The sequence below is a fragment of the Stenotrophomonas hibiscicola ATCC 19867 genome (assembly GCF_000382065.1).
In the GTDB taxonomy this organism is placed as follows: Bacteria; Pseudomonadota; Gammaproteobacteria; order Xanthomonadales; family Xanthomonadaceae; genus Stenotrophomonas; species Stenotrophomonas hibiscicola.
This window is the reverse complement of sequence record NZ_KB907505.1, coordinates 55,044-112,714: the sequence shown is the minus strand read 5'-3', so window position 1 is coordinate 112,714 and position 57,671 is coordinate 55,044. Positions and strand designations below refer to the sequence as shown.

Annotated in this window: 45 protein-coding genes and 1 riboswitch (2 of these 46 cut by a window edge); of the genes, 25 read left to right on the top strand and 20 right to left on the bottom strand. The window is 67.0% G+C overall.

Annotated elements, in window-relative coordinates; all coding sequences use genetic code 11:
* Positions 1-2,075, top strand: the 3' portion of a protein-coding gene (locus G370_RS0119335) for an NADP-dependent malic enzyme (protein ID WP_019662061.1). 217 nt of this gene lie to the left of the window's left edge; 2,075 of the gene's 2,292 nt are visible here — the last part of the coding sequence; the start codon falls outside the window, past its left edge; it ends in the stop codon at positions 2,073-2,075.
* Positions 2,076-2,493: 418 nt separating this feature from the next.
* Here the strand turns inward: G370_RS0119335 and G370_RS0119330 are convergent, their stop codons facing one another.
* Positions 2,494-3,237 carry a basic secretory protein-like protein gene (locus G370_RS0119330; protein ID WP_019662060.1) on the bottom strand — a complete coding sequence of 248 codons (744 nt, stop codon included), beginning with the start codon at positions 3,235-3,237 and terminating at the stop codon, positions 2,494-2,496.
* Entirely contained in the window at positions 3,234-6,578 is a 3,345-nt protein-coding gene (locus G370_RS0119325) for a GH92 family glycosyl hydrolase (RefSeq protein ID WP_019662059.1), read from the bottom strand. Before G370_RS0119325 ends, G370_RS0119330 begins: the two co-directional genes overlap by 4 nt.
* A gap of 422 nt (positions 6,579-7,000) precedes the next feature.
* Here G370_RS0119325 and G370_RS0119320 point away from each other — a divergent pair, with 422 nt between their 5' ends.
* The 4 genes from G370_RS0119320 to G370_RS0119305 all read left to right on the top strand — a co-directional run bounded on the left by G370_RS0119320 (position 7,001) and on the right by G370_RS0119305 (position 10,293).
* Positions 7,001-7,198, top strand: coding sequence for a zinc-finger domain-containing protein (locus G370_RS0119320; RefSeq protein ID WP_005410967.1), 198 nt, complete (start codon positions 7,001-7,003; stop codon positions 7,196-7,198).
* A 15-nt stretch (positions 7,199-7,213) separates the two neighbouring features.
* Complete coding sequence (locus G370_RS0119315) at positions 7,214-8,329, top strand: glycosyltransferase (protein WP_019662058.1); 1,116 nt, start codon at positions 7,214-7,216, stop codon at positions 8,327-8,329.
* Complete coding sequence (locus G370_RS0119310; protein ID WP_019662057.1) at positions 8,310-9,641, top strand: O-antigen ligase family protein; 1,332 nt, start codon at positions 8,310-8,312, stop codon at positions 9,639-9,641. Before G370_RS0119315 ends, G370_RS0119310 begins: the two co-directional genes overlap by 20 nt.
* Before the next feature lie 202 nt (positions 9,642-9,843).
* On the top strand, positions 9,844-10,293 hold the full coding sequence (locus G370_RS0119305) for an REP-associated tyrosine transposase (protein ID WP_019662056.1): 450 nt from the start codon (positions 9,844-9,846) through the stop codon (positions 10,291-10,293).
* 42 nt (positions 10,294-10,335) lie between these two features.
* Here G370_RS0119305 and G370_RS0119300 read toward each other — a convergent pair whose 3' ends face one another.
* Positions 10,336-11,253 carry an LpxL/LpxP family Kdo(2)-lipid IV(A) lauroyl/palmitoleoyl acyltransferase gene (locus tag G370_RS0119300; RefSeq protein WP_019662055.1) on the bottom strand — a complete coding sequence of 306 codons (918 nt, stop codon included), beginning with the start codon at positions 11,251-11,253 and terminating at the stop codon, positions 10,336-10,338.
* 60 nt (positions 11,254-11,313) lie between these two features.
* Here G370_RS0119300 and waaA point away from each other — a divergent pair, with 60 nt between their 5' ends.
* Complete coding sequence (gene waaA, locus G370_RS0119295; protein WP_019662054.1) at positions 11,314-12,612, top strand: lipid IV(A) 3-deoxy-D-manno-octulosonic acid transferase; 1,299 nt, start codon at positions 11,314-11,316, stop codon at positions 12,610-12,612.
* A gap of 229 nt (positions 12,613-12,841) precedes the next feature.
* Positions 12,842-14,062: an APC family permease gene (locus G370_RS0119290; protein WP_019662053.1), complete on the top strand. Its 1,221-nt coding sequence runs from the start codon at positions 12,842-12,844 to the stop codon at positions 14,060-14,062.
* A 95-nt stretch (positions 14,063-14,157) separates the two neighbouring features.
* Here the strand turns inward: G370_RS0119290 and G370_RS0119285 are convergent, their stop codons facing one another.
* From G370_RS0119285 to G370_RS0119275, 3 genes are all read right to left on the bottom strand, one after another.
* Complete coding sequence (locus G370_RS0119285; protein WP_005419128.1) at positions 14,158-15,516, bottom strand: TolC family outer membrane protein; 1,359 nt, start codon at positions 15,514-15,516, stop codon at positions 14,158-14,160.
* A gap of 16 nt (positions 15,517-15,532) precedes the next feature.
* On the bottom strand, positions 15,533-16,180 hold the full coding sequence (locus tag G370_RS0119280; RefSeq protein WP_019662052.1) for a protein-L-isoaspartate O-methyltransferase family protein: 648 nt from the start codon (positions 16,178-16,180) through the stop codon (positions 15,533-15,535).
* 135 nt (positions 16,181-16,315) lie between these two features.
* Positions 16,316-16,996 carry a TetR/AcrR family transcriptional regulator gene (locus G370_RS0119275; RefSeq protein WP_019662051.1) on the bottom strand — a complete coding sequence of 227 codons (681 nt, stop codon included), beginning with the start codon at positions 16,994-16,996 and terminating at the stop codon, positions 16,316-16,318.
* Positions 16,997-17,113: 117 nt separating this feature from the next.
* Here G370_RS0119275 and G370_RS0119270 point away from each other — a divergent pair, with 117 nt between their 5' ends.
* Together G370_RS0119270 and G370_RS0119265 are read left to right on the top strand one after the other, a co-directional pair.
* Positions 17,114-18,244 (top strand): efflux RND transporter periplasmic adaptor subunit, encoded by a 1,131-nt coding sequence (locus tag G370_RS0119270; RefSeq protein ID WP_019662050.1) that lies wholly within the window; start codon positions 17,114-17,116, stop codon positions 18,242-18,244.
* Between the two features lie 4 nt (positions 18,245-18,248).
* Complete coding sequence (locus G370_RS0119265; protein ID WP_019662049.1) at positions 18,249-21,410, top strand: efflux RND transporter permease subunit; 3,162 nt, start codon at positions 18,249-18,251, stop codon at positions 21,408-21,410.
* Between the two features lie 128 nt (positions 21,411-21,538).
* Here G370_RS0119265 and G370_RS0119260 read toward each other — a convergent pair whose 3' ends face one another.
* Positions 21,539-22,444, bottom strand: coding sequence for a LysR family transcriptional regulator (locus G370_RS0119260; protein WP_019662048.1), 906 nt, complete (start codon positions 22,442-22,444; stop codon positions 21,539-21,541).
* Between the two features lie 117 nt (positions 22,445-22,561).
* On the opposite strand from G370_RS0119260, the gene G370_RS0119255 reads away from it, so the two are divergent.
* Positions 22,562-23,335 (top strand): SDR family oxidoreductase, encoded by a 774-nt coding sequence (locus G370_RS0119255; RefSeq protein ID WP_019662047.1) that lies wholly within the window; start codon positions 22,562-22,564, stop codon positions 23,333-23,335.
* A 107-nt stretch (positions 23,336-23,442) separates the two neighbouring features.
* Here G370_RS0119255 and leuB read toward each other — a convergent pair whose 3' ends face one another.
* The 9 genes from leuB to ilvC all read right to left on the bottom strand — a co-directional run bounded on the left by leuB (position 23,443) and on the right by ilvC (position 33,097).
* Entirely contained in the window at positions 23,443-24,504 is a 1,062-nt protein-coding gene (gene leuB, locus G370_RS0119250) for a 3-isopropylmalate dehydrogenase (protein ID WP_019662046.1), read from the bottom strand.
* Positions 24,494-25,072 (bottom strand): 3-isopropylmalate dehydratase small subunit, encoded by a 579-nt coding sequence (gene leuD, locus G370_RS0119245; protein WP_005410953.1) that lies wholly within the window; start codon positions 25,070-25,072, stop codon positions 24,494-24,496. Before leuD ends, leuB begins: the two co-directional genes overlap by 11 nt.
* Complete coding sequence (leuC, locus tag G370_RS0119240) at positions 25,072-26,490, bottom strand: 3-isopropylmalate dehydratase large subunit (protein ID WP_019662045.1); 1,419 nt, start codon at positions 26,488-26,490, stop codon at positions 25,072-25,074. Before leuC ends, leuD begins: the two co-directional genes overlap by 1 nt.
* Positions 26,491-26,550: 60 nt before the next feature.
* Positions 26,551-27,330 carry a class I SAM-dependent methyltransferase gene (locus G370_RS0119235; RefSeq protein WP_019662044.1) on the bottom strand — a complete coding sequence of 260 codons (780 nt, stop codon included), beginning with the start codon at positions 27,328-27,330 and terminating at the stop codon, positions 26,551-26,553.
* A 10-nt stretch (positions 27,331-27,340) separates the two neighbouring features.
* Complete coding sequence (locus G370_RS0119230; RefSeq protein WP_019662043.1) at positions 27,341-28,927, bottom strand: 2-isopropylmalate synthase; 1,587 nt, start codon at positions 28,925-28,927, stop codon at positions 27,341-27,343.
* Entirely contained in the window at positions 28,924-30,015 is a 1,092-nt protein-coding gene (locus tag G370_RS0119225) for a threonine dehydratase (RefSeq protein ID WP_019662042.1), read from the bottom strand. Before G370_RS0119225 ends, G370_RS0119230 begins: the two co-directional genes overlap by 4 nt.
* A gap of 96 nt (positions 30,016-30,111) precedes the next feature.
* Positions 30,112-30,363 (bottom strand): ACT domain-containing protein, encoded by a 252-nt coding sequence (locus G370_RS0119220; protein ID WP_005410947.1) that lies wholly within the window; start codon positions 30,361-30,363, stop codon positions 30,112-30,114.
* Positions 30,347-32,083: an acetolactate synthase 2 catalytic subunit gene (ilvG, locus tag G370_RS0119215; protein ID WP_019662041.1), complete on the bottom strand. Its 1,737-nt coding sequence runs from the start codon at positions 32,081-32,083 to the stop codon at positions 30,347-30,349. The genes G370_RS0119220 and ilvG overlap by 17 nt, the downstream gene beginning before the upstream one ends.
* A gap of 39 nt (positions 32,084-32,122) precedes the next feature.
* On the bottom strand, positions 32,123-33,097 hold the full coding sequence (gene ilvC, locus G370_RS0119210) for a ketol-acid reductoisomerase (protein ID WP_019662040.1): 975 nt from the start codon (positions 33,095-33,097) through the stop codon (positions 32,123-32,125).
* A gap of 659 nt (positions 33,098-33,756) precedes the next feature.
* On the opposite strand from ilvC, the gene ggt reads away from it, so the two are divergent.
* On the top strand, positions 33,757-35,475 hold the full coding sequence (gene ggt, locus G370_RS0119205; protein ID WP_026347271.1) for a gamma-glutamyltransferase: 1,719 nt from the start codon (positions 33,757-33,759) through the stop codon (positions 35,473-35,475).
* Between the two features lie 558 nt (positions 35,476-36,033).
* Here ggt and G370_RS0119200 read toward each other — a convergent pair.
* Positions 36,034-37,611 carry a BCCT family transporter gene (locus G370_RS0119200; protein ID WP_019662038.1) on the bottom strand — a complete coding sequence of 526 codons (1,578 nt, stop codon included), beginning with the start codon at positions 37,609-37,611 and terminating at the stop codon, positions 36,034-36,036.
* A 245-nt stretch (positions 37,612-37,856) separates the two neighbouring features.
* Positions 37,857-37,957, top strand: a riboswitch (TPP riboswitch).
* A gap of 82 nt (positions 37,958-38,039) precedes the next feature.
* Here G370_RS0119200 and thiC point away from each other — a divergent pair.
* From thiC to G370_RS0119175, 5 genes are all read left to right on the top strand, one after another.
* The gene (thiC, locus tag G370_RS0119195) at positions 38,040-39,884 is read left to right on the top strand and encodes a phosphomethylpyrimidine synthase ThiC (protein ID WP_019662037.1); all 1,845 of its coding nucleotides are present in this window, start codon (positions 38,040-38,042) and stop codon (positions 39,882-39,884) included.
* A 93-nt stretch (positions 39,885-39,977) separates the two neighbouring features.
* Positions 39,978-40,649, top strand: a complete 672-nt coding sequence (locus G370_RS0119190; protein ID WP_019662036.1) for an ion channel — start codon at positions 39,978-39,980, stop codon at positions 40,647-40,649.
* Between the two features lie 259 nt (positions 40,650-40,908).
* Positions 40,909-43,233 (top strand): winged helix-turn-helix domain-containing protein, encoded by a 2,325-nt coding sequence (locus G370_RS0119185; protein WP_019662035.1) that lies wholly within the window; start codon positions 40,909-40,911, stop codon positions 43,231-43,233.
* 115 nt (positions 43,234-43,348) lie between these two features.
* A complete protein-coding gene (locus tag G370_RS0119180; protein WP_019662034.1) occupies positions 43,349-44,248 on the top strand; it encodes a helix-turn-helix transcriptional regulator in 900 nt (299 codons plus the stop codon).
* A 49-nt stretch (positions 44,249-44,297) separates the two neighbouring features.
* Positions 44,298-47,162, top strand: coding sequence for a TonB-dependent receptor (locus G370_RS0119175; RefSeq protein ID WP_026347270.1), 2,865 nt, complete (start codon positions 44,298-44,300; stop codon positions 47,160-47,162).
* A gap of 178 nt (positions 47,163-47,340) precedes the next feature.
* Here the strand turns inward: G370_RS0119175 and G370_RS0119170 are convergent, their stop codons facing one another.
* Positions 47,341-48,462, bottom strand: coding sequence for an HDOD domain-containing protein (locus tag G370_RS0119170; protein ID WP_019662032.1), 1,122 nt, complete (start codon positions 48,460-48,462; stop codon positions 47,341-47,343).
* A 152-nt stretch (positions 48,463-48,614) separates the two neighbouring features.
* Positions 48,615-49,151, bottom strand: coding sequence for an inorganic diphosphatase (gene ppa, locus G370_RS0119165; RefSeq protein ID WP_005410935.1), 537 nt, complete (start codon positions 49,149-49,151; stop codon positions 48,615-48,617).
* 185 nt (positions 49,152-49,336) lie between these two features.
* On the opposite strand from ppa, the gene G370_RS0119160 reads away from it, so the two are divergent.
* The 4 genes from G370_RS0119160 to G370_RS0119145 all read left to right on the top strand — a co-directional run bounded on the left by G370_RS0119160 (position 49,337) and on the right by G370_RS0119145 (position 54,562).
* Positions 49,337-49,810 (top strand): hypothetical protein, encoded by a 474-nt coding sequence (locus G370_RS0119160; RefSeq protein ID WP_026347269.1) that lies wholly within the window; start codon positions 49,337-49,339, stop codon positions 49,808-49,810.
* A gap of 71 nt (positions 49,811-49,881) precedes the next feature.
* On the top strand, positions 49,882-50,382 hold the full coding sequence (locus G370_RS0119155) for an RNA polymerase sigma factor (RefSeq protein ID WP_019662030.1): 501 nt from the start codon (positions 49,882-49,884) through the stop codon (positions 50,380-50,382).
* Positions 50,383-50,486: 104 nt separating this feature from the next.
* Entirely contained in the window at positions 50,487-51,422 is a 936-nt protein-coding gene (locus tag G370_RS0119150) for a FecR family protein (protein WP_019662029.1), read from the top strand.
* Positions 51,423-51,643: 221 nt separating this feature from the next.
* Positions 51,644-54,562 (top strand): TonB-dependent receptor, encoded by a 2,919-nt coding sequence (locus tag G370_RS0119145; protein WP_019662028.1) that lies wholly within the window; start codon positions 51,644-51,646, stop codon positions 54,560-54,562.
* A 108-nt stretch (positions 54,563-54,670) separates the two neighbouring features.
* On the opposite strand, the gene G370_RS0119140 is transcribed toward G370_RS0119145, so the two are convergent.
* Positions 54,671-54,928, bottom strand: a complete 258-nt coding sequence (locus tag G370_RS0119140) for a DUF2789 domain-containing protein (protein WP_006390068.1) — start codon at positions 54,926-54,928, stop codon at positions 54,671-54,673.
* A 106-nt stretch (positions 54,929-55,034) separates the two neighbouring features.
* Between G370_RS0119140 and G370_RS0119135 the strand changes: the two genes are divergently transcribed.
* The 5 genes in view from G370_RS0119135 to G370_RS0119115 are tightly spaced (at most 31 nt apart) and all read left to right on the top strand, a layout consistent with a single transcriptional unit that may run on beyond the window.
* Positions 55,035-55,622: a biliverdin-producing heme oxygenase gene (locus tag G370_RS0119135; protein WP_019662027.1), complete on the top strand. Its 588-nt coding sequence runs from the start codon at positions 55,035-55,037 to the stop codon at positions 55,620-55,622.
* Between the two features lie 31 nt (positions 55,623-55,653).
* Positions 55,654-56,121: a YbaN family protein gene (locus G370_RS0119130; protein WP_019662026.1), complete on the top strand. Its 468-nt coding sequence runs from the start codon at positions 55,654-55,656 to the stop codon at positions 56,119-56,121.
* On the top strand, positions 56,108-56,836 hold the full coding sequence (exbB, locus tag G370_RS0119125) for a tonB-system energizer ExbB (protein ID WP_026347268.1): 729 nt from the start codon (positions 56,108-56,110) through the stop codon (positions 56,834-56,836). Before G370_RS0119130 ends, exbB begins: the two co-directional genes overlap by 14 nt.
* A 9-nt stretch (positions 56,837-56,845) precedes the next feature.
* On the top strand, positions 56,846-57,271 hold the full coding sequence (gene exbD, locus G370_RS0119120) for a TonB system transport protein ExbD (protein WP_019662024.1): 426 nt from the start codon (positions 56,846-56,848) through the stop codon (positions 57,269-57,271).
* A protein-coding gene (locus G370_RS0119115) for an energy transducer TonB (RefSeq protein ID WP_019662023.1) crosses the window boundary here: on the top strand, positions 57,268-57,671 show its 5' portion. It continues 316 nt past the right edge of the window; 404 of the gene's 720 nt are visible here — the first part of the coding sequence; the start codon lies at positions 57,268-57,270; its stop codon lies beyond the right edge, outside the window. Before exbD ends, G370_RS0119115 begins: the two co-directional genes overlap by 4 nt.

Sequence of the window (57,671 nt, the reverse complement as noted above, 5' to 3'; positions counted from 1 at the left end):
ACGGCACCGCGGTGCTGGGCCTGGGCAACATCGGCGCGCTGGCCGGCAAGCCGGTGATGGAAGGCAAGGGCGTGCTGTTCCAGAAGTTCGCCGGCATCGATGTGTTCGACATCGAAGTGGATGAAACCGACCCGGACAAGCTGGTCGACATCATCGCCTCGCTGGAGCCGACCTTCGGCGGCATCAACCTGGAAGACATCAAGGCGCCGGAGTGCTTCGTGGTCGAGCGCAAGCTCCGCGAGCGCATGAAGATTCCGGTCTTCCATGACGACCAGCACGGCACGGCGATCATCGTCGGCGCGGCCGTGCTCAACGCCATGGCGATCACCGGCAAGAAGATCGAGGAAGTGAAGCTGGCGACCACGGGCATGGGCGCAGCCGGCATTTCCTGCGTGAACATGCTGGTGCAGCTGGGCCTGAAGCCGGAGAACATCCTGGCCTTCGACCGCGAGGGCGTGATCCATACCGGCCGTACCGACCTGGACCCGGAAAAGCAGCGCTATGCGCGCGACACCGACAAGCGCACCCTGGCCGAGATCGTCGACGGCGCGGACATCTTCCTGGGCCTGTCGGCACCGGGCATCCTGACCGCCGAGATGGTCAAGACCATGGCGCCGGATCCGGTGATCTTCGCGCTGGCCAACCCGACCCCGGAAATCATGCCGGAGGTGGCGCGCGCTGCGCGTCCGGACGCGATCATCGGCACCGGCCGTTCGGACTATCCGAACCAGGTCAACAACGTGCTGTGCTTCCCGTACCTGTTCCGCGGTGCGCTGGACGTGGGCGCGACCGCGATCAACGAAGAAATGAAGATCGCCTGCGTGCGCGCCATCGCCGCGCTGGCGCGCCGTGCGGCCACCGACATGGGCTCGGCCTACGGCGGTGAGACCCCGAGCTTCGGCCGTGAATACCTGATCCCGCGCCCGTTCGACCGCCGCCTGCTGGTGGAGCTGTCGGCCGCCGTGGCCCAGGCCGCGATGGACTCGGGCGTGGCTTCGCGCCCGATCGACGACATGGGCGCCTACCGCGACAAGCTGGCCCAGTTCGTCTACCGCACCAGCCTGATGATGAAGCCGGTCTACGACCGCGCGCGCAGCGACAAGCAGCGCGTGGTGTACGCCGAGGGCGAAGAGGAAGTGGTGCTGCAGGCGGTGCAGAACGTGGTCGATGACGGCCTGGCGCATCCGATCCTGATCGGCCGCCCGGAAGTGATCGAGTCGCGCATCGAGCGCCTCGGCCTGCGCCTGAAGATCGGCGAGAACGTTGAAGTCACCAACATCAACGACGACCCGCGCTTCAACGAATACTGGCAGTACTACCACGGCCTGACCGGCCGCCGTGGCGTGACCGTGGCCGCGGCGAAGAACCTGATGCGTTCGCGCCCGACCCTGATCGCAGCGGTGATGGTGGCCCGTGGCGAAGCCGATGCGATGCTGACCGGCATCGTCGGCCGCTTCCACAAGAAGCTGGGCTACGTGCGCAGCGTGCTGCCGCTGGAGCCGAAGGTCACCTCGACCTCGGCGATGACCGGCGTGATCAACCAGCAGGGCGTGTTCTTCTTCGTCGATACCCACGTGCAGGAAGACCCAACCGCCGAGCAGCTGTGCGAAGCAACCCTGCAGGCGGCGTACCGCATGAAACTGTTCGGCATCGAGCCGAAGGTGGCGCTGCTGTCGCACTCCAACTTCGGCAGCCACGATTCGAAGGATGCACTGAAGATGCGCCAGGTGCGCGAGCTGCTGCTCAAGCGCAACCCGCGCCTGAACGTGGATGGCGAAATGCAGGGCGACACCGCATGGGATGAAGCGCTGCGCCAGAAGCTGCTGCCGGGCTCGACCCTGCAGGGCCGCGCCAATCTGTTCGTGCTGCCGAACCTGGAAGCGGCCAACATCGCCTACAACCTGGTGCGTGTGTTCACCGACGGCGTGGCGATCGGCCCGATCCTGATGGGCGTGAACAAGCCGGTGCACATCCTGACCACCAGCGCGACCTCGCGCCGGATCCTGAACATGACCGCCATTGCGGCGGTCGATGCGCAGATCCGCAAACAGATCGAAGCGGAAAAGAAGGCGTAAGCCTTCGTTCCGCTGCGATCTGCAGAAACGCGCCCTTCGGGGCGCGTTTCGTTTCCGCCCAGCGGAAACCGGATCGGGTAGCGCCGGGCCATGCCCGGCGGAATGCGAGAAGCGCCGCGCTGCGCGCTCGCCGGGCATGGCCCGGCGCTACCCGATGAATTGCAGTCCGGCGGTCATTTCCCTGCAACGCCGCTGCGGCCCAATACGCCCACGCGGCCCGGCCGTGGGAAGGGACCGGACCGGCCTTCCCACCCTGGGCCCGACCAACTTTCCACGGGCGAGGGTGTCATGCGCAATCGAGTGACGCGGCGGTACTTCCAGCAACTGTTCGCGCTGTACGCCGGCTTCGTGCAGTCGCGCTGAGGCCGCGATGCGGTAGCGCCGGGCAATGCCCGGCGAACGTAAAGTGCGTTGGGGCTCAGCGCCGCTTGCCCCGGCGCGCTGGTGCCGACGGCGGTGCATCCGAACGCGGCTTGGCATACTGCGTCCACAGCGCAGGCAGTGCCTTGCCGGTGTGCTTCTGCCACAGCGCCGGTGCATAGCGGCCGTCGCGCAGGGCCTTGTCCAGTACCAGCACCAGGCCCGGATGTTCGGCGTCGGCCCATTTCAGAAACGCACCGGTGACCCGGTAGCCGCTGTCGAAGTTCTGCCCCTTCTCGACCTTGCCCGGCAGTGCCCAGCCCGCAGCGGCATTGTCCATGCCGTAGCGGTCGCGTGCGTAGTCGGCGATGCCCTCCACCAGCCAACCCGGCACCCGTGCGTCGCCATAGCCCGGATAGCCCTGCACGATGTGCATGGCCTCATGGGTGACCAGGTCGATGTCGTTGGGGTGCTGCGCAAGCCAACCCGGGTTGATGGTGATCGTTGCGGCCTGGTCCTTGTCACCGACGAAGGCGATGCCGGTGTAGGCCGGGTCGATCACGATGCGCACCATCGCCGGCGCGGCCGGGTGGAAGTCCGCACGTTCGCGCAGGTAGGCGAAGAAGAACGTATCGATCACCCGCTTGCGCTGCGGCGCGGCCAGGGCGCCACGGGCGTCCTGGTAGTTCAGCGTCACGCCGTCGCGGGTCAGCTGCGTATCGAACGCCTGGGTCTGGCCGAAACTGGAGAAGGACAGGGCAACAAGGGCCAAGGGCAGAAAACGGAAGCGCATGCCGCTCATTGTACGGTGCCGGCCGCCAGCAGTTCGATCTCCGCCAGCGGCAGTCGTCCCGGTGCCGCCAGGCGCAGGCGGTATTCGCTGTAGCGACCGGGTTTTGCAATGCGGAATGGACGGGTCTGGCGGGCGGATTCGAAGTCTTCGCCGCTGCGCTGGTCGAGCACGGCCCAGCTGCCGCTGCCGTTGCGCGCCTCCAGTGTCCACTCACCGCCCTGGATACGGCTGTCACCGCTGGTCAGCGTGTACATCGTCGGGGTGCCCTCAGCCAGGCCGGTCAGCGCGATGGTTGCACCGCCGCCCAGGCCCACCGTCGTGCCGGCATCGTCATCGACCAGCGCGGGCAGGGCGCGGCCATCGGCCAACGTCGCCTTCGCGCCGCTGCCGAGCAGGTCGTGCAGCAGCTGCGGGCGCTGGCCGCGTGAGGTCAACGAGCGCGGCACATCATCCACGCCACTGCCCCAGCGCGAGGGACGGGGGCCCATCACGAAGTCGAGGGTCGCGCCCTTGGCGATCAGCTCGTGCGGCACCCAGGTCTTCGTCCACGGTTTACCGTTGATCGTCAGCGACTGCACGTAGACGTTCTCACGCGAGTTGTTGGCCGCGTTCACGGTCAGCACGGCACCACCCTGCAGTTCCACGCGCGCATGTTCGAAGGCCGGCGAGCCGATCACGTACTCCGGTGCGCCCATGCGCAGCGGGTACAGGCCCAGCGATGCCAGCACGTACCACGCCGAGGTCTCGCCGTTGTCCTCGTCACCGGGATAGCCCTGGCCGATCTCACTGCCCACATACAGCCGCGACAGGATCTCGCGCACATGCTGCTGGGTCTTCCACGGCTGCCCGGCGTACAGGTACATCCACGGGATGTGGTGCGCCGGCTGGTTGCTGTGCGCGTACATGCCCATGCGCACGTCGCGCGCTTCGGTCATCTCGTGGATGGTGCCGCCATAGGAGCCGGCCAGTGCCGGGTCGGCGGTTTCCGGCGTGGCGAAGAAGGCATCCAGCTTCGCCGCCAGCTTGTCGCGGCCACCGTACAGCGCGGCCAGGCCTTCGCCATCGTGGGCGGCGGTGAAGGCGAAGGTCCAGCCATTGGATTCGGTGTAGTCGTGGCCCCATACGCGCGGGTCGTAATCCTTGGCGTCCACGCGCCAGCGGCCATCGGCCTTGCGGCCCTGGAAGAAGCCGGCGGCCGGGTCGAACATGGTCGCGTAGCTGGCGGCGCGATAGCGGAAGTACTCGGCCTCGGTGCTGTAGCGCTCGCGTGCAGCCGGCGTGGTGGCGCGCTTGGCCAGTGCATCGGCCATGTTGGCGATGCCGAAGTCATTGAGCGCGCCTTCCATCGTCCATGACATGCCTTCGTGCACGTCCGCGCTGGCGTAGCCACGGAAGGTCGAACGGTCCATGCCCTTGCGGCCGACATGACGGTCGGGCGGGACCACGGTCGCGTTCTTCAGCGCGGCGGCGTAGGCCTCGGCCGGATCGAAGCCGCCGATGCCCTTCAGCCAGGCATCGGCGAAGGCCACGTCCGAGCTGGTGCCGACCATCAGGTCGGCGTAGCCCGGCGACGACCAGCGCGCGATCCAGCCACCGGCGCGGTACTGCTCGATGAAGCCTTGCACCAGCTGGCCGGCATCGTCGGGCGTAAACAGCGCATAGGCCGGCCAGGTGGTGCGGAAGGTATCCCAGAAGCCGTTGTTGACGAAGACCTTGCCGTCGCGCACGGCCGCATAGCTGCGGGTCGCGCTGCCATCGGTGTTGTCATCGCTGGCGCTGGCCTGGTTGGCGTAGCGCCAGTCGGGTAGGGCCGCGCTGCCCACGTTTTCATGGCCGGAGTTGGGGTACAGGTACAGCCGGTACAGGCTGGAGTACAGCGTGGTCTTCTGGTCGTCGCTGGCGTTGCCGATGTCGAAACGGGCCAGGCGCGCGTCCCATGCATCCTGCGCACGGCTGGCCACGCTCTCCAGCGTATCGGCAGCGCTGATTTCCAGTGCCAGGTTGTGCCGCGCCTGCTCGACCGAGATCAGCGAGGTGGCGATGCGCATCGTCACCCGCCGGTCGCTGCCGGCGTCGAACTTGATGTAGCCGGTCGGGCGGCCGGTGTCGAGGCGGCCGCTGCTGCGCCACGGCTTGTCGAAGCTGGCCACCACGTACATGCGGCTGGCACCGTTGGACAGGCCGCTGCGCGTATCGGTGTAGCCGGACAGCGTCTGCGTGGCGGCGTCCAGGGTCAGGCCACCGCGCGCATCGACATTGTCGAACAGCAGGTTGGCGTCGCCGCCCTCGGGGAAGTCGAATCGGAACAGTGCGGCATGATCGGTCGGCGCGATGGCGGCAGCGATGCCATTGTCAAAGCGCACGTCGTAACGGTACGGGCGGGCGCTTTCGTGGCGGCGGTCGAACGACAGCGCGCGTTTGCGGCGGTCGGCGTCCGGCGCGCCACGGCTGGCCGAAGGCATCACCTGGAAGGTCTGGCGGTCGCCCATCCACGGGCTGGGCTGGTGGCTCAGTGCCAGCGCCTGCAGCTGCGGTCGGTTCTGCGCATCGTTCTGTTCGTTCCAGCGGTACAGCCAGTTCAGCGCGCCGGCATCGGTCACCGGGGTCCAGAAGTTGAACCCGTGCGGCACCGCCGTGGCCGGGAGGTTGTTGCCGCGCGAGAACGTTCCGTTGGCCTGGGTGCCGCGTGTGGTCAGCACCCAGTCCGAGACGCGCTGCGGCTGCTGGCGCGGCTGCGCATCCAGGCATACGTCGTCGATCCAGCCGGAGACCGGCGCACCTTCGGCACTGGCCACCTCCAGCTCGATCGCCACCACGCGGCGGCCTTTCAGCGCGGGCACGTCGCCCAGTCGCACCGCCTTGCGCGCCCACTGCTGCGGGTACAGCGTCTTCGACTCGCCCTGCGCATGGGCGCCAAGGGCCACGCCATGCTGGTCGCGTGCCGTGCCAGCCGAAACGCGGCTGCCATCGTCCAGCAGCAGGTCCAGCGATACATAGGTCGAGGCGACGGTGTCCTTGCCGACGATTTCCGGCAGCACCAGCCACGACAGCGTGGTATCGGCCTCGATGGGCAGGTCGGCCTTGAACAGTTTGCGCCGCGCGCTGCCGCCTTGGCTGCTGTAGCGCAGCGCATGCAGGCCGCTGTAGCCGGCGTTGCGCTTGGCGGCGTAGGGCGCGGCCGGTCCATTGCCGATCGTGACCTGAAGCGCACCGGTGGCCTGCGCCGGGACAGGTTCGCCCGGTTCGAACGAGGTCTGCAGCCCCTGCGCCAGCGCCGGCATCGCAGTGGTCACGCAGGCCAGGGCCAGAGCGAGCGGAAGCAGGGCGCGGCGTGGATCAGACAGGGTCATGCAAGGGTCTCCCGAGAGGCAGGCGGCAGGCAGAACCCGCATCGGCGGACACCACGGACAGCATCGCTCCGCCCGCCGGGAGGGCAGTGGAAGAGGCGATGCCGGTCCGGTGGGGGCGGGCCATGCGATCGGGTCGGATTGGGGTGGGCCGATTCACGGCCTGGCCCGATCCTGCAACAGCGGCAGCAGCCTGACAAGTGCCATTTAGTTCGATCCAAATGCGGCAAATTTCGCAGTCGGCGGGTTTCCGGCGTGAACCCGCTGGATCGATTGAAGGATTTCCGCCAGTGCGAGGCCTTGGATCTGCCGCGCAACCGCGCGAGGAGACGCCCTGCGGCGGGCAAAGACCTGTTGTTGCGCAATGTCGGGGCGGCCCGGATGCTAGAATCACAGGCCTCGCAACCCGTTCATCGACATCCGCCATGAGCCATACCGCCACTGCGCCCGCCAACGCCGAGAAGCGCTACACCGTGCACCGCAGCGATCTGCCGCTGAGCTGCCCGACCCCGGAAATGGCGCTGTGGAACTCGCATCCGCGCGTATACCTGCCGATCGAGGACGAGCCCAATGGCGAAGCGCAGTGCCCGTACTGCGGTTCCGTGTTCGTGCTGGCCGACTAAACGGCGGCCTTTTCGATGCGCCGATTGACCGTGGTGCAGTTGCTGCCGGCGCTGCACTCCGGCGGTGTCGAGCGCTCGACCCTGGAAATCGCTGCGGCCCTGGTCGCTGCCGGCCATCGTGCGCTGGTGGTCTCCGCCGGTGGCCGCCTGGTGCAGCCCCTGCTCGATAGCGGTGCCGAGCACCTCACCCTCGACATCGGCCGCAAATCGCTGCTGACGCTGCGCCACCTGCCGACCCTGCGCCGCCTGTTCGCTGAAGTCGGCGCGGACATCGTGCACGCCCGTTCGCGGCTGCCGGCATGGCTGGGCCTGTACGCGATCCGTGCCATGCCCGCCGCCCAGCGCCCGCACTGGGTAACCACCGTGCACGGGTTGAATTCGCCCAGTCGCTACAGCGCGGTGATGACCAGCGGTGAACGCGTGATCTGCGTGTCCAACACCGTGCGCGACTACGTGCAGCGGCACTATCCGACGGTACCCGAAGCGAAGCTGCAGGTGATTCCGCGCGGCGTCGACGTCACACAGTTTCCGCGCGTGGCCCGCGCCGACCGCCGGCCACGACTGGCGCTGGCAGCCGACTACCCGTGGCTGGCGCAGGTCGGGGGCCCGCTGCTGCTGCTGCCGGGGCGGGGCACCCGGCTGAAGGGACATGCCCATGCGCTGCAATTGCTCGCCGATGTACGTGCAGCTGGTGTGCCGGCACAGCTGTGGATGCTGGGCACCGATGAACCGGGCCGCGAAGCCTACGTGGCCGACCTGCGCCGGCAGGCCACTGCCTTGGGCGTGACCGACGCCGTGCAGATCAGCACGCCGACCGCGCGCATCGCCCAGGCCTATGCGGCCAGCGATCTGGTGCTGCAGCTGTCGGACAAACCGGAAGCGTTTGGCCGCACCGTGGTCGAGGCGCTGTCGGTCGGCCGTCCGGTGCTGGGCTGGGATCATGGTGGCGTCGGCGAACTGCTTCGGCAGCTGCAGCCCGCTGGCGCGGTGCCGCTGGGCGATGCACGCGCGTTGGGTGAACGTGCGCTGGCCCTGCTGGCGCAGCCGCCGTTCTTGCCGACCCGCATCCCGTTTACGCTGCAGGCCATGCAGCGCGATACCCTCCGCCTCTATGCCGACCTCGCTGGCTGACTCCGCCGTCACCGTGCGCGACGACCGCGCCGGGCGCTGGGCGCCGTGGTGGGTGCTGACGTACGTAGCACTGTGGCCATTGCCGGGCATCGCGGAGACCGTGCTGGGCCTTGGCGCGGTCTACGCCGCCGCGCGCATGGTCATGCGCCGCCTGCAGCGCCGCCCGCATCTGTTGAGCACGGCAGCGTGGGCGCTGACCTCCATCCTGTTCCTCGGCTATTGGCTGCCGCAGGCGTTCTCGGCATTTGATGCAATCGATCCGGCAGCGTCGTGGACGAAGGCGGCTGCCGGCCTGCGCTACCTGCCCTTCATGTGGCTGGTGGCGATCGCGGTGGCCACGCCGGAACGCAGGCGGCTGACCTTCGGCGGCCTGGCGCTGATCACCGGCGCATGGACGCTGGATGCGCTGGTGCAGGCGCTGGCCGGAACCAGCCCGTGGTTCTGGTCGCTTGAGCAGCTGAAGCTTGCGGTGAGTGGTCACGCGTTGTGCCCGGCCACTGAGGCAGCCGTGGTCGATCGCCTCAGTGGGGCACTCGGGCCGTGCAACCTGAAGTTCGGCCAGGTCCTGGCCAGTCTCTCACCGTTCCTGTTGTTGCCGCTGGCGCGTCGCTTTGGCAATCCGGGTTGGGTACTGGCCGCGGCGGCGCTGGGCTGCGTGCTGCTGCTGGCCGGCTCGCGCGCGTCGTGGATCACCTTCGCGTTGGTGCTGGCCTACAGCGGCGTGCGCCAGTTCGGTATGAAGCGGATGCTGCTGCTGGCGCTGCTCGGCGTGCTGGGCGCCGGCGTGCTCACCGCAGGCGTGCCGCAGCTGCGCGAACGCCTTGCGCGTACCGCGATGGCGTGGGATGGAAGCGAACGCGGTGTCGACGAGGCACTGTCGGGGCGCGCGCGTATCTGGGAAGCCGCCGTCTGCATGATCGAAGAACACCCGTTCAACGGCGTCGGCGCACGCGGTTTCCGCGATGCCTATCCCGCCTGCGTGGCCGAAGAGGGGCTGGCGGTATGGGGGGATGCTCCCGCCCTGCACGCGCATCAGATCGTGCTGGAAATCCTGGCAGAAACCGGGGTGATCGGCCTGCTGCTGTGGCTGGCAGCCGTGGCCCAGGCCTGGCGGGCCTGGCGCTATGCACCGACGGCCGCGCGTGACCGGGCCCGCCCTGCGATGCTGGCGCTGGCGGTCACCGTGTTCCCGCTCAACACGCATCTGGCGTTCTATTCCGCGTTCTGGGGCGGCCTGACCGTGCTGCTCGCTGCCTTGTTCGCCGGCAGCCTGCTGGCGCGGGAATCGGACGACGCGCCACCGCTGCTGTGATCGTCCATCCACGCATGGCGTGGCTCTACTGCACGTACCGAACGAACGTCGCCGCGGTGGATCCACGCCATGGCGTGCATGGGACGATCATTGGGCGCATGTCGCCATAGTAGATCCACGCCATGCGTGGATGGGGCTTTCCCGACGCAAATGCACGCCAACCTCCACTACCTGTGCCTTCGTGTGTATCGCACGCTGGGCCATGGCCAGCCCCAGACTCCGCTACGGTCGGTATTCCCGAACCGGCAACGTGTACTCATTGTCCACGGCAACCCTTGGCCGTGAACCGTTATTCGCCGATGCGGCGAACATGGCGATCCTGATCGACACCCTGCGCTTCGTCGAGCGTAGGGGCTTCAGCCACAGTCTCGCCTGGGTGGTGATGCCTGACCATCTGCACTGGTTGATGGAACTGCGCAGTGGAACCCTGGCCGAGTGCATGCCCCTTCTGAAGTCACGCAGCAGCAGGTTGCTGAACCGACGGCTGGAGCGGCAGGGCGCGCTGTGGCAGCACGGCTATCACGACCATGCCGTGCGGACCGACGAATCGCTTCACGAGAAGGCAATGTACATCCTGGCCAATCCAGTCCGTGCGGGCCTGGCGTGCGTGGTGGGGGAATACCCGTACGCCTGGTGCCGCTGGCCGTTGTGAATCACGGAACGGAATCGAAGAGCATCCACGCATGGCGTGGATCTACTTGTAAAAATCGCTCCGCCCGCCCGGCTGGCGCTTGAAACGGCGGTGGATCCACAGGTACTGGTCGGGTGCCTCGCGCACCATCGCTTCGATGGCCTGGTTGACCCGCGTGGTATCGGCTTCCACATCCTCGCTGGGAAAGTTCTCCAGCGGCGCGCCGATCTTCAGGAAGTACTTTCCGCCCTCGCGGCGGTGGAAGTACGGAATCACCGCGCAGCCGGTCATGCGCGCCAGCTGGTGGGTGGCCGTAATAGTGGACGCGGTATGGCCGAAGAACGGGACGAACACGGTGTCCTTGCCACGCATGTCCTGGTCCGGCGCATACCAGAGAAAGCCGCCCTTCTTCAGGTGGCGCACGGTCGCGCGGATGTCCTCGTTGGCGAACATCGCCCTGGCATAGCGCAGGCGGCCGAACTTCACCGCCCACTCGTACACCGGGTTCTTGTGCTTGCGGTACATGCCTGAAAGATCGACGTAGTCGCACAGCAGGCGGCCGCACATCTCCAGGGTCATGAAGTGGCCGGACACCAGCAGTACGCCGCGGCCTTCGGCCTGCATCCGCCGCAGATGTTCCAGGCCTTCGATCTGCACCTGTGGGCGGATGCGGTCGATGCTGCCCCACCACGCGCGGATGCACTCGAACACGCCCACACCCAGTGCGTCGAAGCTGTCGCGCACCAGGCGCTGGCGCCAGGCTTCGTCCTTTTCCGGGAAGCACAACTTCAGGTTGACCTCGGCGGCGCGACGGCGGCTGCCGAGCAGGCGCCAGCTGATCCAGCCGACGCCACGGCCGAGCGCACGCTGCAGCATCCACGGCAGGCGGGCGATGGCGAAGGCGCCGAGCATGGCGGTGAACATCGGCCAGTTGCGGGGATCGCGCAGCGACGGGCGGATGGCGGTGGTGGCATCGGACATGGCGCCATTCTACCAACCCGGCTGCGTGTCTTTCCCGGGGGGCTCCCGTATCCTTGCCGCATGCGTAAAGACCCTGTCGAATGGATCCTGCGCGGCCTGTATTCGGCCGTGCTCTACATCCTGCTGCCGATCACCGTGTACCACCTGGTCTGGCGCGGTTTCCGGGTCCGTGAATACTTCCGGCGCTGGGATGAGCGCTATGCCTCGTATCCGCAGCCGACCGGCCAGCCGCGGGTCTGGCTGCACGCGGTCTCGGTGGGCGAGGTCAATGCCGCCGCGCCGCTGGTCAATGCCCTGCGCCAGCAGCGTCCGGACATCCGCTGGGTCATCACCACCATCACCCCGACCGGTTCGGAGCGCGTGCGCGCGCTGTGGGGCGATGCGCTGGACCACGTCTACCTGCCGTACGACGTACCGGGCAGCGTCAACCGCTTCCTCGGCCACTTCCAGCCCAGCCTGGCGCTGATCCTGGAAACCGAGCTGTGGCCGAACATGCTGTTCGGCTGCCGCGACCGCCGCATTCCGGTCTACATCCTCAACGCCCGCCTGTCAGCGCGTTCGCTGCGCGGTTACCGGGTGCTGGCGGCGCTGATCCGCCGTGCGCTGCGTACGGTTACCTGCGTGGCCGCGCAGTCGCAGGACGACGCCGAGCGCTTCGTGCAGCTGGGGGCTGCGCGGGAACAGGTGCAGGCGCTGGGCAACCTCAAGTTCGATATCGCCACGCCGGATGTGCAGGGCTTCGTCGAGCAGTTCCATGCCTGCGTGCCCGCCGGGCGCCCGGTGTGGATCGCGGCCAGTACCCACGATGGTGAGGAGCAGGCGGTGATCGACCTGCATCGGCGCCTGCGCCAGCAGCACCCCGACCTGTTGTTGCTGTGGGCACCGCGGCACCCCGAGCGCTTCCCGAAGGTGGAGGCGCTGGCGCGCGAGCAGGGCTGGAGCGTGGCGACCCGCCGTGCGAAGCAATGGCCCGAGGCCGGCACGGATGTATTCGTCATCGACACCCTGGGCGAGCTGATGCCGTTCTATGCCTGCGCGCAGGTTGCCTTCGTCGGCGGCAGCCTGCAGCCGATCGGTGGCCACAACCTGCTGGAACCGGCGGCAATGGGTACTGCGGCTGTGACCGGCCCCCACCTGCACAACTTCGCCGAGATATCCCGCCGCATGCGTGAGGCCGGTGCCTTGCTGATCGGCGAGGACGTGCAGGCGGTAGGTGACCTGCTGCAGCACCTGCTGGGCGACGCCCAGGCGCGCGAGGACATGGCCCGTGCCGGTTGCACGCTGGTCAGCAACGGCCGCGGTGCCCTGCAGCGCACGCTGGCGCTGGTCGCGCCACACCTGCCGCCGCCGCGCAGCTGAGCCGGGCAGCAACACCGCCAGGGCGGATGCTACGCGGACCGACTGACGTGATCGACTGCATCAATTCTGCTTAGCAGCCGGATTCCTGTCGCAGCAGGACCGGATGCGTGGCTGCGAACGTGTTTGTGGTCACATCGCGGTGCGCACAGTACGGATTCTGATACCGCCACTTGGCGCACGCTGCCAGCCTCCTGTCGACCGCGCTTGTGCGGATTCAAGAGGGCTTGCGATGGACAGCGATAACCGCCGTGGCCGGCACGCGCTGCTGGGAATGGATCACTTCGCGATGGTGGCGTTGACCCTGCTGCTGGGTGGCAGCGTGATCGCCCTGGTTGGCCAGTACACCGCCGCCCAGGCGGGTCCGGCCATCGTACTGAGTCTGCTGCTGGCCGCACTGGGCACGGCGCCGATGCTGTATTGCCTGCACGTGCTGAACCAGCAGCAGCCCGCAGCCGATGGCCTGCACGGCCTGCTGCGGGCCGCTTGGGGCACGGCAGCCGCGCGGCTGCTGGGTACTGCACTGCTGCTGGAACTGGTGATGACCAGCGCCGGCGTGGCGCAGTCCACGGCCAGCCACGCGCGTGCCGTGTTTGCCAGTCGCGGTATTGAAACCGGCAGCGCGCTGCCGGATCCGGTGATGGCCGTCACCAGTCTGCTGGTGCTGGGTGCGTTCGTGCTGCTGCCCCCGCGTCGCATCGCGTTGACGGTCTGCGTGTTGTTGACGGTGAAGATCGGTGTTGGGCTGTTGCTGTTGGCGCTGGCGGTTCGCCACGTGCACTACGCCAACTGGATTCCGTGGCTGCCGGACGCCACCGCGCCCTATCGATTCGGCCCCGGCGGGGTGCTGGCGGCAAGCGTGCCCTTGCTGGGGGTGTTTGCCAGTGTGGGGCTGGCACTGGGATTTCCCGGACGTGGCCGGCAGGCGCGCACGCGATCACCCTGGCTGCTGGCGGCCGCGCTGCTGCTGGCGATGCTGCTGCTGATCATGCTGGCCGCGTTGCAGGCCGGCCTGGTCGAGTTCCCGGTATTGGACAGTACGCGGCCGTTGTCGGTGGCATTGCAGGGCCATCCGCAGTTGCAGTGGCTGCTGCCGTTGCTGCCGCTGGCGGGCATGGCCGGGCTGGCAGCACTGCTGCTGGTGCTGTTGTCGCTGGCCGCACACCTGGCAGCGCAGCTCCGGCCTGTGGCCGGTGATGAAGCGCCCGGGTTGCGGACGCGGCTGATACCGGTCACCGTGGTGCTGACGGCGGCGCTGCTGGCCTTGGGAGCGCCGGCCGGCGCATTGCCGGTGCTGCCGGGTCCAGCAACCCTGCTGGTGATGGCAGCCTTGTGTCCGGCGGCACTGCGTGTCCGTGCGCCGATGCCGGGTGCTGCAATGGTGCTTGCGCCCCTGGCCACGGCGCTGTGCGTGCTGACCGCAGTGGAACGGGCAGGCGCGTGGCCGGGCTGACGGCCGGCCACGCGCCATGCGTGGGTCGGGCCGTACGCGCCGCCCACAAAAAAGCCACCCTCGCGGGTGGCTTTTCGTTGCCGGCAGGCGACGGCTCAGTGCGTCGTCGTTGCCGGATTGCCCGCGTCCTGGGTCAGCAGGCGGTTCACGTCCTGCAGCTCGGCCACGTCCAGTGCACCCAGCGACTGGCTCAGCAGCAGGCGGTTCTGCAGGAAGGTGTAACGGGCCTGGGCGTAGTCCAGCTGCGCCGAGAACAGGATGCGCTGGTTCTGGATCACATCCAGCACGGTACGGGTGCCGACCTCCAGGCCGACCTGCGAAGCGTCGTACGCGCTCTGCGCCGAGACCACCGCCAAGCGGCGGGCTTCCACTTCGCTGATGCCCTGCACCAGGGTCTGGTAGGCATTGCGGGTATTGCGGTCCAGGGCACGCTTCTGCTGCTCGTAGCCGTCCTGGGCGATGTCACGCTGGGCCAGCGCCTGGCGCACGCCGGACTGGGTGGCACCACCGGAGAAGATCGGCACGCTCAGGGTCAGGCCGATGCTGTTGGTGCGTGCGTCCGGCGACAAGGAGCCGGCGCCGGTGCTGTCGCCCCAGGTCGCGCTCTTGCCCCAGCTGCCGCCCAGCGACAGGGTCGGGTAATGGCCACCGCGGGCAGCCTGCACGCCAGCTTCGGCCGCACTGACCTTCAGCTCCTGCGCCTTCAGCGCCGGATTCTGGGTGGTGGCCTGCTGCACCAGCTCATCGATGTTGCCGCGGTTGGCCGGCACTTCCGGGCGGAAGTCCGCCGGCAGGCCACGCAGGTTGGTCACCGGCTGGCCGGTCAGTTCGGTCAGGGCCTGGTAGTTATCGGCCAGGGTGTTCTGCGCAATGATGGTGTTGGCACGCGCCTGGTCGTACTGGGCGCGGGCTTCGTGCACGTCGGTGATCGGCGCCAGGCCCACTTCCAGGCGCTTGTCGGCGAAGTCGAACTGCTTCTTCGCGGCCGCTTCGTTGGTCTGCGCGGCGTTCAGCGATTCGATCGCCACCAGCACGTTGAAGTAGGCCGCCGAGGTGCGCACGATCAGGTTGTCGTTGGCCGATTCGAGGGTGAAGTCCGCCGCCTTGCTCAGCTCACGCTGCGAGCGCAGGTTGTTGATCTGTGTCCAGTTGAACAGCGTCTGGCTGCCGTCGATCGTGTAGGTGCGGCGCTTGTTGGTGAACGAGCCGGAGTTGGCGTCGGCGTTCGGCTCGCTGCGCGTGCGGTTCAGCGCGGCCTGGCCGTTGATCTGCGGCAGCAGGGCGGCACGCGCCTGCACGGCGCCTTCCTTGTCGTACAGCCGGGTCGATTCGGCGGCCGACAGCTGCGGATCGCCGTTGCGGGCCATTTCGTAGACCTGCAGCAGGTCGGCGGCATGGGCGGACAACGGCAGCAGGGCAGTGGCCAGCGCAACAGCGAGGGATCGGCGGATCATTGCGGCTTCCTTGGACTCAGAGGTGGAACTGGGGGGCCGGGGCGGCACCACGCAGGTAATCGATATCGGTCTCGAACAGGGACTCGGAGCTGCCGTCGGCCTTGACCAGCAGGGCCTCCATCGCCGGCGAGCGGCCGTGGATCACGAACAGGCGGCCACCCGGACGCAGCCACGAGGCGAACTGTGACGGCACCACGTCGACCGCACCAGTGACACAGATCACGTCAAAGCGGCGTTCGGTCTGCCAGGACAGGGCATCGGCCACTTCCACGCGGACGTTGCTGCCCAGGCCGGAAGCGTCCAGGCGGGCACGCGCGGCGGCGGCCAGCTCCGGGTCGATTTCCAGGCTCAGCACATCGCGCGCCAGCGCGCCGATGCAGGCGGCCAGGAAGCCGCTGCCGGTGCCGATTTCCAGCACTTCGTCACCCGGCTGCAGGTCCAGCGCCTGCAGGGTACGGCCCTCGATGACCGGCTTCATCATCTTCTGGCCGTGGCCGATCGGCAGTTCGACATCGGCGTAGGCCAGTGCCCGGTGTGCATCGGCGACAAAAGCCTCGCGCGGCAGGCGGGCCAGGACGTCGAGCACCTTGATGTCCAGCACGTCCCAGGGACGGATCTGCTGTTCCACCATCAGTTCGCGGGCGTGGGCGTAATCAATCGTCATGAGGTTCAAATCCAGCGCAGTGGGCCGGCCATTTTACCGGTGCCGGAGGCCGGCGGCGCGCCCAGAGCATCAGCTGCCGGGGGCCGGGGTCGCAGTGCCGGAAGTCATCGCGACCTCCGGTTCGTTCAGTTTTGGTTATTCAGCTGTTCCGGCCCCTCGCGGCGCGTAGGCGCGCAGGAAGAAGTCGATGCTGGCGGTCACGTGGGCAAGAGGGTCGCATTCCACCGGTGACAGTGGCATGCCGCACATCATATGCATGTGCACTTCGCCCTTGACCAGGGTCAGGAACTGCTCGCCAGCCAGCGAATAGTCGGTGATTTCCAGCTCGCCGCGCTCGGCGCGTGCCCGCAGGAAGTCAGCCAGGGCCTCGCAGGTACGTTCCGGTCCTGCCTTCCAGAACAGCTCGCGCAGGCGTTCGTCGGTCTCCGGCGCCATCATCATGCGCTGGATCGAGATCGCCGCGTCGGAGGTGATCAGTTCGAAGAAGGCCAGACCGATGCCGATCAGCTGGTCGCGCAGCGGGCCGTCCGTGTCGGCCACGAACAGGGCATCGGGCAGCATTTCAATGCACTTTGACTGCACGGCCTCGGAGAACAGGGTCTCCTTGTCGCCGAAGTGGCTGTACACGGTCAGCTTCGAGACGCCGGCCTGGGCGGCGATGGTGTCCATGCTCACGCCGGTATACCCCTGTTCGATGAACAGTACCTTGGCTGCTTCAAGGATCGCCGCGCGCTTGCCCAGATCCTTGGGGCGCCCGGGTCCGGCGGCCTTGGCAGCAGGCTTGGCCGACGGCTTGCGGGAAGTGGAAGAACTCATCGCAACAATACTAGACCAAGCGGTTCGATATTTATACTATACCGGCCGGTTTATTAAATTGGGCCGGCAGTCGCGGCTCCCCCTTGTTGCAACCCTGCGTTTTCAGGACGTTGACCGATGAAGATCGTGCGCTGGATGGGCGGTATGGTGTGGGTGGCTGCGCTGGCAGCCTGTTCGGGACAGGAACAGGCGCCGCAGGCGGCCGTGCCGGTACTGGTGGTTCACCCCGGCGAACAGGCCGGACAGGCGCCGGCGGCATTCCCGGGCACGGTGCGTGCCCGCCAGGAAAGCCCGCTGTCGTTCCGCGTCGGAGGCAACCTGGTCAAGCGCCACGTCGATGCCGGCCAGCGGGTGAAGAAGGGCGACGTGCTGGCCGAACTGGACGTGGCTGACTTCGCGCTGCAGGCCCGTGCCTCACAGGCGCAGCTGGCTGCGGCCGAGGCCGACCTGGTGCGTGCCCGCGATGACCTCAAGCGCTACCAGGTGCTGGCCGACCAGCAACTGGTCAGCCGCTCGCAGCTGGACCAGCAGTCCGCGGCGTTCAAGGCCGCGCAGGGCCAGGCCAATGCGGCCCGCGCCAACCTCGATGTGCTGCGCAACCAGGCTGACTACGCGCAGCTGCGCGCGCCGGCCGATGGCGTGATCGCCAGCCGCGAGGCCGAAGCCGGGCAGGTGGTGTCCGCCGGCCAGACCATCTTCAACCTGGCCGCCGATGGCGGCCGCGAAGTGCTGATCGACCTGCCTGAAGCCACCATCCGCGACTACGCGGTCGGCCAGCCGGTCGAGGTGGAACTGTGGAACCGCCCGGGCCAGCGCCTGCCCGGTACGATCCGCGAGATCGCCGCCGCCGCCGATCCGCAGGCACGCACCTATGCCACCCGCGTCAGCCTGGCCGCCGATGCGCTGGCCGATGTCGAACTGGGCCAGAGCGCGCGCGTCTACAGCAGCGCCGGTCGCCACGGTACCCTGCAGCTGCCGCTGGGCGCGCTGCAGCGCGGTGCCAACGGTGCCGCCAGCGTGTGGGTGGTCGATCCGGCCAACAGCACGCTGAAGGCCGCCTCGGTCACCACCGGTGCGTTTGGCAGCGAGACCGTGCCGGTGCTGTCCGGCGTGAACGCGGGTGACTGGGTGGTTGCCGCCGGTGGCCACCTGCTGCGAGCGGGCCAGCCGGTGATCGCCGTGGACCGGCAGAACCGCCCGGTGCTGAAGCCGGCCACGCCGGCCGCTGCCGCCAAGGCCAGGGAGTAAGCCGGTGCGCCGCTTCAATCTTTCCGAGTGGGCGTTGTCCAATCGCCCGCTGGTGCTGTTCGCGATGCTGGCCTTCGCGCTGATCGGCGCGTGGTCGTACAAGCACCTGGGCCAGTCCGAGGATCCACCATTCACCTTCAAGGCGATGGTGGTGCGCACGCTGTGGCCGGGCGCCACCGCCGAGCAGGTCTCGCGCCAGGTGACCGAGCCGATCGAGAAGGCGCTGATGAACACCGGCGAGTACGAGTTCATCCGCTCCTATTCGCGCCCCGGCGAATCGCAGGTCATCTTCATGGCCCGCGACAGCCTGCGTTCCAGGCAGATCCCGGACCTGTGGTACCAGGTGCGCAAGCGCGTGGGCGACATCCGTGCGACGCTGCCGCGCGAGATCGTCGGTCCGTTCTTCAACGATGAGTTCGGCGACACCTACGGCAACATCTATGCGTTGACCGGCAAGGGCTTCGACTACGCGGTGATGCGCGACTACGCCGACCGCATCCAGCTGGAACTGCAGCGCGTGCCCGATGTCGGCAAGATCGACCTGGTCGGCCTGCAGGACGAGAAGGTCTGGATCGAGCTGTCCAACACCCGCCTGGCCACGCTGGGTGTGTCGATGCAGCAGGTACAGCAGGCGCTGGCCGACCAGAATGCGGTCACCGGCACCAGCTTCTTCGAGACCGCCACCGATCGCGTGCAGCTGCGCGTGACCGGCCAGTTCAACGACATCGAAGCAATCCGCCAGTTCCCGATCCGTGCTGGCGACCGCACCGTGCACCTGGGTGACATCGCCGAGGTCAAGCGCGGCTTCGCCGATCCGGCGTCGCCGAAGATGCGCTTCATGGGCGAAGAGGCGATCGGCCTGGCGGTGGCGATGAAGGATGGCGGTGACATCCTCAAGCTCGGTGCCAACCTTGATGCCGAGTTCCAACGGCTGCAGAAGACCCTGCCGGCCGGCATGCAGCTGCGCAAGGTGTCCGACCAGCCGCAATCGGTGGAAGAGTCGGTCGGCGAGTTCGTGCAGGTGCTGACCGAGGCGGTGGTGATCGTGCTGCTGGTCAGCTTCTTCTCGCTGGGCCTGCGCACCGGCCTGGTGGTGGGCGTCACCATTCCGCTGGTGCTGGCGATGACCTTCTTCGTCATGCACTACTTCGACATCGGCCTGCACAAGATCTCGCTGGGCGCGCTGGTGCTGGCGCTGGGCCTGCTGGTGGACGATGCGATCATCGCGGTGGAGATGATGGCCACCAAGATGGAGCAGGGCTACGACCGCCTGCGCGCGGCCAGTTTCGCTTGGGAATCGACTGCGTTCCCGATGCTGACCGGTACGTTGATCACCGCAGCCGGCTTCCTGCCGATCGCCACGGCGGCATCGAGCACCGGTGAATATACGCGTTCGCTGTTCCAGGTGGTGACCATCGCGCTGGTGGTGTCGTGGATCGCGGCCGTACTGTTCATTCCCTACCTGGGTGACAAGATGCTGCCGGACCTGTTCAATCCGCAGCCGCCCAAGCCGGGCAGCCTGTCCGCGCGCTGGCATGCCAAGCGCCAGCAGTGGGCCGACCGCTACCCGGCGCTGGCCAACCTGATTGCGCCGCCGCAGCATGGGCACGACCATGATCCGTACCAGCGCCCGTTCTATCGCAGCTTCCGCCGCTTCCTCGATACCTGCCTGCGCCATCGCTGGTGGGTGATCGCCGCGACCATCGCCCTGTTCGTGTTCTCGCTGATGATGTTCCGCTTCGTGCCCCAGCAGTTCTTCCCGGACTCGACCCGGCCGGAGCTGATGGTGGACATCGAGCTGGCCGAGGGCGCCTCGCTGCGCTCGACCCAGGCCCAGGCCGAGAAGCTGGAAAAGCTGCTGTCCCGCCGCGAGGGCATTGCCAACTACGTGTCCTATGTGGGCACCGGTTCGCCGCGCTTCTATCTGCCGCTGGACCAGCAGCTGCCGGCGACCAACTTCGCCCAGTTCGTGGTGTTGGCCAAGGACATCAAGGCGCGCGAGAGCACCCGCGACTGGCTGCTGCACGAGGTGATCCCGAAGTTCCCGGACGTGCAGATGCGCGTGACCCGCCTGGAGAACGGACCGCCGGTCGGCTATCCGGTGCAGATGCGCATCTCCGGCGAGCACATCGAGAAGGTGCAGGCGATCGCGCGCCAGGTCGAGGCCAAGGTGCGGGAGAACCCGCACGTGATGAACGTCAACCTGGACTGGAGCGAGCCGAGCAAGGTGGTGCGCCTGGTGGTCGACCAGGAGCGCGCCCGCGCGCTGGGCGTTAGCAGCGCCCAGGTCAGCCAGTTCCTGTCCAGTTCGTTGGCCGGGCAGTCGGTGAGCGTGTATCGCGAAGGCAATCGCCAGATCGAGATGCTGCTGCGCGGGCCGGCCGATGAGCGCAACCAGCTGGAGCTGCTGTCCAGCCTGTCGATGCCCACCGCCAACGGTGGCAGCATCACGCTGTCGCAGGTGGCGACGATGGAGTACGGCTTCGAGGACGGCATCATCTGGCACCGCAACCGGTTGCCGACGGTGACCGTGCGCGCCGACATCAGTGATGGCATGCAGGCGCTGGACGTGGTGCATCAGATCCTGCCCACACTGGATGGCATCCGTGCCGAGCTGCCCAGTGGTTACCTGCTGGAAACCGGCGGTACCGTGGAGGATTCGGCACGTGGCCAGAACTCGATCAAGGCCGGCATGCCGCTGTTCCTGGTGGTGGTGGCCACGCTGCTGATGCTGCAGCTGCGCAGCTTCTCGCGTGCAGCGATGGTGCTGGTGACCGCGCCGCTGGGCATCATCGGCGCGACCCTGTTCCTGCTGCTGTTCCGGGCGCCGTTCGGCTTCGTCGCGCTGCTGGGCACGATCGCACTGGCCGGCATGATCATGCGCAACTCGGTGATCCTGATCGACCAGATCCAGCAGGACATCGATGCCGGGCATGACCGCTGGCATTCGATCATCGATGCCACGGTGCGCCGATTCCGCCCGATCGTGCTGACCGCGCTGGCGGCGGTGCTGGCGATGATTCCGCTGTCGCGCAGCGCGTTCTACGGCTCGATGGCGATCTCGATCATGGGCGGCCTGATCGTCGGTACGGTGCTGACGCTGGTGTTCCTGCCGGCGCTGTACGCGGCGTGGTTCCGGGTGAAGCCCGATGAATCCGGGGCGTAACGCCGACCGGGGTCGGATCCCTTTTCCTCCGGGAAAAGGGTCTGGCCCCACCCATGCCGGTTGGTCCGTTCCCAGGTGGGTGCCAACCTTGGTTGGCACAGATGCATTCATCCACGCATGGCGTGGATCTACTGCAGCTGCAGGCCGGCCCTCAAGACCGGCAGCAGCCATTCGATGAACACCTGAACACGCTGCGCGCGGTGTTGCCGATGCGGTTGCAACAGCGTCACCGGCAAGGGCTGCGCCACGTGCTGTGGCATCACCTCCACCAACGCGCCGGATTGCAGTTCGGCCTGCACGTCGTAGCGTGGAATCTGCAGCAACCCCAACCCCGCCACACAGCACGCAATCGATGCCTCGGCGCTGTTCACCCGCACCCAGCCGGGCATCGGCAGCGTGCGCAGATGGCCGCCGTCCTGCCACTCCCACGGTTCCACCCGTGCCGTGGTCGGCGACGCATAGTTCACAGCGCGGTGCTGCGGCAGGTCGGCAGGATGCTGCGGCATGCCGTGTTCGCGCAGGTAAGCGGGCGCGGCGACGTTGACGAAGTCGAGCTGGCCCAGCGTGCGCGCCACCAAGCTGGAATCGCCCAGTTGACCGACCCGCAGCACCGCATCGCAACCGTCCTCGATCAGGTTTACCGCGCGGTCGGTCATGCCCAGGTCCACTTCCACCTGCGGATACTGCGCGAAGAATTCGGGCAGCGCCGGTGCGATGATGCGGCGGCCGATGCGGCTGGGCACGTCGATCTTCAGCAGACCGACCGGTTGCGCATCGTCTTGACGGAACAGCGATTCGGCGTCCTCGACCTCGGCGATCAGGCGCAGGCAGCGGGCATGGAACACGTCGCCATCATGGGTGGTGGACACCCGGCGGGTCGAGCGCTGCAGCAGGCGGGTGCCAAGCCTCTGTTCGAGCTCGGCCACCGCCGCCGAAACGGTCGAGCGGGGCAGGCCGAGCTGGTCGGCGGCGCGGGTGAAGCTGGCGCACTCCACGACCCGGGTGAAGATGCGGAAGCGATCGATCCGGTCCATTGTTCGCTGGCTCTGGAAAGTTAAGTCAATGTGGCGGGCTTTATCCGCTTTTTCTGCACGATATCGTCGTCAGGGCAGGGTTGCCACCCCGGGTAGCCCCCTCCCGAGACCGAAGCCATGACCGAGCATTCCCTCAAGGGCAAGACCGTGCTGATCGCCGGTGGCGCCAAGAACCTGGGCGGCCTGATCGCCCGCGACTTCGCCGCACAGGGCGCCAAAGCCATCGTCATCCACTACAACAGTGCCGCTACCCAGGCCGATGCAGAAGCGACTGTAGCCGCAGTGCAGGCCGCCGGCAGCAAGGCGGTGGCCCTGCAGGGCGACCTGACCTCGGCGGCAGCGATGGAGCGCTTGTTCGCCGATGCCGTGGCCGCAGTCGGCCGTCCCGACATCGCCATCAATACGGTCGGCAAGGTATTGAAGAAACCGCTGCTGGACATCAGCGAAGCGGAGTACGACGAGATGAGCGCGGTCAACGCCAAGGCGGCGTTCTTCTTCCTCAAGGAAGCCGGCCGCCACGTCAACGACGGTGGTCGCATCTGCACCCTGGTCACCTCATTGCTGGGTGCCTACACGCCGTTCTATTCCAGCTACGCCGGTACCAAGGCGCCAGTCGAGCACTTCACCCGCGCGGCGTCGAAGGAGTTCGGTGAGCGCGGCATCTCGGTGACTGCGATCGGGCCCGGCCCGATGGACACGCCGTTCTTCTACCCGGCCGAGAGTGCCGATGCGCAGGCGTACCACAAGACCGCGGCCGCGCTCTCGGCGTTCACCCGCACCGGGCTGACCGACATCGCCGATATCGTGCCGTGGATCCGCTTCCTGGTCACCGATGGCTGGTGGATGACGGGGCAGACCATCCTGGTCAATGGTGGGTACACCACCAAATAATGCAGCCACGCCTGGCGTGGCTGCCTGCTACCTGTAGAGTCGAGCCATGCTCGACTGCTGTTGCATGAGCCGAGCATGGCTCGGCTCTACAGGTGTTGCCCGATGGGTCAGCGCAGTTTGGCCAGCACTGCGTCGGTGGCGGCTGCCGTGCTCACCGCCTGGCCCTTGGCGGCCAGATCGGCGGTGAACACGCCGTCGTCCAGCACGGCGTGCACGGCGGCTTCCACCGCAGCGGCTTCCGTTTCCAGCTCCAGCGAATGGCGCAGCAGCATCGCGGCGCTGAAGATCGTCGCGTACGGATTGGCGATGCCCTTGCCGGCGATGTCCGGGGCCGAACCGTGGATCGGTTCGTAGATGCCGACCGCACCCGGCTCACCCAGCGAGGCCGACGGCAGTAGGCCGAGCGAGCCGGCCAGCATCGAGGCTTCGTCGGTGAGGATGTCGCCGAACATGTTCTCGGTGACGATCACGTCGTACTCGCGCGGCTTGGCCAGCAGGTGCATGGCCATCGAATCGACCAGCTGGTGCTCCAGCGCCACCTCCGGGAACTCCTCGCGGCCGATGCGAGCGGCCACGTCACGCCACAGGCGCGAGGTCTCCAGCACGTTGGCCTTGTCCACCGAGGTGACCTTGCCACGCCGCTGCTGGGCCAGGCGGAAGGCACTGCGCAGCACGCGTTCGATCTCGGCCACCGTGTAGCGGCACAGGTCGCTGGCGCTGTCGGCGTCGCGGGTCTTGTCGCCGAAGTAGATGCCACCGGTCAGTTCGCGTACCACCACGAAGTCCACGCCCTGCAGCAGCTCGGCCTTGATCGGCGAGGCGTGCAGCGCGGCTTCATGGGTACGCACCGGGCGCAGGTTGGCATACAGGCCCAGTGCCTTGCGGATTGCCAGCAGGCCCTGTTCCGGACGCACCTTGGCGTTCGGGTCGGACCACTTCGGGCCGCCGACGGCGCCCAGCAGTACCGCATTGGCGGCCTGGCAGGCGGCCAGGGTCGACGCCGGCAGCGGCTCGCCATGGCGGTCGATGGCGATGCCACCGATATCGTGCTCGCTGAAAGTGAAGGTGTGGTTGAAGCGTCCAGCGACGGACTTCAGTACAGCAACCGCGGCGGCGGCCACTTCCGGGCCGATGCCATCACCGGGCAGGACAACAATTTCAGCGTGCATGCTCACTCTCGTAACGTTCGATTTCAGGGACACGGCCCAACAGATACCCCAACTGGTCGACGCCTTCCAGCAGGCAGGTCTGCGAGAAGCCATCCAGCGGGAAGGAATAGACGCGGCCATCGGGCGTGCGCAGTTCGCGCGCAGCCACGTCGATGGTCAGCTCATCGTCCGGGCGCTGCATCAGCGCCTGCACATCGGCCTCGTCCAGCACGATCGGCAGCAGGCCGTTCTTCAGCGAGTTGCCGCGGAAGATATCTGCGATCTCGCTGCTGACGATGGCACGCAGGCCCAGGTCGGTCAGTGCCCACGGCGCATGCTCGCGCGAGGAACCGCAGCCGAAGTTGCGGCCCGCCAGCAGGATGCTGCGGCCGGCGTTGTGCGGCTGGTTGAAGGCGAAGTCGGCCACCGGCGAACCATCAGCCTGCCAGCGCCAGTCATTGAACGCGTTGCGGCCCAGGCCGGCACGCTCGGTGGTGGACAGGAACCGTGCCGGGATGATCTGGTCGGTGTCGATGTTGGTCTGGCGCAGCACCACGCTGGCCGAGGTCAGGGTACGGAAACCGGCCATCACGCCACCTCCTGTGCGAACAGTTCGCGGGTATCGGCCACGTGCCCGTTGACCGCGGCCCACGCCGCGCTCATCGGCGAAGCCAGCAGGGTGCGCGAACCGGGGCCTTGGCGGCCCTCGAAATTGCGGTTGCTGGTGCTCACGGCCAGCTGGCCGGGCGCGACCAGATCGCCGTTCATGGCGATGCACATCGAACAGCCCGGCTCGCGCCACTCGGCCCCGGCAGCGCGCACGATCTCGTGGATGCCCTCGGCCTCGGCCTCGCGCTTGACGATCTCCGAGCCCGGCACCACCAGCATGCGCACGCGGTCAGCGACGCGGCGGCCGCGCAGGACCTGCGCGACTTCGCGCATGTCGCTCAGGCGGCCATTGGTGCACGAACCGACGAACACCACGTCCACCGGCGTACCGGCCAGCGCCTTGCCCGCCTGGAAGTGCATGTAGTCCAGGCCCTTCTGTGCGGCGGCATCGTTGGCCGCCGGAATCGGCGCGTCCACTGCGATGGCCGTGCCCGGATGGGTGCCCCAGGTCAGGGTCGGGCGGATGTCGGTGGCGTCGATGCGTACTTCGCTGTCGAAGCGCGCGCCGTCATCACTGCGCAGCTGCTGCCAGCGCGCCACCGCAGCCTCGAAATCGGCGCCCTTTGGGCCGCGCGGGGTGTTGGCGACGAAGTCGAAGGTGACCTGGTCGGGCGCGACCATGCCGGCGCGTGCACCGGCCTCGATCGACATGTTGCACAGGGTCATGCGCTGTTCCATGTCCATCGCTTCGATGGTGCTGCCACGGAACTCGATGACGTGGCCGGTGCCGCCGTTGACGCCGATCACGCCGATGATGTGCAGCACCACGTCCTTGGCGCCGACGCCGGGCGCCAGCGGGCCATCGACGGTGATCGCAAAGGTCTTCGCCTTGCGCTGAAGCAGGCACTGCGTGGCCAGCACATGGCCGACTTCGCTGGTGCCGATGCCGAACGCCAGCGAACCGAAGGCCCCGTGGGTGGATGTGTGGCTGTCGCCGCAGACGATGGTCATGCCCGGCTGGGTGAAGCCCTGTTCCGGCGCGATCACGTGGACGATGCCGCGATTGTCCGAGGCCATGTCGAACAGCTCGATGCCGTGCTCGGCGCAGTTGCGTGCCAGCGTGGCGACCTGTGCCTCGGAGGCGGCGCTGGCATAGGGTAGCGTGCCGTCCGCGGCGGCCGGCAGGGTCGGCGTGGAGTGGTCCATCGTCGCCTTGGTGCGGTCCGGGCGGCGCGGCGACAGGCCGCGCTCGCGCAGCTCGGTGAACGCCTGCGGCGAGGTCACTTCGTGGATCAGGTGCAGGTCGATGTACAGCACGGCGGGCGCGCTGTCGGATTCGGGAACCACCACGTGGGCGTCCCACAGTTTGTCGTACAGGGTGCGGGGAGCGGAAGTCATGCGTATGCCTGGCAGAAGTACGAAATAGCGAACATCAGTAAAGACGGCGGAACGGTCAAGTCAGCGACGGCGGGCGAGCACGCGCAGCCGCACATAGTCCGCCAGCGGCTGGCCGGCGGCGTTGCGCGGCAGCTCGGCCAGCAGCGCGCTCGCGGCCTCGCGCACCGTAGCGCGTGCCTCGGCTGGCAGGTCGTCCAGCAGCGGCGCGGCGAACACGCGCAGCCAGCCGGCCACGCCGGTCGGCAATGCCGTTGGGCGCGGCGTGCACTCGATCAGTTGCACCTGGAAGCCATGCTGGCGCAGGCGGTCGGCGTAGGTATCGGCCGTCGGGAAATACCACTGGAAGGTGCTGGCGCCATGGCCGTGGGCCACGCGCGCGGCCTGTACCGCCGCGATGATCGTGGCCACGTTGCCATGGCCACCGAATTCGGCGACAAAGCGGCCGCCGGGGCGCAGGGCGCGGCGCACGCCTTCCAGCACGCGGTCGGGAGTGCCCATCCAATGCAGTGCCGCGTTGCTGAACACTGCATCGAACTCGCTGTCGAACGACAGTGCGTGGCCGTCCATCACCTGGGCATCGACACCGCGCGCGCGGGCGGCGATCACCAGTTCCGGCGAGGCATCCACGCCGTGGATGCGCGCACCGCTCAGCGCCAGTTCGGTGCTGAGCACACCATCGCCACAGCCCAGGTCGAGGATGCGTTCACCCGCGCGCGGGTCGAGCAGGCGCGAGACCGCGCCGCCGAGCAGAGGCACGAAGCCGGCATCGATCGCATAGTCCTGGGCATTCCACTGCTGGCCAGCGGCACTGGCCGGGGTGGGGGTGTCGAAGGCGCTCATGGCGGGTTCCTCAGGCGGTGGCGGGGGTGGGAACGTCGGTGCTGCTGTGGGCGGCGGCCTGGCGCTGGCGCAGCAGACGATTGGCAACATCCAGCCAGGCCAGCGCGGAGGCTTCGATGATGTCCTTGCTGGTGCCGGTGCCGTCGTACTCCACGCCCTCGTGGCGCACGCTCAGGTTGGCTTCGCCACGCGCATCGGCGCCGATGCCGACGCTGTGCACGTGGTAGCTGTCCAGCATCAGCTGCACGCCGGTGGCGGCCGACAGCGCGCCGAACAGCGCATCGACCGGGCCGTCGCCCTGTGCGGTTTCGGCCACGCGGTTGCCGTCCGGGTCGGACAGTTCGACCAGCGCGTTGGCGCGGCTGCCCACGTCGCTGATGGTCATCGAGGCCAGGCGGTAGCCCTGTGCATTGGAGCCGCCCTGCATCAGCGTCTGCAGGTCGGCATCGGTGACCACGCGCTGCTGCTCGCACAGGCCCTTGAACTGCTCGAACACCAGCTTCAGTTCGTCTTCGTCCAGCCAGAAACCCAGCGCGCGCAGGCGCGCCTCGACGGCGGCGCGGCCGCTGTGGCGGCCCAGCACCATCTGCGAATCCTCCCAGCCCACGTCTTCCGGACGCATGATTTCGTAGGTGCCGCGATGGCGCAGCATGCCGTGCTGGTGGATGCCCGATTCGTGGGCAAAGGCATTGGCACCGACGATGGCCTTGTTGCGCTGTACCGGCATGCCGACCAGGCGCTGCAGCAGCTGCGAGGTGCCGACGATGCGCGGGGTGTTGATCGAACTGTCCTGCTCGTAGAAGGCCTGGCGCACCTTCAGCACCATCGCGATCTCTTCCAGCGAGCAGTTGCCGGCGCGCTCGCCGATGCCGTTGACGGTGCACTCGACCTGGCGCGCGCCACCTTCGATGGCGGCCAGCGAGTTGGCCACGGCCAGGCCCAGGTCGTTGTGGCAGTGCGCGCTGAAGATCACATTGGCGGCGTTCGGAACGTCGGCGACGCCGGCGATGACCTGCTGGAACATCGCGCGGATTTCTTCCGGCGTGGTGAAGCCGACGGTGTCGGGCAGGTTGATGGTGGTGGCGCCGGCGGCAATGGCCACGCGCGAGACTTCGATCAGGTAGTCCAGCTCGGTGCGGGTGGCATCCTCGGCCGAGAATTCGACATCGTCGATGTAGGAACGCGCCAGCGATACATGCTTGCGTACCGATTCCAGCACCTGCTCGCGGGTCATGCGCAGCTTGTGCTCGCGGTGCAGCGGGCTGGTGGACAGGAACACGTGCAGGCGCGGGTTGGCCGCAGCTTCCAGGGCACGCGCCGAGGTTTCGATATCGGCCTGCAGGCAGCGCGACAGCACCGCCAGGCTCAGGCTCGGGCGGCGCAGCTCACGGCCGATCAGGGCCATCGCCTCGCGGTCGGACTGCGAGCTGGCCGGAAAGCCTGTCTCGATGACGTCCACGCCCAGTTCGTCCAGCGCACGCGCCATCACCAGCTTCTGCGGTGGGCTCATGCTGCAGCCGGGGGACTGCTCGCCGTCACGCAGGGTGGTGTCGAAGATGCGGATGCGCGGGGTGGTAATTCGTTCGATGGTGGTCACAGGGAAATCTCCTCGACAGCGGGTGCGACGGCTTGCAGGGGGGTAGGGGAAGAGGTGGGCGAAGCGTTGGCGCTGGCCTTGCCCGGCGAGCGCGGCGTTTCGCTGCGACGTCGCCGTGGCTTGCGCGGCGGACGCGGCCGGATGTCGGTAAGCAGGCCGGCCAGCACGCCGGCATCGATGTTGCCGCCGGACACCACCGCGCACTTGCGGCGGCCGGCGACGCGGCGGCCGGCAGCCAGCGCCAGCGCGCCGGCGCCCTCGGCGATGATGTGTTCTTCCAGTGCCAGCCGGACCAGGGTTTCGCGTAGTTCGGCTTCGCGCACGATCACCACATCGTCCAGCAGCGAGGTGCACAGGCGGCGGGTCAGGAAGCCGGGGATCTTCACCCGCACGCCGTCGGCCAGCGAGGCGACGGGGGCGATCTCGCGGGCATCGCCGCGTATCGCGCGCGCCATCGAGTCAACGCCCTCTACCTGTGCACCAACCACGCGCACGCCCTGTGATTTCAGCGCCAGGGCCACGCCGGAGGCCAGTCCACCGCCGCCGATCGGCACGATCACCACGTCCGGTGCATGCGCGGCCAGCTCGATGCCGACCGTGCCCTGGCCGGCGATCACGTCGGCATCATCGAACGCGGACAGGAAGCGGTAGCCGTGGCGCTGCGCCAGTTCGACCGCGAAGGCGTAAGCCTCGTCATAGGTGGTGCCGTGCTGGCGCACGGTGGCGCCCCAGTGGGCGACGCCGGCAATCTTGGTGGCGGGTGCACCATGGGGCATCACAGTGATGGCCGGCACATCCAGGCGATAGGCCGCCCACGCAACGCCCTGGGCGTGGTTGCCGGCCGAAGCGCAGATCACCGGGCGGGTGTCGCCGCGTTCGCGGCCGGCCAGCAGTGCATTCAATGCGCCGCGCACCTTGTAGGAACCGGTGCGCTGCAGGTTCTCCAGCTTCAGCCAGGTACCGAAGCGCTCGGCATGGTGCAGCGGGGTGGGCGGCAGGAAGCGGCGCAGGCGGGCCTGCGCTGCCAGAACGTCGGCAACGCTTACGTCGCCGACATCGCTTTCCTGGCTGGCATCAGCGGCCGGCATGGGCCACCAGCGCGGTGCCGAAGACCGCCGCATGCGGGCACGGGCGACGAAGAAGACGCCTCCGTACCGGCACCGTGGTCGCTACGGTACGGGTGTTCATGGCGATACTCCTTCCACGGCGGTGACCTGTACGGACACGCAGTCGTAGATCTTCTCGATCTGCCGGCACAGCGTTTCCGCCGGGCGCTGGCCATCCACGACCAGCTGCAGGTGCCAGCGGCCATCGTCGGCAGCTACCGGCGCGCCGCTGATCGCACGCGGCGCGAAGCCGCGACGTTCGGCCATGCCGATCACGCGCAGCAGCGCGCCTTCGGCCGGGTGCAGCACCAGGTCAAGCCGGTATTGCATTGGGGGTCTCCTGGCGGGCATGGGCGGGGTTGCTTTCCAGCATCGTGCTGTTGGCGGTGTTCGGCGGCACCAACGGCCATACGTTGGCGCGTGCATCGATGGCCACGTGCAACAGTGCCGGGCCCGGCTCGGCCAGCAGCGCGGCCAGGCCACCTTCCACGTCGTCGCGGTTGTCGATGCGGGTGGCGGCGATGCCGAACACCTGTGCCAGTGCCACGAAGTCCGGGTTGTCGGACAGGTCGATCTCGCTGTAACGCTCGGCGAAGAACAGCTCCTGCCACTGCCGCACCATGCCCAGCGAACTGTTGTCCAGCAGCACGATCTTCACCGGCAGGTGGCAGCGGGCGATGGTCGCCAGCTCCTGCACGTTCATCATGAAGCTGCCATCGCCGGACACCAGCACCACGGTGCGGTCGGGGCAGGCAAACTGCGCACCCATCGCCGCCGGCAGGCCGAAGCCCATGGTGCCCAGCGCGCCGCTGGTCAGGTGGTTGCGCGGGTGGTTGAAGCGGCAGTGCTGGGCCACCCACATCTGGTGCTGGCCGACATCGCAGGCGATCACCGCATCGGCCGGGGCCAGCTCGCTCAGGCGCTTCAGCAACGCCGGTGCGTAGATGTGCTGGCCCGGTGCGTCGTAGCGTGCGGCGAAGCGATCGCGATGCTGCGCACAGCGCTTGCGCCACGCCTCCTGGTGGGCCTTGGGGGAGGGGAAGGCCGCACGCAGGGCGCGGATGGCGTGACCGACGTTGCCAGGCACGGCGACATCGGCGCTGCGCAGCTTGGAGATCTCGTAGGCGTCCGCATCGATGTGGACCACACGGGCGAACGGCGCGAACTCGGCCAGCTTGCCGGTGGCGCGGTCATCGAAGCGCGCCCCCAGCACCAGCAGCAGGTCGCTTTCCTGCACGGCCATGTTGGCCGCGCGGGTGCCATGCATGCCCAGCATGCCCAGCGACTGCGGATGGCTGGCCGGCAGCGCACCCAGGCCACGCAGGGTCATCACCGTGGGGATGGCGCTGGCCTCGACGAAGTCGCGCAGGTCCTGCACCGCATCACCCAGCGCGATGCCGCCACCGGCGTAGACCACCGGCTTCTCGGCCGCCGCCAGTGCGGCGATCGCCGCGGCGATGGCGGCTTCGGCCGGCGCCGGCGGCGGTTCGACGCTGCTGGGCACATGCACCGGCAGATGGCTGGCATCGGCCAGCTGCACATCCTTGGGCAGGTCGATCAGCACCGGGCCGGGACGGCCCTCGCGGGCGATGCGGAAGGCATCGGCCACCACGCGCGGCAGATCATCGACGCTGCGCACCAGCCAGCTGTGCTTGACGATCGGCATCGTCAGGCCGAACACATCCAGTTCCTGGAAGGCGTCGGTGCCCAGCAGCGGCGTGCCGACCTGGCCGGTGATGCAGACCATCGGCACCGAATCGAGCATCGCATCGGCAATGCCGGTGACCAGGTTCGAGGCGCCCGGGCCGGATGTGGCCACGCAGACGCCGACCTGGTTGCTGGCGCGGGCGAAGCCGTTGGCGGCCAGCGCCGCGCCCTGCTCATGGCGTACCAGGATGTGCTTCAGCGACGAATCCACCAGCGCGTCGTAGAACGGCATGATGGTGCCACCTGGATAGCCGAACAGCGTGCGGACGCCTTCGGCCTCCAGCGCCTGGGTCAGCCAGCGCGCGCCGTTGGGCGGCGCGCTGCGATGTGTCGAAGAGTTCATGGGGGAACCTTGCAAAGCGGGTGGGGGAGGGCCGCGCGTTTACGCGGCCTGTCCTTGCAACCAGACCATCTTGGCGCGCAGTTCCTTGCCCACCTTCTCGATCGGGTGCTCCAGGTCGGCCTGCTTGAACCTGTTGTAGTTCGGCAGGCCCGCTTCGTACTCGGCCACCCAGTTCTTGGTGAAGGTGCCGTCCTGGATGTCCTTCAGTACTTCCTTCATGCGTTCCTTGGTGCCGGCATCGATCACACGCGGGCCGCTGACGTAGTCGCCGTACTGCGCGGTCTCGGAGATGAACTCCAGCATGCGCGAGATGCCACCTTCGTAGAACAGGTCCACGATCAGCTTCAGTTCGTGCAGCACTTCGTAATAGGCGATTTCCGGCTGGTAACCGGCTTCCACCAGGGTCTCGAAGCCCGCCTGCACCAGCGCCGAAGCGCCACCGCACAGCACCGCCTGCTCGCCGAACAGATCAGTTTCGGTCTCTTCCTTGAAGGTGGTCTGGATCAGGTTGGCGCGGGCGCCACCCAGGCCGGCTGCATAGGCGAGTGCGTACTCGGCGGCCTTGCCGCTCTTGTCCTGGTAGACCGCCCATATGCACGGCACGCCGCGGCCGATTTCATATTCACGACGGACCAGCGCGCCCGGGCCCTTGGGCGCGACCAGCACCACGTCCAGGTCCTCGCGCGGCTTGATCATGTCGAAGTGCACGTTCAGGCCGTGCGCGAACAACAGCACCGCACCCTGTTTCATGTTCGGCGCCAGCACATCGTCGTAGAGCTTCTTCTGCACCATGTCCGGCGTCAGCACGGCGACCAGGTCGGCATCCTTCACCGCATCGGCCGGTGCTTTCACGGTGAAGCCATCGGCCTGCGCCTTGACCTCGGTCGGGCCGCCCGGACGCAGGCCTACCACCACATCGAAGCCGGATTCGCGCAGGTTCAGTGCGTGGGCGCGGCCCTGGCTGCCGTAGCCGATGACGGCGATCTTGGTCTGGGGCAGGTCGTTGGTGCTCATGGGGGAGGTTCCTTGCGGTGGGAAGAAAAAAGAACGGCCGGTCGTCGAGGTGACGTACCGGCCGGTCAGGGGAAAGCGGTGGAGGAGGCGCTGCGCATCGCACAGGCACAGCCACTACGAGGCGTGGTGGTGGTCTGGGGCCGGGCTTTGCACTGAGCGTTGGTCATGGTGGTTGCGTCTGAAACCAGGTCCTGAAATGAAAAAACCCGCACCGGGGCGGGTGCGGGTTTTGATGAGTTCCGGTGTGTTTGTTGCTTACACGCTGGCTCGTCCCGCACCTGTTGGCTGGGTAATAAGTACGAGCACAAGAATCGAACGCAGCGAGGCGGCGCCGGTGTCGGCGGCTTCAATGTGGGTTCGCAGTGGCGTGTTGTGATGCAACATGTGATCGAGAGAAACACAGCCGTTTTGGCGGTGTCAACCCTCGCGACGGTTTTTTTATCGGTTTCCAGTGAATCCAGCGCAATCGCTTGCGGCACAAGGATGGTTGCTGCTGAAAGTGTTTCGGTGAACCCGAATTCACTCCTTTCTGGGCGGTTTTTGCGCGGAATCCGTCGGATTCTTCCACCCCAGGATCAACGTCCATGACGTCTGTCCGATACCGCGTGAAGGCCGCAGCGGCGAAGATCGGGGAACCACCCGTCCATCGGAACCCGACCGTGTCCCGACGCCTTGCCCGTTCCCTGATCGCCGCCGCCGTGCTGGCTGCCGTGCCCGCGCTGTCCTTTGCCGCCGACCGCATTACCGGCCACACCTTCGCCACCCGTTCGGAGGTGATCGCCCCCCATGCGATGGCCGCCACCTCGCAGCCGCTGGCCACCCAGATCGCGCTGGACGTGATGAAGGGCGGTGGCTCGGCGGTGGATGCCGCCATCGCGGCCAACGCAGCGCTGGGCCTGATGGAGCCCACCGGCAACGGCATCGGCGGCGACCTGTTCGCCATCGTCTGGGACCCGAAGACGCAGAAGCTCTATGGCTACAACGGCTCGGGGCGCTCGCCGAAATCGCTCACCCTGGCCGAGTTCCAGCGCCGTGGCCTGAAGGACATCCCGGCCACCGGCCCGCTGCCGGTCTCGGTACCTGGCGCGGTCGACGGCTGGTTCGCACTGCACGACCGCTTCGGTCGCAACCGGATGGCCGACAACCTGGCGCCGGCCATCCGCTACGCCCGCGAGGGCCACCCGGTGGCCGAAGTGATCGCCTACTACTGGAACCGCTCGGTACCCAAGCTGTCGCAGTACCCGGGCTTCAAGGAGCAGTTCACGATCAACGGCCACGCCCCGCGCAAGGGCGAGATGTGGAAGAACCCGAATCTGGCCAGCACGCTGCAGAAGATCGCCGATGGCGGACGCGACGCCTTCTACAAGGGTGACATCGCCCGCACCATCGGCGACTATTTCAAGGCCAACGGTGGCTACCTGAGCTATCAGGACATGGCTGACCATCATGGCGAATGGGTCGAACCGGTCAGCAGCAACTACCGTGGCTACGACGTGTGGGAACTGCCGCCGAACAGCCAGGGCATTGCCGCGCTGCAGATCCTCAACGTGCTGGAAGGCTACGATTTCTCGAAGATCCCGTTTGGTTCACCGGAGCATGTGCACCTGTTCGTTGAAGCGAAGAAGCTGGCCTTCGCCGACCGTGCACGCTTCTACGCCGACATGGCGTTCCAGCCGGCACCGGTGCAGAAGCTGATTTCCAAGGAATACGCCGCGCAGCGCCGCGCGCTGATCTCGATGGAAAAGGCGTTGAAGGAAGTGCAGCCGGGCACGCCGAAGCAGCTGGAGGAGGGCGACACGATCTACATGACCGTGGCCGACGCCGACGGCATGATGGTCTCGCTGATCCAGTCCAACTACCGCGGCATGGGCAGCGGCATGGCGCCGCCGGGGCTGGGCTTCATCCTGCAGGATCGTGGCGAGATGTTCGTGCTGCAGAAGAACCATCCCAACGGCTACGCACCGGGCAAGCGCCCCTTCCAGACCATCATTCCGGCGTTCATTACCAAGGGTGGCAAGCCGTATGCCAGCTTCGGCGTGATGGGCGGCGCGATGCAGCCGCAGGGCCACGCGCAGATCGTGATGAACCTGGTGGACTTCGGCATGAACCTGCAGGAAGCCGGTGATGCGCCGCGCATCCAGCACGAAGGCTCGACTGAACCGACGGGTCAGGCTACGGCGATGACCGATGGCGGTGAAGTGAATCTGGAAACCGGCTTCCCTTATGAAACGGTGCGCGCGCTGATGCGCAAAGGGCATCGCATCGTGTTCGCCGATGGCCCGTATGGCGGGTACCAGGCGATCATGCGTGATCCCGAGACCGGGGTTTACTACGGTGCTTCGGAGAGCCGCAAGGATGGGCAGGCGGCGGGGTATTGAGGTTTTCCGGCCACCGGGCTGAGCCCCCTCTGCGGTGGTGGTTCGTGGAAGCGGGATCATGTGATTGGGCCGGGCGGGTGGGCTGTTCGGGGGACGCCGTGAATCCGTCCCTGGAGGCTTGGCAGCCGCATCCATGCGGCTGACACCCCCGCCCAACCCCCCCGCCCGACCCCTGACAGTGTCCGTGGCCATCACCGCAGGAAAAGAAAAAAGAAGAGCAAGAGCAAGAGCAAAGGCAACAGCCGCGCGCTGTGGGTTGAGGTCGGACCCGTTTTCCGAAGGAAAACGGATCCGACCCCTTCTTGTTTTCCGATACACCTGATCCACGCATGGCGTGGATCTACTGCCGTCACCGGGAAATTGTCGGAGGCGGGGAGGGGGCCGATGGCGGGACCGTCCACGGCATGGATGCCGTGGCCGAGCCTACAGGGACGTACTTGCGGCGTGTCCCGCCATCGGCCCCCTCCCCGCCAAACCAGCAGAAATCCAGAGCCGCTTTTGAAGTTGTTGTTGCCGTTGCTTGAAAAAAGCGGTGCAGCCGCAGGCTGCAAAACCCCCTCAATCCTGATCGTGCGCGCGCGCTGCCTCCGCCTGGGTTTCCTCCTGCGCCGCCATCTCGCGTGCAATCCACGCATCGATCATGTGCCGCTGGCGCTGCGCCTGCCGCCGCCCCCGGGTGTATTCCTGGTCCAGCACCCGGTACAGGGACACCATCACAAGAAGCATCAGCAGCGCGAACGGCAGCGCAGCGATGGTGATCATGCCCTGCAGCGCCTCCAGTCCCCCTGCCAACAGCAAGGAACCCGCCACGAGCGCAATGCCGACACCCCACGCCACTTTGTGCTTGCGCAATGGCTCGCCCGCGTCGTCCGTGGACATGCTGGCCAGCACAAGTACCGCAGAATCAGCCGAGGTCACGAAGAAGATCATCAGTAGCACCAGCGCAATGCACGACAGCAGCAACGGCAGCGGCATGCTGTCGAACATGGTGAACAGCACCGTTTCATAGCCGTTGCCCAGTGCCTGCAGCAGGTCGGCCTGGCCGAAGATCTGCATCCAGATCGCGGTGCCACCGAACACCGAGAACCAGAAGAAGCCCAGCAGCGTCGGTGCCAGCACCACGCCGATCACGAACTCGCGCACGCTGCGCCCGCGCGAGATGCGCGCGATGAACGAACCCACGAACGGTGCCCAGGAGATCCACCAGGCCCAGTAGAAGATCGTCCAGTCCGCGACCCAGGTGCTGGACGAGAACGGTGACATACGCAGGCTCATCGTCACCAGCTGATTGAGATAGGAGCCCAACGTCGTCGTGAAGGTGTTGAAGATCGCGCCAGTCGGGCCGAGTACCAGCACCAGCGCGAGCAGCAGTGCAGCCAATGCAAGGTTGAAGTTGGACAGCCATTTCATGCCGCGGCCGACACCGCTGAGCGTGGACGCCATGTACAGTACGAAAGCCACTGCGATGATGGTCAGCTGCAGCGGCACGCCCGCCTGCACGCCGAACACGCGTTCCACGCCGGCCGCGATCTGTACCGTGCCGAAGCCCAGTGCTGTAGCCACGCCAACCGCGGTGGCGACGACCGCGGAGATGTTGACCATATGCCCGATCCAGCCACGATGGTGACGGCCGATGATCGGTTGCAACATATCGCTGATCTGGCCACGGCCGTTGCGGTTGAACTGGAACCAGGCCATGGCCAGGCCGATCAGCGCGTAGATCGCCCACGGGTGCAGGCCCCAATGGAAGAACGCATAGCGCATGGCGGCGCGCGCGGCGTCCATGCTTTCGGGCGCCAGCCCCTCCGGTGGCTTGCTGAAGTGCGAAATGGGCTCGGCGGCGCCCCAGAACACCAGGCCGATGCCCATGCCGGCAGCGAACAGCATCGACATCCAGCTGGCACGCGAGAACTCGGGCTCGGCATCTTCGCCACCGATGCGCAGGTTGCCGAAGCGGCCGAAGGCCAGGTACATCAGGAACACCAGCGCCAGGAACACGACCAGCAGGTACAGCCAGCCGACACTGCGGATGACCTCGGCCAGCATCGACTGGACCACGGTGTTGAAGGGACCGGGTGCAACACCGGCGAGCAGCACCAGCAGCAGAACCAGTGCAATGGAAACGCGAAACACCATGAAGGGGCTTCTCCGATCAAGGGATTGAGGGGAGCGAGCAGAGCTTGCTGCGAGGGGCCGGCGACATGCAGCACAGACCGGGCAGGGGCCGCGAAGGCGGCGAGGAAACACCGGCCGCAGCGGCACGATGCGCGTGCACGTTACTGAATGCGATGTCACGGTTCTGTTAATACAGAAACAGCGGATCCACGCCGTGCGTGGATGGAACAGCCATGGGCTACAGCACGTTCTATGCTCTAATGCACACCAAGAAGCGGGGGTACCGGGCCATGTGGCCACGGTTGAGACAGTCCCTTGGAACCTGATCCGGCTCATACCGGCGTAGGGAAGCTTTGCAGTGCAGCCGTGCCCGGATTCCGCCCAAGGACCGTCCGGGAGCGGCAGCAGTGCGCCGCCGCTTCGTCCCTGACCTTCCTGGACGATGCCCGATGAACGCACAGCTCTCCGCCCTGCAGCAACAGGCCCAGCAACTCTCCGAATCCGTGACCCGGCCCATTCCCGGATCGCGCAAGATACACGTGGCCGGCTCGCGCCCGGATCTGCTGGTGCCGATGCGCGAGATCGCGCTGGCCCGCACGCCGACCCTGTTCGGCGGCGAAGAGAATGCGCCGGTCACGGTCTACGACACGTCCGGCCCCTACACTGATACTGGCGTACGCATCGATCTGTCCGCAGGCCTGCCGGCGCTGCGCCGCGGCTGGGTGGAGGAACGCGGCGATACCGAACAGCTCGAAGGACTGAGTTCTTCGTTCGGCCGCGACCGCGAGCATGACCCGAAGCTCGATGCGGTGCGATTTCCTGCGCGCAGCCTGCCACGCCGTGCGCGAGCCGGCGCGAACGTCACCCAGATGCACTATGCGCGGCGCGGCATCATCACGCCGGAAATGGAGTTCGTCGCCATCCGCGAGAACCAGCGGCTCGACGCGGTCCGCGATGCCGGCCTGCTGCAGCAGCACCCGGGCGAGTCGTTCGGTGCTTCAATCCAGAAGGTGATCACACCCGAATTCGTGCGCGACGAGATCGCACGCGGCCGCGCGGTGCTGCCCAACAACATCAACCACCCGGAAAGCGAGCCGATGATCATCGGCCGCAACTTCCTGACCAAGATCAACGCCAACATCGGCAACAGCGCAGTGTCCTCGGGCATTGCCGAGGAAGTGGAGAAACTGGTGTGGGCGATCCGCTGGGGCGGTGATACGGTGATGGACCTGTCCACCGGCAAGCACATCCATGAGACCCGCGAGTGGATCATCCGCAACTCGCCGGTGGCGATCGGTACCGTGCCGATCTACCAGGCACTGGAGAAGGTCGACGGCCGTGCCGAAGCACTTACCTGGGAAATCTTCCGTGACACGCTGATCGAGCAGGCCGAGCAGGGCGTGGACTACTTCACCATCCACGCTGGCGTGCTGCTGCGCTACGTGCCACTCACCGCCAAGCGCGTGACCGGCATTGTCAGCCGTGGTGGCTCGATCATGGCCAAGTGGTGCCTGGCGCACCACAAGGAGAATTTTCTCTACACGCACTTCGAAGACATCTGCGAGATCATGAAGGCGTACGACGTGACCTTCTCGCTGGGTGACGGCCTGCGCCCGGGCTGCATCGCCGATGCCAACGACGCCGCGCAGTTCGGTGAGCTGGAAACACTGGGCGAGCTGACGAAGATCGCTTGGAAACACGATGTGCAGACCATGATCGAAGGCCCCGGCCACGTGCCGATGCAGCTGATCAAGGAAAACATGGACAAGCAGCTGCGCGAGTGTGGCGAAGCACCGTTCTATACGCTGGGCCCGCTGACCACTGACATCGCGCCGGGCTACGACCACATCACCAGCGCGATCGGTGCGGCGATGATCGGCTGGTTCGGCACGGCGATGCTCTGCTACGTGACGCCGAAGGAGCACCTCGGCCTGCCCAATCGCCAGGACGTGCGCGACGGCATCATGGCCTATCGCATTGCCGCGCATGCGGCCGACCTGGCCAAGGGCCATCCGGGCGCGCAGGTGCGCGACAACGCGCTGAGCAAGGCGCGCTTCGAGTTCCGCTGGGAAGACCAGTTCCATCTTGGCCTGGATCCGGAGAAGGCCAAGGAATTCCATGACGAGACGCTGCCGAAGGATGCGCACAAGCTGGCCCACTTCTGCTCGATGTGCGGCCCGCACTTCTGTTCGATGAAGATCACCCAGGATGTGCGTGACTACGCCGAAGCCGGCATGAAGGAGAAGTCGGCGGAGTTCCGCGCGGCCGGTGCCGAGGTCTATCGCCAGGGGTGACGCGGAAGCGGGGGTGCCGGCCAGCGGCCGGCACTACCGCTCATCACGCCGCTCCCGGCTATCCTCCGCCCATCTCCCTGGGGAAAGGACGCCATGCCTGTTGCCATCACCACCCGTTGGCTGGCCATTGCCCGCCGTCATCCTTCGGCCTGGCTGTTGGGCGCCCAGCTGATCGCGGTGCTGCTGTACCCCGCGCTGGATGACACCGCTGCGGGCCGCGCGGCGCTGGGCATGTTCGGCATGGCGGTACTGGGCCTGGCGTTGTGGGTGGTGCAACGCAGCCCGCTGGGCACCTGGCTGGCACTGCTGCTGGCCATTCCCTCGGTGGTGTTCTCGCTGGCCGGTGCACTGCTGGACCGCACTGCGCTGCTGACCACCGCGCAACTGCTGGAGAGCCTGCTGTACTTCTATACGGCCGGTGCGCTCATTGCCTACATGCTCCAGGACCATAAAGTCACCCGCGATGAACTGTTCGCCGCAGGCGCCACATTCACGCTGCTGGCCTGGGCCTTCGCATTTGCTTTTGCCGTGTGCCAACAATGGTATCCGGGCAGTTTCCAGGGCTCCGGCGGCGGTGCACAGCGCACCTGGATGGAACTGCTTTATCTGAGCTTCAGTTTGCTCTCGGGTGTTGGCTTGAGCGACGTAGTACCCCTGCATCCGCAGGCGCGTGCCCTGGTCATGCTGGAGCAGTTTTCAGGCGTGATGTACGTGGCTTTGGTGGTTTCGCGACTGGTCGGATTGACCATGCTGCGGCGCGTGTGAAAATGAACGCCAGATAAAAATTCCGCGCCCCGCAGGGCGCGAATGGTGCAGCAAATTATGTGAATGCGTCGGCGAGAGAGAGCCTGGATGTCGACCACGCGATAGGCGAGGTAACCCGCATAGGCTAGTATTCGCCCGCTTCATTGTTTTTGCGGTATGCGCCGATGCTGTGTGCGGAATCTGGCTTTTTGTTGTCCCCGGTTGGGGGCGGTATTGCTGGTGAAACCTGCCCAGGCCCGTCCCTACTGTATCCCGGAAAATGAACAGCAGCGAAATCCAGCCGCCCGAGGCTGACCGTATCCAGGTTGGCGAATGCGTCGTCACTTTGTCCTCGCGAGAGGTCGAAGTTGAAGGTGCGCGTCGTCCGCGCCGGCTGACGCCGAAAGCGCTGGGTGTGCTGCGCGTTCTGCTGCGGCAGCCCGGCCGCGTGGTCACCCGCGAGGAGCTGTTTGCCGAAGTGTGGCCCGACACGCTGCCCACCAATGACGTGCTGACCCAGGCCGTCACGCAGCTGCGCAAGGCATTCGCCAACGACGACGACAACGGCCAGACCTATATCGAGACCATCGCCAAGAGCGGTTATCGGTTGCTGGTGCCGGTGCAGGTGCTGGAGGCGCCTGAGGCTGCCGTGGACAGCGGCGAGCTGGCCGATCTTCCGTTGCCGCCCGCGGACGCCGGTGGCAGGGCCGCGGTCGGTACGGTGCCGGTGCCGGGGCTTCGCCGGGCGTGGCGACGGGTCCGGCGCCAGGTACTGTTGGCAATCGGCATATTGATGCTTGGCACGGTGATCGTGCTGACGATGCTGCTGTTGCGGCAGCCGCCGGAAGCCAGTTCACCGGTTGATGCGGCCGTGGAGAACGGCGTTCGCGTGATCGGCAGCCCGCAGCGGCCTTACCGGCTGATCACCGCGACCAGTGGTTTTGAGACGTATCCAACACTTTCGCCCGACGGTTCCCAGGTGGCCTACGAAGGGGCCAACGACGACGGGGGGGACGGCGGTGCGATCAAGGTGCAGACCTCGGGCAATGCGCCCGCGCGCCAGTTGCTGACGCCTCCGGCCGGTGCCAACGACCGTTTCCCGAGCTGGTCGCCGGATGGGCGCGAGATCGCGTTTGCACGATTCAGCGCCGGAGGCGGCTGCCAGGTGCTGATCGCCAGTGCCACAGGTGGTGCCGTGCGCCAGGCAACCCGCTGCGACGGAACCGAGCTGCTCAGTTTTGACTGGACCCCGGATGGCCGGGGGCTGGTGTTCGGCAGCATGGTCGGACGCTATGCGCATCGCGGCATCCGCGTGCTGGATCTGGCCAGTGGCCAATGGCGTGAGCTGGATTACCGCGTCGATGCCGATGATTTCGACTATGCGCCGCGCTACTCGCCAGACGGTAAGTGGCTGGTGTTCGTGCGCAATCCGCAGATGGGTGATCTGTGGCGGATGCCCGCCGTCGGCGGTACCCCCGAGCAGCTGACCAATGAAGCGGCCGAGCAGCGAGGCTGGGCCTGGCTGGGGGATGGGCGCACCATCGTGTTCGGCCGTCGCGTGGACAGTGAAGTTCGCCTGTACTACCTCGACGTCGAGCGCCGCACGCTGCGCGACGCTGGCCTGGATGATGCGCAGTGGCCTGCGGTATCCCGCCATGGCAACGTGCTTGCGTTTGTCCACCGGCGGGCGCAGTTCGGCGTGTTCAAGGTTCCGATCGAGGGAGGACGTGCGGAACGACTGTTCGCGTCCAGTGGCCGTGATGGTCAGCCGATGGCCGCGCCCGATGGCCGCCAGCTGGCCTTCACCTCCGATCGCTCCGGCAGTTTCGCCTTGTGGTGGGCTGACATGCAGCGGCCGGACTCGCTGCGGCTGATCGAAGGCCTGCGGCCGGAGGCCCGGCAGGCACCGGACTGGGCCGCCGACAGCCGGCACCTGCTGGTGGTTGGCCGCGATGACCATGGACGTACCGTGGTCTACGAAATCTCGCCGCGTGATGAGCGGCTGCAGCCACTGCCGGTGCCCGCCGAACAACCGCTGCAGGCGCTTTACGGGGCCGGCGATGACCAGCTGCTGGTGGTGGAGCGGGATGCCGACCAGCGCACGCGCTTGAGCCTGTTCGACCGCAGCTCTCACCCCTGGCGCCGGCTGGCCAGCATTGATGGGGTGTCGCAGGCACGTTTTGATCGCGCCAGCGGACGGGTGCTGTTCACGCGCCTCGCCGCTGGTGGGCTGTGGTCGGTCGATCCGGCACTGTCACCGGCCAGTGTGCGGCAGATCACTGAAGACCTGCCGAGTCGGTGGCGCTATCGCACCTGGACCGTCGTGGGGAACGGTGGCATCGGTTACCTCGGCACGTCCACGCAGTGTGGCACGACCCTGGTCCTGATCCAGGACGGTACCGAAGTGCCGGAACGCTGCCTTGATCCGCAGCGGCTCAGCGCGGGCAATGGACTCAGTGCCAGCGCCAACGGGCGCGATCTCTACGTGGCGCTGGCGGTCAGTGACGGCGCTGACATCGGCATCATGCGGCTGCCCGAGCAAGCCCCGGCGCTGTTCCCTGCCTTCTCCAGGATGTTGATTTTGAAGAAGAATTTCTCTTCGTAATTTTTTCGTGTGGTTCTCGCCACGAATTCGTGGCGATCTCGGCAGTCTTTCCTGACGAGGTCCCACCAGATTGGGCAAAACGGAGGCCTGTACTAGGCAAATCCGTGGTGCCCCCATGCGTCAACTCTCGCTGGCCGATCGCGGCCAAACCATCTCCCTCGACAAGGCCCTGGACGACGTCGCGCCGACCTGCCTGGGCGTTGCCCGGCTGGGCAGTCTGCAGACCGCAGGCAGCAGCTTCACTGTGTGGATGCAGGTGCGCGGCAGTTCCTGGGTGGAAGCCAAGGAAGGACGCTTCCGTTTGCGCCAGGGCGAGTGGATCGCCTTCGAGAAGGAATCGCGGCCGCTGGTGCAGGCCGGTCGCAACGGTTTGTGCCTGGGCCTGAACCTCACCGTCGAAGCGCTGCGCGTGCTGGCCGAGATGGCCGACTGTGGCCTGTATGCCGGGCGTGGTCGCATGAACCGCGGCGATGCACGTGTTGCGCTGCGCCTGTGGCGCGATGCGCTGGCCAGTGGCCAGCCGGCGGAGGCATTGCGCCCGCTGCTGCTGCATCTGGCGGGCCTGCAGCGCGGGCTGGCCGACAACGTGCAGCGTTGCCCGGGTCGCTCGCGCAGCCGCAAGCGCCAGGTGTTTGGCCGCATGCAGCGCGCCCGCCTGTACCTGGAAGGCAACAGCCACCGCGTGGTGCGCATCGGTGAACTGGCTGAACTGACCAACTTCTCCAGCTGGTATCTCTCCAAGACCTTCCAGAGCCTCTACGAGGAAAGTCCGCAGTCGCTTTCGGCACGGTTGCGCCTGGAACGGGCGGCCGATCTGTTGCGCGATACCGACATGATGGTGGGCGAAGTTGCTGCCGCCAGCGGTTTCGACAACTGCTGCAGCTTCGCCAGGGCCTTCCGCGCCCGTTACGGGCAGTCGGCTTCGCGCTTCCGTGAGAACGGCGGGCTGCTGCCGCCACATTCTGCAAACTCTCCGGTTGGGTCGCGCAAATGCAGCGTCGCAACGCAATCGTAACGTGCTGGGGCGTTTTAACACGCTACTAACACGTACCTTGGAGAGATTGATGAACGTTCGTATTCCTGCAGTGCGGCTCGGCTTGTTGCCGGCCGGCATTGCGCTTGCCTTGGCACCGTCCTTCGCTTCGGCGCAGGACGCAGCTGCCGGCGGCACGACCGACCTGGACCGCATTTCGGTTACCGGTTCGCGCATCCGCCAGGCGAGCATGGAAACCGCGCAGCCGGTGATCGCGCTGCAGCGCGCCGACATTGAAAAGCAGGGCTTCACCAGCGTCGGCGACATCGTGCAGAACCTGTCGGCAACCGGTTCGCCGGCGATCAGCCGCGCCGATGCCCTGAGCTCGGGCGAAGAAGTCGGCGGCCAGTACGTTGATCTGCGCGGCCTGGGTCCGGAGCGCACCCTGGTGCTGCTGGACGGCAAGCGCATGGGCGTCAGCACCGGTGGCTACACCGACCTGGCCTCGATCCCGACCTCGGTGGTCGAGCGCATTGAAGTGCTCACCGACGGCGCATCGGCCATCTACGGCTCCGACGCCATCGCCGGCGTGATCAACATCATCACCCGCAAGAACTTCGACGGTCTGGAAGCCAGCGTCTACGGCGGCCAGTACAGCAAGGGCGACGGCGAAAAGCAGGTCTACAACTTCGTCTACGGCCAGACCGGTGAGCGTGGTTCGATCACCTTCGGCGCCGAGTACAGCAAGGAAGATCCGGTCTGGGCGAAGGATCGTGCCTTCAGCCGCTACCCGAACGGCCAGTTCCACCCGAACCCGACCGACGCAGACGCCAACGGCTGGTCGCCGGCATCCAACCACGGCGTGCTGATCGACAGCAATGACAACTGGTACACCCGCGCCAACAATGGCTCGGGCAACACCATGGCCGATTTCCGCGAGTTCGGCACGGCGGACTACACCAATGCCAGCCAGGAAATGTGGCTGCAGAACAAGCTGACCCGTCGTTCGGTGTTCGCCAACGGCAACTACGACTTCACCGACAACATCCGCGGCACCGCGAACGTGCTGTACACCAAGCGTACGGCCACCCAGCAGATTGCCGGCTACCCGTACCAGTCCGAGGTCTATGAGACCCCGCTGTCGGCCAACAGCATCTACAACCCGCTGGGCACGGATGCGAATTTCATCCGTCGCACATCCGAAGTGCCGCGCCAGACCGAGTCCGAGCAGGAGACCTTCCGCTTCTCGGCCGGCCTGGAAGGTTCGTTCGAGTTCGGCGACAAGTTCTGGGATTGGGACGTGGGCTACGTCTACAACCAGAACAAGGGTGTGAAGACCGGCACCGGCAACCTGTTCATCCCGAACGTGCAGAATGCGGTCGGTCCGTCCTTCATGGACGGCGACGTTGCCCGTTGCGGCACCCCGGGCCATGTCATCGCTGGCTGCACCCCGTGGAACCCGCTGGCACCGTACGGCTCGACCGGCAACGGCTCGCTGGCCGATCCGGCCCTGCAGGCTTACCTGTACCTGCCGAGCCACGATACCTATACCAACACCACCAAGGCGTACAGCGCCAACATCGGAGGTTCGCTGTTCTCGCTGCCGGCCGGTGAGCTGGCCATCGCGGCGGGCTACGAGCACCGCGAAGAAAGCGGCGAGTACAACCCGGATGCGCTGCTGCAGTCTGGCCTGAGTACCGACCTGGCCGGCAAGCCGACCAAGGGCAGCTACAAGCTCGACGAGTTCTACGTCGAACTGAACGTGCCGGTGCTGGCCGACATGCCGTTCGCCAAGGAGCTGTCGCTCGACATGGCCGGCCGCTACTCGGACTACAACACCTTCGGCGATACCATCAACAGCAAGTTCGGCCTGAAGTGGAAGCCGATCGACGACCTGTTGGTGCGTGCAACCTACTCGACCGGCTTCCGCGCCCCGAGCATCGCCGACATGTACGGCGGTACCTCGCAGACCTTTGACGCCTACACCGATCCGTGTGACAGCAGCTTCGGCTCGGCCGCACGCAACCCCTCGGTGGCGGCAGCCTGCCAGGCGCGTGGCGTTCCGGCCAACTTCCGCCAGATCACTTCCGGCGGTGCACAGTCGACCGGCCCGGGCACCCAGTCCTACAGCGCCTTCGAGTCGGGTTCCAACCCGGAACTGAAGCCGGAAACCTCCAAGACCTGGACCGCCGGCCTGGTGTACAGCCCGAACTTCGTGCAGGGCCTGGACGTCAGCCTCGACTGGTGGAAGATCCGCATCGACAACGTGATCGCCGCCGAGTCGGTAACCTCGATCCTCAACCAGTGCTATGTGCTGGGCGTGGCGTCGGCGTGTGAGCGTTTCGACCGCGGCACCGAAGGCCGTACCGCCAACCAGGTGGTCGACGTTACCCGTACCCTGATCAACGGTGGTTACCAGGAAACCGCGGGTTACGATCTGGGCATCAAGTACCGCCTGCCGGAGTTCTCCTTCGGCAAGTTCGTCATCGACTGGAAGACCACCTACGTCGATTACCTGGAGTACAAGCGCGACAACGAAGCCGAGACCCCGGTCGAGCAGCACACCAGCTGGGCGACCGGAGACTGGGGCGCGAACTTCCGCGTCCGCTCGAACCTCAACGTCGACTGGACCTACGGCAACCTGGGCGTGAACTGGGGCGTGCGTTACTACTCGAGCATGAAGGAGCCGTGCTCCTACGATACCGAGTGCAACCTGCCTGACTTCAGCTCGGCCTACACCCTGGCGCAGCCGACCCGCAAGGTGGGTTCGAACACCTTCCACGACGTGCAGGTGCGTTACAACCTGCCGTGGGAAGCCACGGTCTCGCTGGGCGCCAACAACGTGTTCAACCACGAGGGCCCGGTCATGTACAGCCAGCCGAACTCGAGCTTCTCGTACTACGGTGGCTTCGACATCGGTCGTTTCTACTACATGAAGTACACCCAGCGCTTCTGATCCATCGAAGCGTCACAGCAGAAAGAGGAGGGCGGGCCGCAAGGTCCGCCCTTCTTGTTTGTGCGCTGCACCGACTGAGGAGATCCACGCCATGCGTGGATGGTTCTTCAGGCACAACGGAAAAGGCAGGCCATCCGGCCTGCCCTTCATTACCTGCGAACTCGCCCTGGGCAGTGCCTCAAGCCTCGCTGGGTACCAGTCCCATCAACGCATTGGCATGCTCCCGCCACTGCGGCAGCCTGTTGAGAACACCTGCGCGCTGCAGGTAGTCCTCGTCCACCGGATCACCATTGACCAGTGCCAGTGCCACGTGCACTGCGCCGGTCACCCAGAAGCTGCGCGTATTGGCACGCTGCGGCTGCAGATGGAACGCGACCGCTTCGATGATCGGCATCGGCAGGCCCCACAGGCCGAGCAGATAGGCACCGGCTTCGGCGTGGCCCGGGCGGGTTTCACCGGTCAGCGATGGTTCGCTGCGCTCGTTGCGCACGCCGGGCAGCAGCAGGCCGATGTCGGCCAGCAGCGCGGCGGTCGCGCCCAGTTCGGCGCTGGATTCGGGCAGCAGGCGTGCCGCCAGCCGCGAGGCGAGCAGGGCGCGCTGCTGTAGTGAATTGCGCTCGGCCGTGGACAGTGTCGGTGCCGAGAACACCTCGCTGGCCAGTACCAGATCGCGCAGCGTCGACAGGCCGAGGCGGGTCACGGCGGTGCGCAGGTCGGCGATGGTGCGGCCCTGGCTGAAGAACGCCGAGTTCGACAGCTGCAGCACCTTGGCCGCGATCGCCGGATCAGCGGCCACCAGCTTGGCGACGTCGGCGCTGTCGGCGTCGTCGTCATGTTCCAGTGCCTGGGTCAGGCTCAGGTACAGGTGCGGCGGCGAGGGCAGCTTCTCGATACGGCCGATGGCGTCGCGCAGGCGCGGGCTGTCCAGCACTTCACGCAGCTCTTCCAGGCTGGTCAGCGCTTCCAGCAACACTTCCGGTGCCAGCGGCAACGGCAGGAAGCGGTGGGCCACGCCGATCAGGCGTGCCGGCGGCGGCCGGTTGCCGTGCTGGGCGTCCACCAGCGCAATGCGGATGGTTTCCGGGCGCAAGGTCCGGATCTGGCCCAGCAGCGTGGTGGCATTGAGATCCGGCAGCTGCGGGCAGACGATCACCGCATCCACGCCCTGCGTGGCCACCGCGGTCATCGCGGTGTGGCCATCGGTGGCGGTCAGCGGCTGCCAGTCTTCCCCAAGATCGGCAATGAATTCGGTCAGCTCAGCCGGCAGGCTGGCTGCATCCCCAACAAGCAGAATACGCACGACACATTCCCCTGGCTGTCTCGACGATGGATGTCGACGACGTGTGAAGTGACGCAATTTACCTAATACGGCGGCAAGAGTGATGTGCCGTCGTCATGAAACGTGACCCGCATCGCTCCGGCGGGGTGCCGCCGGAGCGATCCGGTTCAGGCTCAGGCCTTGCTGTCGAGATGGCGCTGGTGCGCCTCGATCAGGATCTGCTTGGCCTCAGCGGCGCCGCCCCAACCGTCGAGCTTGACCCACTTGCCCTTTTCCAGGTCCTTGTAGTGCTCGAAGAAGTGGCCGATGCGCTCCAGCCAGTGGCTGGACACCTGGGCGATGTCTTCGACGTGGGCGTAGCCACTGAAGATCTTCGACACCGGCACGGCCAGGATCTTCTCGTCGCTGCCCGCCTCATCGCTCATCTTCAGCACGCCGACCGGACGGCAGCGCACGACCGAGCCCGGCACCAGCGGCAGCGGCAGCACCACCAGCACGTCGGCCGGATCGCCGTCGCCGCACAGGGTGCTCGGCACGTAGCCGTAGTTGCAGGGGTAGCGCATCGGGGTGGACAGGATGCGGTCGACGAAGATCGCGCCGGTTTCCTTGTCCACTTCGTACTTCACCGGCTCCGAGTCCTTCGGGATCTCGATGATGACGTTGATTTCTTCCGGCGGGTTCTTGCCGGGCGAGACGAGTTCCAGACCCATGGTCGTGCTCCAGGTGGGGGATATAGACGGATAGCCCCCCATTTTATGCCTTTGCCGGGCGCTGTGCAGGGGGAGGGGGCTGACGGCAGGGCGAGGAAGGCGCCGACCCGGCGGGCCGGGGTTGACCGATGGGTCCGGGTGGCGCGCGCGCGCAGTCTGGATGTACCTACCCGAGGAGTTCCCGCATGAAACCATCCGCCTTGTCACTCGGACTGTTCTGCACGCTGCTGATCGCGCCCGCCGCCCACGCTTTTCCCTACGTGGACCTGATCGACTACCCGCACCAGGAAGCCAACTGGGACCGCTTCTTTGCCCTGGAAGGGCGTCTGCAGCACGGGTTCGACGCGATCTGCGGCGACACCTTCTGCGAGGGTGAGTACAGCGACATCCGGGCGCTGCGCCTGCGCTGTTCGGTGGACGCGGTGCGCGGCACGGTGCATGAGTGCCTGTGGGCATTTGCCGCCAGTGACCTGGCCGTGTCGCGGAACGACGGTGCGATCGTAGCCCGGCAACCGACCTGGCTGTGCCCGCTGCCGCTGGTGCCTGGCACCCCGGTGGAGGCCTTCCATGCAGCGCTGGCGGCCCGTAATCCGCTGCATGATCCGTTGCCCGGCACGTCGGAGAGCACCTATGACGGGCTGACCGGCTGCATCCACTGATGCGAACGTGACTGATTCTCATTAACGGAGTAGCATGCGCGGCGCCTTCCGTCTGTCGTCCCGTTCTGCGCATGTCCTCCAATGCCGCCTCCCTTACCGAACTGCTGATCCGTGAGCGGCCGGCACTGCTGCGCCGGGTGCAGCGCATCCTCGGCGGCGACAATGGCGCCGAGGATGTGATCCAGGCGGTGTGGTTCAAGGCCCGTGGGGTCGACGACAGCCAGGCCATCGACAACCCGCGGGCCTATCTGTACCGGCTGGCCGCCAACCTGGCCACCGACCACGGCCGCGAATCGACCCGGCGCAACCGCCTGCTGGCCGACCACTACCTGTGGGGGCCGGACGAGGTCATCTCGACCGAGGAACAGGCCATGGCACAGGACGAGCTGCAGCGGGTGCTTGATGCGGCGGGGCACTTGCCGGAGCCGACCCGCACCATCTTCCGGCTCAACCGCCTGCAGGGCCTGACCCAGGCCGGGATCGCCCGCCGCCTCGGGGTGTCGGTGACCACCGTCGAGAACCATGTACGCACGGCGCTGCAGCGGCTGGCGTGGGCACGCAGCGGCCGATGACCGGCCCGGCTTGGGGCTGGCCCTCACTGGAACGTCTTGATCACTGGACCGTGGATGCGGTCTAGTTCCTCCGCCCGCGCTTGAATGCGCCTGTCCGCCAGCCGATGAGCCCGCCGAACACGCTGCCCGCCGCCAATGACGATGCCCTGGCCGAACAGGCCCGGGGCTGGATCGCGTGGCTGGCCTCGGGTGACATCGGCGAGGGGCGCATGCGCGAGTTCGAGCGCTGGCTGGCACAACCCGGGCACCGCCGTGCCTTCGAACACGAGCGCGCGCTGTGGCGCAGTGTCGGGCCACGCCCGCAGGTCCAGCCCGCCGAACGCCCGCGGCCGCATCGAATGCGCTGGGCGATGGCCGCTGCAGCCGCGCTGGCGATGCTGGTGGCATGGCCGGAGGCCTGGTTGCGGCTGCAGGCCGACCATCGCAGCACGCACGTCGCGCAGAACGTGCAATTGCCCGATGGCAGCCGCGCAGTGCTGGATGCGGACAGTGCGATTACCGTGCGCTTCAATGCACATGCACGCGAGATCGAGCTGCTGCGTGGGCGTGCCTGGTTCGAGGTCAGCCCGGATGCGCAGCGACGTTTCAGCGTGCGTGCGGGCAACGGCGTGATCGAGGACATCTCGACCGCGTTCACCGTCGCGCGCGGCGATGACCAGGTTGAAACCCAGGTCGGGCAGGGCAGGGTGCGCGTGGCCAGCCCGGCCGACGGTGGCTGGACTTATCTGCAGGTGGGCCAGCGTGCGGTCTATGGCGAGCACAGCGGCGTGACGCGCCTGCGGGATGTGGCTGCCGACAGCGTCGGCGCGTGGCGGCAGGGCGAGCTGCTGCTGGAGCAGGCCAGCGTCGCCGACGCCGTGCAATGGGTGGGGCGTTATCGCGCCGGCCCGACCTTCGTGCGCGGCGATCTATCGCAGCTGCCGGCGGTAAGCGCGGCGTTGCGCATCGACCGCCCGGAACAGGCGCTGGATGCGCTGGCCGCGACGGCTGGATTGCAGGTGACCCGGCTGCCGCTAGGCGTCGCCATCGTCCATCGGTAGATCCACGCCAATGCCCCGGTGCCGACCAACGGTCGGCACCCACCACTACAACCAGCCACGCAACCGTCGGCACCTGCTTCGACTGCAAATCCCCTTGGGGTTGCCACGCTTTCATCCGTCTTACTCCGCGAACGTACCCGCCGCCGCCACGTACGTCGCCGTGTCCGCCTGTGTTGCGGATGACGCCGCGCCTGCGGCACCGATTACCTGACAGGTTCCCCATGTTCGACTCCCACCGCCCGGGCCGCGCGCTGCGCCCGTCCCGCCTGTGCATCGCCCTGCTGGCCGCCGGCCTGGCCAGCGCCGCACCGTCCGTGCTGGCACAGAGCGCCACCGGCAACCACGCTGCCGTGCAGCGCTTCGACATTCCAGCGCAGCCGCTGGAAGAAGCGCTGCGCAGCTATATGCGCCAGTCCGGCGTGCAGGTCGTGTATCCGGCCACCCTGGCCCAGGGCGTAACCTCGCGTGCGGTCAAGGGCAGCCTGCCGGCCAACGAGGCGCTGCAGCAGCTGTTGCAGGGCAGTGGCCTGGCGGTGCGCCGGGTCAGCGCAGATGCAGTCACTCTGGAAGCGGCGATGCCGGTGCAGGCCGACAGCGGCGTGATCGTCACCGACACGCTCAGCGTGGCCGGCGACCGCGTCGACAGTGGCGCGGGCAGCGACGAGGCACGCCTGCTCGACAGCTATCGCGGCGTCGGTTCCATCACCACGCTCAACCGCACGCACTTGGAGCGCTTCCGTGGCACCTCCAACGGCGACATCGTCAAGGGCGTGGCCGGTGTCACCGCCGGCGATCCGCGCGTTGGCAACGGCTTCGACGTCAACATCCGCGGCATCCAGGGCCAGGGCCGCGTGCCGGTGATCATCGACGGCGGCCAGTCCAGCATGGATACCTACCGTGGCTATGCCGGCCAATCGCAGCGCACCTACCTCGACCCGGACCTGATTTCCAGCCTGACCATCACCAAGGGCCCGAGCCTGCAGGCCAATGCCTCCGGTGGCATCGGCGGCGTGGTCGAGATGGAGACGCTGAAAATCGATGACGTGCTGCGCGAGGGGCGCGACTTCGGCGTACGCGTGCGTGGCGGCCTGGCCAACGCCAGCGCCAACAACCTGCCGTCCTACAGCGCCGCGCCACGTTCCGACCGCAGCGCCACCGGCAGCCAGTTCTTCAACGTCGCTGCAGCCGGTCACTGGGACCACTTCGATCTGGTTGCTGCCTACGCCTACCGCGACAATGGAAACTACTTCTCTGGCAAGCACGGCTACGACGACTTCCCGCAGACCCGGCGCACTCTGGCACCGCTGAACCCGCCGCGTACCGAGGTCTTCAATACCTCGTCGCGTTCGAAGTCGGCGCTGCTCAAGGGCACCTGGCGCATCGATGACGCGCAGACGCTGGAAGCCGGATACCGTCGCTACGAAGGCACCGCCGGCGAGATCATGGCGTCGCAGATCATCCGCGTCGACCGCGATCGCATTCCGCAGTGGGACCCGGGCCATGTCGACATGGACAGCTACACCCTGCGCTACCGCTTCAATCCGGACAGCGATCTGGTCGACCTGCGTGTCAACGCCACATACACCGATACCGACAGCGTGATGTACAACAGTCTGACCGGCATCACCCCGTGGTACTTCGACCGCCGCACCGAGTGGTATGACGCGCCCAGCTTCAGCGGCGACCCCGGCTACAAGGATGCCTACCGCAATCCGCTGCGACAGAAGCGCTTCGGCCTGGATGCCAGCAACACCTCGAAGTTCGATACCCGCGCCGGTGCGTTCACCCTCGACTACGGCCTGTCCTACAGCGACGAAGACATCGCGCCGGGCAGTTCGGGGCCGGTCATGCACGATGACCTGGTCAACAACCGTTTCCTGCGCAATGCCGAGCGCAAGGAATACAGTGCCGTGGCCTCGCTGAAGTGGCAGCCCGATGAGCACTGGGAACTGCTGGCCGGCGGCCGCTGGAACCTCGTGGACGTGCACGACCGCAACCGCCTGGCCACGCCCGATGCCTATGAGGTGCAGGGCCAGTACCGCTACACCGAACTGCTCAATGGCAACCCGGCGCTGCCGTCGTGGCGGGCCAAGCGCATCGCGCTGCTGAACTGGTATCCGGATGCCAACGGCAACTTCACCCAGGAATCGCTGCTGGCCTCACCGTACAAGAAGGGCACGGTGGCCGACATCGGTGGCTGGAACTTCTACGACGCCGGCAAGGCGCAGGACCTGGAAGTGCCGGTCAGCTGGACGTGGTCGCAGCCGATCCGCCGCCGTGACACTGCGTTCTCGCCGACCGCCAGCGTGGCCTACCGCTTCAGCGAAGACACCATGGTCTACGTGAAGTACGCCGAAGGCACCAAGCTGCCGAGCCTGTTCGAGACCACGCTGGGCCTGTTCACCGCCGCCAAGCCAGTGGGCGAGTTGAAGCCGGAGCGCGCGCGCAGCTGGGAAATCGGCGCCAGCACCATCCGCTACGACCTGTTCGCCGCCGGCGACCGCCTGGCGCTGAAGCTGGCGTACTTCGATACCCGCATCGACGACCTGATCACCCGTGACTACCGCACGCTGTCGGCGGGCCTGATCCGAAACGTCGACCAGTTCAAGGTCTCGGGCATGGAGTTCCAGTCCAGCTATGACAGCGGCAAGGTATTTGCCGATCTGTCCGCGCACTACTACTTCAAGGCCAAGACCTGCGCGCCGGACATCGCCGCCGAGCGCCGTGCCTACGGGGCGCAACGCAGGAACGGCGAGCTGGCCAACACGCCCGACTGCGTGGACGGCGGCTTCGAGGGCTCGTACACCAATACCCAGAACCCGCCGCGCTACATGGTCAACCTGACCCTGGGCTCGCGCCTGTTCGAGGAGCGCCTGACCTTCGGCACCCGCGTGGTCCACAACGCCGGCCCGATCAGCAAGCTGGACAAGGACTGGAACGTAGGCCTGTCGGCGATCCAGCAGCTGTACCGGCCAACCACGCTGGTGGACCTGTTCGCCAGCTGGAGCTTCAACGACCAGCTCTCGGTGGAAGCCGGCGTGGACAACCTGACCGATCGTTACTACCTGGACCCGCTGGCCCTGGGCGTGATGCCGGCCCCGGGCCGCACCGCGCGGCTGGCGTTGACCTGGAAGTACTGATCGGTCGCGTATGAGCGGTGGGGTCGGACCGCCCTCGGTGGGTGCGGACCTTGGTCCGCACCGCTTCCGCCGTGCAATCGCCAGCGCCCCGCCACGCCCGGCGTCTACTTACAGCCCGGTCGCGGCCTTCACCGCATCTTCGTGCAGCGACTCGTTCAGCTCGTCCACCACGGTGGTCCATGCCGCATCGGCCTGCAGCGACTCGGACAGGAACTGGCGCTGCGCATCGTTCCAGTACGGCGCCTCGACCACTTCCACATCGGTGGCCAGCTGGTGCTCGCGGATGAAGCGGGCGATGCCCTCGGCGCTGGCGTCCAGGCCCAGCTGCAGGAACAGGTTGGTCATGCGCGGTTCGGTGGTGATCATCGTCGGTTCCTGCGGTAAGAAGGGATGCGCCATTATCGGCGCACATAGCCTTGGGGAAAGCCCCGTGGCAAACGTCTACAGCAGGACGACCCCCTTGGCATCCCCCATGAACGCACACATCGCCCCTGAAGAAAGCCGCAGCCTGCGGCTCAAGGCCGCCACCCGCGACAGCCACGGTGCCCTGGACAAGCGCATCATGGCCGGCGACATCTTCGCCGACCGCAGCAATTTCGCCCGTTTCCTGCGCGTGCAGTATCGGTTCCACCGCAGCATCGATGCGCTGTATGCCAACCCTGCGCTGGACGCACTGCTGCCGGACCTGGGCGAGCGCCGCCGCCTGACCCAGGTCGCGCGCGACCTGCAGGACCTGGAGCAGACCCTGCCGGGGGCTGACATCGCGGCGTTGCCGTCCGATCTGGAACTGCCCGCCGCGTTGGGGTGGCTGTACGTGGCTGAAGGCTCCAACCTGGGCGGCACCATTCTGTACAAGATGGCCGCCAGGCTCGGCCTGGACCGTGATTTTGGCGCCCGCCACCTGGCCGCGCATCCGGATGGCGCGGCGCGCCACTGGCGTGAGTTCACCGCTGCGCTGGACGCGGTACCGCTGAGTGTCGAGCAGGAGCAGCAGGTGATCGATGCCGCCGACGCCGCGTTCCGCAGCGTGCACGGCCACGTCGAAGTGGAATTCGCCTGATGCGCGGCGCGCGCCCACAGGTGCAGCGCTGATGCGCTGGCTCTGGTTCGCGCTGGGCTGGCTGATGGTCGGGCTCGGGGTGATCGGCGCGTTGCTGCCGGTGATGCCGACCACCATCTTCCTGATCCTGGCCGTGGGCTGCTTCGCGCGCAGCTCGCCGAAGTTCGAGCAGTGCCTGTTGGCGCATCCGCGCTACGGCCCGTCGCTGCGGTTGTGGCGCGAGCAGGGCGCGGTATCGCGCAAGGGCAAGGCGTTTGCCAGTGCCGGCATGGCGCTGGGCTTTGCCCTGTTCTGCTGGGGCGCGCATCCGTCCTGGCGCCTGCTGTTGGGCGTGGGCCTGTTCTTCGCGGTCAGCGCCGGCTACGTGCTGAGCCGACCGGCCCCCCGGCTGGAGCCCCATCCGGTCGTGGAAGTGGACGACGCCAATGATCCGCGCGCGGCCCGTAGTCGCGCAGCGACCCCTGATGCTGATGGAAGCCGAGATGATGCTGCCTGCTGACCTGGCCCCCGTGGCCGCCCCCGCATTGACCCCGTGGGGCATGTACCTGGCCGCCGACGTGGTGGTGAAGGCCGTGATGATCGCGCTGGCACTGGCGTCGCTGTCCACCTGGACCGTGCTGTTGGCCAAGGGCTGGGAGCTGACCCGCCAGGCCCGGCAGCTGCGCGCGGCGCGCGCGCTGTTGCTGCAGTCGGCACAGCTGCCGCCGCAGAGCGGAGAGGCAAGTCTGCAGCAGGGCACCGCACTCGCCATGCTGGACGCCGCCCGCACCGAACTGCGCCTGTCGCAGGATCTGGATAGTCGCGACGGCATCAAGGAACGCATCGCCTCGCGCCTGGACCGCATCGAACTGGAGACCGCGCGCGTGCAGCGGCGCGGCATCGGTGTACTCGCCAGCATCGGCGCGGTGGCGCCCTTCGTCGGCCTGTTCGGCACGGTGTGGGGCATCATGAACAGTTTCATCGGCATCGCACACAGCAACACCACCCACCTGGCGGTGGTTGCGCCCGGCATCGCCGAGGCCTTGCTGGCGACCGCACTCGGCCTGGTCGCGGCGATTCCCGCGGTACTGGTCTACAACCATTTCAGCCGCGTGTTGGCCGGCCTGCGGGGCCTGCTCGGCGATCTGTCGGCGGCCGTGCAGCAGCTGGTTTCGCGCGATCTTGATCGTGCCGCGCCGCGTGCCGCAGCGGCACCGCTGCGCGCGGTGCACTGAGGCGCGACGATGGCGATCAGGACCGGGTCCGACCGCGACGACGCACCGGAAGAAGCACACGAGATCAACGTCACGCCCTTCATCGATGTGATGCTGGTGCTGCTGATCATCTTCATGGTAGCCGCACCGCTGGCCACCGTATCAGTGCCGGTGCAGCTGCCGGCCAGCAGCGCCAGTGCCACGCCGCCCGAACAGGCGCCGGTGTATGTGACCGTGCAGGCCGATCTGTCGCTGCGCGTGGGCGAGCAGGCGGTGGCGCGTGACGGGCTGGCCGCTGCATTGCAGGTAGCCACCCACGGTGACACCTCGCAACGCCTGTTCCTGCGTGCCGATACCCGCGTGCCTTACGGTGAACTGATGGCAACGCTGGATGCGCTGCGTGCGGCGGGCTACCTGAAGGTGGCACTGGTTGGACTGGAGCAGGGCGCGCGATGAGCGGACTGCGGCGCTGGGCGACCAGCCTGGCGATCGTGCTGCTGGTGCATGCGTTGCTGGTCAGCGTGGCCTGCTGGTGGGCGGCGCGCGCACCGGCGGTGGCCGCCGCAGCGCCGCCCGCTGCATTGATGCTGGAGCTGGCGCCGATGGCACAGGCGCCTCCGGTGCCGCCGCGCGAGGTTGCCACTGGGCCGCTGCAACAGCAACAGCAGCGACAGGCGCCGAAACCGGCCCTGCGTGAGCAACCCAAGGCACCGGTGCAGCCGCAGGGTGACCTGCCACCGCCGCGTACGCCGGAGCCGACGCCCTCGCCGGACACCGCCGAGGCCAATGTCGCGCAGACCAGCGCACCGCCGCAGGTGGCGGCCGACGCGGCCGCACGCTACACCGCACCGCAGAC

Bases quoted from the DNA above. Each gene is read 5' to 3' on its own strand.
- G370_RS0119330 (WP_019662060.1), bottom strand. From the start codon at position 3,237: ATGAGCGGCATGCGCTTCCGTTTTCTGCCCTTGGCCCTTGTTGCCCTG.
- G370_RS0119270 (WP_019662050.1), top strand. From the start codon at position 17,114: ATGAAGATCGTGCGCTGGATGGGCGGTATGGTGTGGGTGGCTGCGCTG.
- G370_RS0119155 (WP_019662030.1), top strand. From the start codon at position 49,882: ATGTCCTCCAATGCCGCCTCCCTTACCGAACTGCTGATCCGTGAGCGG.
- G370_RS0119320 (WP_005410967.1), top strand. From the start codon at position 7,001: ATGAGCCATACCGCCACTGCGCCCGCCAACGCCGAGAAGCGCTACACC.
- G370_RS0119200 (WP_019662038.1), bottom strand. From the start codon at position 37,611: ATGGTGTTTCGCGTTTCCATTGCACTGGTTCTGCTGCTGGTGCTGCTC.
- waaA (WP_019662054.1), top strand. From the start codon at position 11,314: ATGCGTAAAGACCCTGTCGAATGGATCCTGCGCGGCCTGTATTCGGCC.
- ilvG (WP_019662041.1), bottom strand. From the start codon at position 32,083: ATGAACTCTTCGACACATCGCAGCGCGCCGCCCAACGGCGCGCGCTGG.
- G370_RS0119305 (WP_019662056.1), top strand. From the start codon at position 9,844: ATGGCCAGCCCCAGACTCCGCTACGGTCGGTATTCCCGAACCGGCAAC.
- G370_RS0119290 (WP_019662053.1), top strand. From the start codon at position 12,842: ATGGACAGCGATAACCGCCGTGGCCGGCACGCGCTGCTGGGAATGGAT.
- G370_RS0119220 (WP_005410947.1), bottom strand. From the start codon at position 30,363: ATGCAATACCGGCTTGACCTGGTGCTGCACCCGGCCGAAGGCGCGCTG.
- G370_RS0119185 (WP_019662035.1), top strand. From the start codon at position 40,909: ATGAACAGCAGCGAAATCCAGCCGCCCGAGGCTGACCGTATCCAGGTT.
- leuB (WP_019662046.1), bottom strand. From the start codon at position 24,504: ATGCACGCTGAAATTGTTGTCCTGCCCGGTGATGGCATCGGCCCGGAA.
- exbD (WP_019662024.1), top strand. From the start codon at position 56,846: ATGGCGATCAGGACCGGGTCCGACCGCGACGACGCACCGGAAGAAGCA.
- G370_RS0119175 (WP_026347270.1), top strand. From the start codon at position 44,298: ATGAACGTTCGTATTCCTGCAGTGCGGCTCGGCTTGTTGCCGGCCGGC.
- leuD (WP_005410953.1), bottom strand. From the start codon at position 25,072: ATGGCCGGTTTCCGTACCCTGACCTCGGCCAGCGTGGTGCTGCGCCAG.
- G370_RS0119150 (WP_019662029.1), top strand. From the start codon at position 50,487: ATGAGCCCGCCGAACACGCTGCCCGCCGCCAATGACGATGCCCTGGCC.
- leuC (WP_019662045.1), bottom strand. From the start codon at position 26,490: ATGACTTCCGCTCCCCGCACCCTGTACGACAAACTGTGGGACGCCCAC.
- ppa (WP_005410935.1), bottom strand. From the start codon at position 49,151: ATGGGTCTGGAACTCGTCTCGCCCGGCAAGAACCCGCCGGAAGAAATC.
- G370_RS0119225 (WP_019662042.1), bottom strand. From the start codon at position 30,015: ATGCCGGCCGCTGATGCCAGCCAGGAAAGCGATGTCGGCGACGTAAGC.
- G370_RS0119275 (WP_019662051.1), bottom strand. From the start codon at position 16,996: ATGAGTTCTTCCACTTCCCGCAAGCCGTCGGCCAAGCCTGCTGCCAAG.
- G370_RS0119315 (WP_019662058.1), top strand. From the start codon at position 7,214: ATGCGCCGATTGACCGTGGTGCAGTTGCTGCCGGCGCTGCACTCCGGC.
- G370_RS0119190 (WP_019662036.1), top strand. From the start codon at position 39,978: ATGCCTGTTGCCATCACCACCCGTTGGCTGGCCATTGCCCGCCGTCAT.
- G370_RS0119160 (WP_026347269.1), top strand. From the start codon at position 49,337: ATGAAACCATCCGCCTTGTCACTCGGACTGTTCTGCACGCTGCTGATC.
- thiC (WP_019662037.1), top strand. From the start codon at position 38,040: ATGAACGCACAGCTCTCCGCCCTGCAGCAACAGGCCCAGCAACTCTCC.
- G370_RS0119145 (WP_019662028.1), top strand. From the start codon at position 51,644: ATGTTCGACTCCCACCGCCCGGGCCGCGCGCTGCGCCCGTCCCGCCTG.
- exbB (WP_026347268.1), top strand. From the start codon at position 56,108: ATGCTGCCTGCTGACCTGGCCCCCGTGGCCGCCCCCGCATTGACCCCG.
- G370_RS0119300 (WP_019662055.1), bottom strand. From the start codon at position 11,253: ATGTCCGATGCCACCACCGCCATCCGCCCGTCGCTGCGCGATCCCCGC.
- G370_RS0119130 (WP_019662026.1), top strand. From the start codon at position 55,654: ATGCGCTGGCTCTGGTTCGCGCTGGGCTGGCTGATGGTCGGGCTCGGG.
- G370_RS0119280 (WP_019662052.1), bottom strand. From the start codon at position 16,180: ATGACGATTGATTACGCCCACGCCCGCGAACTGATGGTGGAACAGCAG.
- G370_RS0119140 (WP_006390068.1), bottom strand. From the start codon at position 54,928: ATGATCACCACCGAACCGCGCATGACCAACCTGTTCCTGCAGCTGGGC.
- G370_RS0119285 (WP_005419128.1), bottom strand. From the start codon at position 15,516: ATGATCCGCCGATCCCTCGCTGTTGCGCTGGCCACTGCCCTGCTGCCG.
- G370_RS0119255 (WP_019662047.1), top strand. From the start codon at position 22,562: ATGACCGAGCATTCCCTCAAGGGCAAGACCGTGCTGATCGCCGGTGGC.
- G370_RS0119135 (WP_019662027.1), top strand. From the start codon at position 55,035: ATGAACGCACACATCGCCCCTGAAGAAAGCCGCAGCCTGCGGCTCAAG.
- G370_RS0119235 (WP_019662044.1), bottom strand. From the start codon at position 27,330: ATGAGCGCCTTCGACACCCCCACCCCGGCCAGTGCCGCTGGCCAGCAG.
- G370_RS0119310 (WP_019662057.1), top strand. From the start codon at position 8,310: ATGCCGACCTCGCTGGCTGACTCCGCCGTCACCGTGCGCGACGACCGC.
- G370_RS0119325 (WP_019662059.1), bottom strand. From the start codon at position 6,578: ATGACCCTGTCTGATCCACGCCGCGCCCTGCTTCCGCTCGCTCTGGCC.
- G370_RS0119260 (WP_019662048.1), bottom strand. From the start codon at position 22,444: ATGGACCGGATCGATCGCTTCCGCATCTTCACCCGGGTCGTGGAGTGC.
- G370_RS0119180 (WP_019662034.1), top strand. From the start codon at position 43,349: ATGCGTCAACTCTCGCTGGCCGATCGCGGCCAAACCATCTCCCTCGAC.
- ilvC (WP_019662040.1), bottom strand. From the start codon at position 33,097: ATGAGCACCAACGACCTGCCCCAGACCAAGATCGCCGTCATCGGCTAC.